The sequence below is a fragment of the Mesorhizobium sp. WSM4820 genome, assembly GCF_055811075.1.
In genome coordinates, this window is sequence record NZ_JBVVQN010000001.1 from 457,441 (window position 1) to 513,261 (window position 55,821).

The 55,821-nt window shown below is 61.5% G+C and carries 60 protein-coding genes and 1 tRNA gene (1 of these 61 only partly in view); 55 read left to right on the forward strand and 6 right to left on the reverse strand.

The window, feature by feature from the left end:
• Positions 1-193, reverse strand: a 193-nt coding sequence (locus tag AC0L2R_RS02340) for a hypothetical protein (protein ID WP_473507614.1), incomplete at its 3' end; no start/stop codon positions are given.
• Between the two features lie 128 nt (positions 194-321).
• Here AC0L2R_RS02340 and AC0L2R_RS02345 point away from each other — a divergent pair.
• From AC0L2R_RS02345 to rpoC, 12 genes are all read left to right on the forward strand, one after another.
• Positions 322-1,944: a COG3904 family protein gene (locus AC0L2R_RS02345; protein WP_473507615.1), complete on the forward strand. Its 1,623-nt coding sequence runs from the start codon at positions 322-324 to the stop codon at positions 1,942-1,944.
• A gap of 178 nt (positions 1,945-2,122) precedes the next feature.
• Entirely contained in the window at positions 2,123-3,790 is a 1,668-nt protein-coding gene (locus AC0L2R_RS02350) for a COG3904 family protein (protein ID WP_473507616.1), read from the forward strand.
• 113 nt (positions 3,791-3,903) lie between these two features.
• Positions 3,904-4,413, forward strand: coding sequence for a metal-dependent hydrolase (locus AC0L2R_RS02355; protein ID WP_473507738.1), 510 nt, complete (start codon positions 3,904-3,906; stop codon positions 4,411-4,413).
• A gap of 35 nt (positions 4,414-4,448) precedes the next feature.
• Positions 4,449-4,524, forward strand: a tRNA-Trp gene (locus tag AC0L2R_RS02360).
• A gap of 407 nt (positions 4,525-4,931) precedes the next feature.
• On the forward strand, positions 4,932-5,135 hold the full coding sequence (gene secE / locus AC0L2R_RS02365) for a preprotein translocase subunit SecE (RefSeq protein WP_013531408.1): 204 nt from the start codon (positions 4,932-4,934) through the stop codon (positions 5,133-5,135).
• 27 nt (positions 5,136-5,162) lie between these two features.
• Positions 5,163-5,690, forward strand: a complete 528-nt coding sequence (gene nusG, locus AC0L2R_RS02370) for a transcription termination/antitermination protein NusG (protein ID WP_006333333.1) — start codon at positions 5,163-5,165, stop codon at positions 5,688-5,690.
• A gap of 169 nt (positions 5,691-5,859) precedes the next feature.
• Positions 5,860-6,288 carry a 50S ribosomal protein L11 gene (gene rplK, locus AC0L2R_RS02375; protein WP_023798121.1) on the forward strand — a complete coding sequence of 143 codons (429 nt, stop codon included), beginning with the start codon at positions 5,860-5,862 and terminating at the stop codon, positions 6,286-6,288.
• Between the two features lie 4 nt (positions 6,289-6,292).
• A complete protein-coding gene (gene rplA / locus AC0L2R_RS02380; RefSeq protein WP_027155818.1) occupies positions 6,293-6,991 on the forward strand; it encodes a 50S ribosomal protein L1 in 699 nt (232 codons plus the stop codon).
• 413 nt (positions 6,992-7,404) lie between these two features.
• On the forward strand, positions 7,405-7,923 hold the full coding sequence (gene rplJ, locus AC0L2R_RS02385; protein WP_023798119.1) for a 50S ribosomal protein L10: 519 nt from the start codon (positions 7,405-7,407) through the stop codon (positions 7,921-7,923).
• A gap of 54 nt (positions 7,924-7,977) precedes the next feature.
• Positions 7,978-8,355, forward strand: coding sequence for a 50S ribosomal protein L7/L12 (gene rplL, locus AC0L2R_RS02390; protein WP_023680442.1), 378 nt, complete (start codon positions 7,978-7,980; stop codon positions 8,353-8,355).
• 253 nt (positions 8,356-8,608) lie between these two features.
• Positions 8,609-12,745, forward strand: a complete 4,137-nt coding sequence (gene rpoB, locus AC0L2R_RS02395; protein WP_473507617.1) for a DNA-directed RNA polymerase subunit beta — start codon at positions 8,609-8,611, stop codon at positions 12,743-12,745.
• Between the two features lie 185 nt (positions 12,746-12,930).
• Positions 12,931-17,127 carry a DNA-directed RNA polymerase subunit beta' gene (rpoC, locus tag AC0L2R_RS02400; protein ID WP_128177802.1) on the forward strand — a complete coding sequence of 1,399 codons (4,197 nt, stop codon included), beginning with the start codon at positions 12,931-12,933 and terminating at the stop codon, positions 17,125-17,127.
• A 373-nt stretch (positions 17,128-17,500) separates the two neighbouring features.
• Here the strand turns inward: rpoC and AC0L2R_RS02405 are convergent, their stop codons facing one another.
• Positions 17,501-18,436 (reverse strand): Gfo/Idh/MocA family protein, encoded by a 936-nt coding sequence (locus AC0L2R_RS02405; RefSeq protein ID WP_473507618.1) that lies wholly within the window; start codon positions 18,434-18,436, stop codon positions 17,501-17,503.
• 110 nt (positions 18,437-18,546) lie between these two features.
• Entirely contained in the window at positions 18,547-18,828 is a 282-nt protein-coding gene (locus AC0L2R_RS02410) for a hypothetical protein (protein WP_023798115.1), read from the reverse strand.
• Positions 18,829-19,290: 462 nt separating this feature from the next.
• Here AC0L2R_RS02410 and rpsL point away from each other — a divergent pair, with 462 nt between their 5' ends.
• The 38 genes from rpsL (at position 19,291) to AC0L2R_RS02600 (ending at position 47,195) form a co-directional block, all read left to right on the forward strand.
• A complete protein-coding gene (gene rpsL / locus AC0L2R_RS02415; RefSeq protein WP_006333356.1) occupies positions 19,291-19,662 on the forward strand; it encodes a 30S ribosomal protein S12 in 372 nt (123 codons plus the stop codon).
• 85 nt (positions 19,663-19,747) lie between these two features.
• Positions 19,748-20,218: a 30S ribosomal protein S7 gene (gene rpsG, locus AC0L2R_RS02420; RefSeq protein WP_008875664.1), complete on the forward strand. Its 471-nt coding sequence runs from the start codon at positions 19,748-19,750 to the stop codon at positions 20,216-20,218.
• 30 nt (positions 20,219-20,248) lie between these two features.
• Entirely contained in the window at positions 20,249-22,339 is a 2,091-nt protein-coding gene (gene fusA / locus AC0L2R_RS02425; protein WP_128186830.1) for an elongation factor G, read from the forward strand.
• A 66-nt stretch (positions 22,340-22,405) separates the two neighbouring features.
• Complete coding sequence (tuf, locus tag AC0L2R_RS02430; protein ID WP_091591201.1) at positions 22,406-23,581, forward strand: elongation factor Tu; 1,176 nt, start codon at positions 22,406-22,408, stop codon at positions 23,579-23,581.
• Positions 23,582-23,644: 63 nt separating this feature from the next.
• Positions 23,645-23,953: a 30S ribosomal protein S10 gene (gene rpsJ / locus AC0L2R_RS02435; protein ID WP_006205468.1), complete on the forward strand. Its 309-nt coding sequence runs from the start codon at positions 23,645-23,647 to the stop codon at positions 23,951-23,953.
• A 141-nt stretch (positions 23,954-24,094) separates the two neighbouring features.
• Positions 24,095-24,841 (forward strand): 50S ribosomal protein L3, encoded by a 747-nt coding sequence (gene rplC, locus AC0L2R_RS02440; protein ID WP_077377556.1) that lies wholly within the window; start codon positions 24,095-24,097, stop codon positions 24,839-24,841.
• Positions 24,841-25,461 (forward strand): 50S ribosomal protein L4, encoded by a 621-nt coding sequence (gene rplD / locus AC0L2R_RS02445; protein ID WP_287178498.1) that lies wholly within the window; start codon positions 24,841-24,843, stop codon positions 25,459-25,461. The genes rplC and rplD overlap by 1 nt, the downstream gene beginning before the upstream one ends.
• Positions 25,458-25,751, forward strand: coding sequence for a 50S ribosomal protein L23 (locus AC0L2R_RS02450; RefSeq protein WP_010909275.1), 294 nt, complete (start codon positions 25,458-25,460; stop codon positions 25,749-25,751). The genes rplD and AC0L2R_RS02450 overlap by 4 nt, the downstream gene beginning before the upstream one ends.
• 23 nt (positions 25,752-25,774) lie before the next feature.
• Entirely contained in the window at positions 25,775-26,608 is an 834-nt protein-coding gene (gene rplB, locus AC0L2R_RS02455) for a 50S ribosomal protein L2 (RefSeq protein ID WP_027154041.1), read from the forward strand.
• Between the two features lie 16 nt (positions 26,609-26,624).
• On the forward strand, positions 26,625-26,903 hold the full coding sequence (gene rpsS / locus AC0L2R_RS02460; protein ID WP_006205463.1) for a 30S ribosomal protein S19: 279 nt from the start codon (positions 26,625-26,627) through the stop codon (positions 26,901-26,903).
• Positions 26,904-26,905: 2 nt separating this feature from the next.
• A complete protein-coding gene (rplV, locus tag AC0L2R_RS02465) occupies positions 26,906-27,295 on the forward strand; it encodes a 50S ribosomal protein L22 (RefSeq protein ID WP_023799292.1) in 390 nt (129 codons plus the stop codon).
• The gene (rpsC, locus tag AC0L2R_RS02470; RefSeq protein ID WP_023799291.1) at positions 27,295-28,020 is read left to right on the forward strand and encodes a 30S ribosomal protein S3; all 726 of its coding nucleotides are present in this window, start codon (positions 27,295-27,297) and stop codon (positions 28,018-28,020) included. Before rplV ends, rpsC begins: the two co-directional genes overlap by 1 nt.
• 27 nt (positions 28,021-28,047) lie before the next feature.
• Positions 28,048-28,461 carry a 50S ribosomal protein L16 gene (gene rplP, locus AC0L2R_RS02475; protein ID WP_023799290.1) on the forward strand — a complete coding sequence of 138 codons (414 nt, stop codon included), beginning with the start codon at positions 28,048-28,050 and terminating at the stop codon, positions 28,459-28,461.
• A gap of 13 nt (positions 28,462-28,474) precedes the next feature.
• Positions 28,475-28,675 (forward strand): 50S ribosomal protein L29, encoded by a 201-nt coding sequence (gene rpmC, locus AC0L2R_RS02480; protein ID WP_023799289.1) that lies wholly within the window; start codon positions 28,475-28,477, stop codon positions 28,673-28,675.
• An 11-nt stretch (positions 28,676-28,686) separates the two neighbouring features.
• The gene (gene rpsQ, locus AC0L2R_RS02485; protein ID WP_023799288.1) at positions 28,687-28,926 is read left to right on the forward strand and encodes a 30S ribosomal protein S17; all 240 of its coding nucleotides are present in this window, start codon (positions 28,687-28,689) and stop codon (positions 28,924-28,926) included.
• A 71-nt stretch (positions 28,927-28,997) separates the two neighbouring features.
• Positions 28,998-29,366 (forward strand): 50S ribosomal protein L14, encoded by a 369-nt coding sequence (gene rplN / locus AC0L2R_RS02490; RefSeq protein ID WP_006205457.1) that lies wholly within the window; start codon positions 28,998-29,000, stop codon positions 29,364-29,366.
• Between the two features lie 12 nt (positions 29,367-29,378).
• Positions 29,379-29,693 carry a 50S ribosomal protein L24 gene (gene rplX, locus AC0L2R_RS02495; RefSeq protein ID WP_013531428.1) on the forward strand — a complete coding sequence of 105 codons (315 nt, stop codon included), beginning with the start codon at positions 29,379-29,381 and terminating at the stop codon, positions 29,691-29,693.
• On the forward strand, positions 29,686-30,264 hold the full coding sequence (gene rplE / locus AC0L2R_RS02500) for a 50S ribosomal protein L5 (RefSeq protein ID WP_023799287.1): 579 nt from the start codon (positions 29,686-29,688) through the stop codon (positions 30,262-30,264). Before rplX ends, rplE begins: the two co-directional genes overlap by 8 nt.
• Before the next feature lie 27 nt (positions 30,265-30,291).
• Entirely contained in the window at positions 30,292-30,597 is a 306-nt protein-coding gene (rpsN, locus tag AC0L2R_RS02505; RefSeq protein ID WP_023799286.1) for a 30S ribosomal protein S14, read from the forward strand.
• A gap of 12 nt (positions 30,598-30,609) precedes the next feature.
• Positions 30,610-31,008, forward strand: coding sequence for a 30S ribosomal protein S8 (gene rpsH / locus AC0L2R_RS02510; RefSeq protein WP_006205453.1), 399 nt, complete (start codon positions 30,610-30,612; stop codon positions 31,006-31,008).
• Between the two features lie 113 nt (positions 31,009-31,121).
• Positions 31,122-31,655: a 50S ribosomal protein L6 gene (gene rplF, locus AC0L2R_RS02515; protein ID WP_023799285.1), complete on the forward strand. Its 534-nt coding sequence runs from the start codon at positions 31,122-31,124 to the stop codon at positions 31,653-31,655.
• Between the two features lie 192 nt (positions 31,656-31,847).
• Positions 31,848-32,207: a 50S ribosomal protein L18 gene (gene rplR, locus AC0L2R_RS02520; protein ID WP_023799284.1), complete on the forward strand. Its 360-nt coding sequence runs from the start codon at positions 31,848-31,850 to the stop codon at positions 32,205-32,207.
• Between the two features lie 155 nt (positions 32,208-32,362).
• Positions 32,363-32,926 carry a 30S ribosomal protein S5 gene (rpsE, locus tag AC0L2R_RS02525; RefSeq protein WP_006333394.1) on the forward strand — a complete coding sequence of 188 codons (564 nt, stop codon included), beginning with the start codon at positions 32,363-32,365 and terminating at the stop codon, positions 32,924-32,926.
• A gap of 25 nt (positions 32,927-32,951) precedes the next feature.
• Complete coding sequence (gene rpmD, locus AC0L2R_RS02530) at positions 32,952-33,149, forward strand: 50S ribosomal protein L30 (RefSeq protein ID WP_006205449.1); 198 nt, start codon at positions 32,952-32,954, stop codon at positions 33,147-33,149.
• A 22-nt stretch (positions 33,150-33,171) separates the two neighbouring features.
• Complete coding sequence (rplO, locus tag AC0L2R_RS02535; protein WP_027154037.1) at positions 33,172-33,645, forward strand: 50S ribosomal protein L15; 474 nt, start codon at positions 33,172-33,174, stop codon at positions 33,643-33,645.
• A gap of 190 nt (positions 33,646-33,835) precedes the next feature.
• Positions 33,836-35,176, forward strand: a complete 1,341-nt coding sequence (secY, locus tag AC0L2R_RS02540; RefSeq protein WP_091591192.1) for a preprotein translocase subunit SecY — start codon at positions 33,836-33,838, stop codon at positions 35,174-35,176.
• Complete coding sequence (locus AC0L2R_RS02545) at positions 35,173-35,793, forward strand: adenylate kinase (protein ID WP_287176086.1); 621 nt, start codon at positions 35,173-35,175, stop codon at positions 35,791-35,793. Before secY ends, AC0L2R_RS02545 begins: the two co-directional genes overlap by 4 nt.
• A gap of 191 nt (positions 35,794-35,984) precedes the next feature.
• Entirely contained in the window at positions 35,985-36,353 is a 369-nt protein-coding gene (gene rpsM / locus AC0L2R_RS02550) for a 30S ribosomal protein S13 (RefSeq protein WP_023799280.1), read from the forward strand.
• A 158-nt stretch (positions 36,354-36,511) separates the two neighbouring features.
• The gene (rpsK, locus tag AC0L2R_RS02555; RefSeq protein ID WP_023799279.1) at positions 36,512-36,901 is read left to right on the forward strand and encodes a 30S ribosomal protein S11; all 390 of its coding nucleotides are present in this window, start codon (positions 36,512-36,514) and stop codon (positions 36,899-36,901) included.
• A 206-nt stretch (positions 36,902-37,107) separates the two neighbouring features.
• Positions 37,108-38,118 (forward strand): DNA-directed RNA polymerase subunit alpha, encoded by a 1,011-nt coding sequence (locus tag AC0L2R_RS02560; protein ID WP_023799278.1) that lies wholly within the window; start codon positions 37,108-37,110, stop codon positions 38,116-38,118.
• A 136-nt stretch (positions 38,119-38,254) separates the two neighbouring features.
• Entirely contained in the window at positions 38,255-38,686 is a 432-nt protein-coding gene (gene rplQ, locus AC0L2R_RS02565) for a 50S ribosomal protein L17 (RefSeq protein ID WP_023799277.1), read from the forward strand.
• Positions 38,687-38,881: 195 nt separating this feature from the next.
• The gene (locus AC0L2R_RS02570; RefSeq protein WP_473507619.1) at positions 38,882-40,369 is read left to right on the forward strand and encodes a DegQ family serine endoprotease; all 1,488 of its coding nucleotides are present in this window, start codon (positions 38,882-38,884) and stop codon (positions 40,367-40,369) included.
• A 51-nt stretch (positions 40,370-40,420) separates the two neighbouring features.
• The gene (locus tag AC0L2R_RS02575) at positions 40,421-41,731 is read left to right on the forward strand and encodes a replication-associated recombination protein A (protein WP_473507620.1); all 1,311 of its coding nucleotides are present in this window, start codon (positions 40,421-40,423) and stop codon (positions 41,729-41,731) included.
• A gap of 67 nt (positions 41,732-41,798) precedes the next feature.
• Positions 41,799-42,176, forward strand: a complete 378-nt coding sequence (gene crcB, locus AC0L2R_RS02580) for a fluoride efflux transporter CrcB (protein ID WP_128186816.1) — start codon at positions 41,799-41,801, stop codon at positions 42,174-42,176.
• A 136-nt stretch (positions 42,177-42,312) separates the two neighbouring features.
• On the forward strand, positions 42,313-43,293 hold the full coding sequence (locus tag AC0L2R_RS02585) for an RluA family pseudouridine synthase (protein WP_473507621.1): 981 nt from the start codon (positions 42,313-42,315) through the stop codon (positions 43,291-43,293).
• An 11-nt stretch (positions 43,294-43,304) separates the two neighbouring features.
• Entirely contained in the window at positions 43,305-44,219 is a 915-nt protein-coding gene (locus AC0L2R_RS02590; protein ID WP_167366359.1) for a DMT family transporter, read from the forward strand.
• Between the two features lie 11 nt (positions 44,220-44,230).
• Positions 44,231-45,022 carry an ATP12 family chaperone protein gene (locus AC0L2R_RS02595; protein WP_473507622.1) on the forward strand — a complete coding sequence of 264 codons (792 nt, stop codon included), beginning with the start codon at positions 44,231-44,233 and terminating at the stop codon, positions 45,020-45,022.
• Between the two features lie 286 nt (positions 45,023-45,308).
• On the forward strand, positions 45,309-47,195 hold the full coding sequence (locus tag AC0L2R_RS02600; protein ID WP_473507623.1) for an MFS transporter: 1,887 nt from the start codon (positions 45,309-45,311) through the stop codon (positions 47,193-47,195).
• Between the two features lie 85 nt (positions 47,196-47,280).
• Here AC0L2R_RS02600 and AC0L2R_RS02605 read toward each other — a convergent pair whose 3' ends face one another.
• Positions 47,281-47,475 (reverse strand): DUF2735 domain-containing protein, encoded by a 195-nt coding sequence (locus AC0L2R_RS02605; protein WP_473494209.1) that lies wholly within the window; start codon positions 47,473-47,475, stop codon positions 47,281-47,283.
• Between AC0L2R_RS02605 and AC0L2R_RS02610 the strand changes: the two genes are divergently transcribed.
• The 3 genes from AC0L2R_RS02610 to AC0L2R_RS02620 all read left to right on the forward strand — a co-directional run bounded on the left by AC0L2R_RS02610 (position 47,475) and on the right by AC0L2R_RS02620 (position 51,294).
• The gene (locus AC0L2R_RS02610) at positions 47,475-47,687 is read left to right on the forward strand and encodes a hypothetical protein (protein WP_473507624.1); all 213 of its coding nucleotides are present in this window, start codon (positions 47,475-47,477) and stop codon (positions 47,685-47,687) included. The genes AC0L2R_RS02605 and AC0L2R_RS02610 overlap by 1 nt on opposite strands.
• A 105-nt stretch (positions 47,688-47,792) precedes the next feature.
• Positions 47,793-48,830, forward strand: a complete 1,038-nt coding sequence (locus tag AC0L2R_RS02615) for a glutamine synthetase beta-grasp domain-containing protein (RefSeq protein ID WP_473507625.1) — start codon at positions 47,793-47,795, stop codon at positions 48,828-48,830.
• A gap of 334 nt (positions 48,831-49,164) precedes the next feature.
• Positions 49,165-51,294: a KAP family P-loop NTPase fold protein gene (locus AC0L2R_RS02620; RefSeq protein ID WP_473507626.1), complete on the forward strand. Its 2,130-nt coding sequence runs from the start codon at positions 49,165-49,167 to the stop codon at positions 51,292-51,294.
• A 131-nt stretch (positions 51,295-51,425) separates the two neighbouring features.
• Here AC0L2R_RS02620 and glnA read toward each other — a convergent pair whose 3' ends face one another.
• Both glnA and AC0L2R_RS02630 read right to left on the reverse strand, forming a co-directional pair.
• Positions 51,426-52,835: a type I glutamate--ammonia ligase gene (gene glnA, locus AC0L2R_RS02625; protein WP_023799265.1), complete on the reverse strand. Its 1,410-nt coding sequence runs from the start codon at positions 52,833-52,835 to the stop codon at positions 51,426-51,428.
• 54 nt (positions 52,836-52,889) lie between these two features.
• Positions 52,890-53,228 carry a P-II family nitrogen regulator gene (locus tag AC0L2R_RS02630; RefSeq protein ID WP_006205430.1) on the reverse strand — a complete coding sequence of 113 codons (339 nt, stop codon included), beginning with the start codon at positions 53,226-53,228 and terminating at the stop codon, positions 52,890-52,892.
• Positions 53,229-53,663: 435 nt separating this feature from the next.
• On the opposite strand from AC0L2R_RS02630, the gene AC0L2R_RS02635 reads away from it, so the two are divergent.
• Together AC0L2R_RS02635 and AC0L2R_RS02640 are read left to right on the forward strand one after the other, a co-directional pair.
• The gene (locus AC0L2R_RS02635; protein ID WP_473507627.1) at positions 53,664-55,196 is read left to right on the forward strand and encodes an NAD(P)H-hydrate dehydratase; all 1,533 of its coding nucleotides are present in this window, start codon (positions 53,664-53,666) and stop codon (positions 55,194-55,196) included.
• Positions 55,193-55,821, forward strand: partial view of a hypothetical protein gene (locus tag AC0L2R_RS02640; protein WP_473507628.1) — the beginning only. Its footprint extends 1,375 nt past the window's final position; the window shows 629 of its 2,004 coding nt (coding positions 1-629); the start codon lies at positions 55,193-55,195; its stop codon lies beyond the right edge, outside the window. Before AC0L2R_RS02635 ends, AC0L2R_RS02640 begins: the two co-directional genes overlap by 4 nt.

The following is a 55,821-nucleotide window of genomic DNA, read 5'->3' on the forward strand; positions in this document are numbered from 1 at the left end:
AGAGAAGCTGCGCTTCGCCATCCGTGAAGGCGGCCGCACCGTCGGTGCCGGCATCGTCGTCACCATCAAAGAGTAATCGACGCCGGCATTTGTCGGATCGACAGGGAAGGGCGGTCTTCTGGCCGCCCTTTCTACGTTTACTGGCTCCACGCAGAACAATCTTGCGCGGTCGTTTCAAAGCTATTGCAAGCACCACCGCCGCAACTATTATAGGTTGCATTGAGGGGGCTTTTGCCAAGCGTGGTTTGGGGACGCCGTTTAAGCAGTATGGCCGGGTGGTGGCGCGGGCTGGTTCGCCTGGCGCCGGTAGTCGCAATCGCGATGGCTGCCTTTGCCGCGAAAGCCGAGGATGTCTTCCCGAAATGGTCCGATCCGGAGGCTTGGACCGATGGTTTCTCCGAGATGCGGTTCATCGTCGTGCGCAGCAGCGCCACCGGCTGCGAGCCAAACTGTCCGGAATGGATTTCTGCCGAAGGCGCAATCGAGGCAGGTACGCCAGCTAAACTCAAGCGTATATTGAAGACACTCGGCCGCCGCCAACTGCCGATTATCGTCAATTCCCCGGGCGGCAATGTCGATGCTGCGCTCCAGCTTGGTCGAATAATCCGCAAGAACAAGCTCGATATCGCCGTCGGTTTAACCAGGTTTTCCGATTGTTGGCCCGGGATGAAGGATTGCCGGGCCAATGATGGCAAGGGCGCCGCATATTTCGGCATTGCGTCCGACGGCAGTGCCATGTGCAACTCCGCATGTCCGCTGATGTTTGCCGGAGGCGTCGGACGCGTGGTCGGCGGTTGGGCCCATCTGGGCGTCCATCAGATCACTACGACCCATTTCCGCACCACACGGCAATATCGAACCACCTATCGGGTTGTGCGGGGCAAAAAATATAAGGTCACCACAGAAACCGTCACTCAAGACAATATCGGCTACAAGACCTATGAGATGAGCAAGGCGCTTGAGAAGAGGCTGTCGGCATATCTCAGGGAGATGGGCGTCGGGCGGGGCGTTCTTGACGTAATGAAGGCTACGCCTGCCAGTGATATCCGGCAGATCGCCCTCGACGACATGCTGACGATGAAGCTGGTCACCAGCAGGGACACCCTCGACATACTTACGCAGGCGGGCATATGCCGGCGGAATCCGGCGCCGGCGAACTGCAGAGAGGTCCCAGCGAATGCCAAGCCGGCCAAGACGGCAGTGGTGGCCGTCCGGGGGGCCGTTCCAGCCACTCCGTCGGCCCGTCCAGCGCCGGTCGACAATTCGATGCGTTTCGTCCTGGTCCGGAGCAGCGACCCGAAATGCGGTCTCGATTGTCCCGAATGGATTGCTGCGCAAGGCACGATCACGCCCGATTCGCAGAAGATATTTCGCCAATTGCTCGATACCGTTGGCGGCCGGCGTCTACCGTTGATCGTGAGTTCGCCGGGGGGCGATTTGCTCAGCGCCTTGGCCATCGGAAGGTTGATCCGCGAACGCAAGCTTGACGTCGCGATTGCGCGCACCGATTTTCCTGGGTGCAAGCCGCAGGACAAAGGGTGCGCGCCAACGGATGGGTTTTATCCTGGCGTCGCGAGAAATTCAGGTGGGCAGTGCGAAGCCGTCTGTCCGATATTGCTCGGCGGTGGCGTCAGACGTTTCGTCGGTCCTGATGCGCTTGTGAGTGTGCAACCGCTGGCGTTCGCTGAGCGGGTACGCACTTATCTTGCGGAAATGTCGATCAAGCAGAATCTGTTTCCGCCGGTGCAGTTCAATTTCGCCGATTTTAGATTGCTCCGGCTCCGGCTCGAACCCGGCACAATGTTGACGATGGGACTGACGACGGGACCTGAATCGGCGAACCATTTGGTGGGGCCAACTGTCTGTAAAACCGAACCGAGGCCGCAAAATTGCCCAGCGGTATCGGCGCTCAAGGTTGACGCACAATTCACACCAAAGCCGTAGCCGTTGAAATACCCAAAGCCCTACCTCGAAGGGCGGTCTTCGGGCCGCCCGTCTCGCTTTTGGATACGGCGGGCATACTTTTTTGGGTACGGCCGGCGCTTGCGCCATCGTCGCAAAACGCTGTTGCAAGCCGGCAAAGCTGAACTACTATAGGTCGCATTGCGGGGGGCTTGCCCGAATGGTTCCATGGCACCGTCTGAATGGCCAGGCATGGTGGATGCTTGGGATGATGTTGCTGGCGTCGTTCCTGGTCATGGGACACGCTGCCTTTGCGGCGAATACAAAAAAATCCGCGCCGGATCTTGGTCCGACGATGCGGTTTGTCGTCGTCCGCAGCAGCGCGCCTGGTTGCGAACCGACCTGCCCGGAATGGATATCGGCTGAAGGCTCGATAGAGGCCGGCACGCCGGCCCTGTTCAAGCGCACGCTCAAGGGGCTTGGTGGCCGAAAACTGCCCGTTGTCGTGGATTCTCCCGGCGGCAACGTCGAAGCGGCGCTGGCGCTTGGCCGGCTGCTCCGCAAGAACAAGCTCGATATCGCGGTCGGTAAAACCCGGTTCACCGGCTGCCAGCCCGATGCCAGGGACTGCAAGCAAAACGACGGCAAGGGCGCTCGCTACTTCGGCAATGCCTATGCCGACGGCGCCATCTGCAATTCAGCCTGTCCGCTGATGTTTGCCGGCGGCATCAAGCGCGTCGTCGGGCAATGGGCCTTTCTCGGCGTGCATCAGATCACCACGACCTACATCCGCACGAAATTGCAGTACCGGACCACCTATCGCGTGGTCAGAGGCAAGAAGAAGATCCTCAGCAAGAAGATCGTCGGCCGCAAGAACGCCGGCAGCTACAAGACCTACGAGATGAGCAAGTCGGTGGAGAAAAGACTGGCTGCCTATCTGAACGAAATGGGCGTCGGCCAGGCCGTGCTCGAGACGATGAAGAACACGCCGGCCAGCAGCATCCAGCAGCTGGCGCCCTACGACATGCTGCAGGCGAAGCTGGTGACCAGCCTGGATGCCGTGGACCTGCTGACCGCGCCAACCCTGTGCAACACCGATCCGGTGGCCGCGAACTGCAGGGAAATACCGGCGCCGGCCGGCGACGTGGTGGCGTACGCCAAGCCCGCTCCCGCCGCGCCGGTCGAACCTGAAACCGGGCAGCCGGCCGATGTTGGCGATATGCGCTTCGTCCTGGTTCGCGGCAGAAGTTTTCTCTGCGATCCCAATTGTCCCGAATGGATCTCGGCGGAAGGCACGATCAGCGCTCAAACGCCGGAACGGCTGCGCCAACTGCTTGACACGATCGGTGACCGGCGACTTCCCGTGGTGATCAACTCGCCGGGAGGCGACGTGCTCGGCGCTCTGGCCGCCGGAAGGTTGATCCGAGAACGCAAGCTCGACGTGGCGGTTGCGCGGACGGACTTCATTGGATGCGAACCGGACAAGGCGGATTGCACCGCCAAGGATGGCGTCCATGTCGGGCTGACGATCGATGCGAGCGGCGCGTGTGGCGCGGCCTGTCCGATCATGCTTGCCGGCGGTGTCAGACGCCTTGTCGGTCCTCGCGCGCAGTTGACCGTGCACCCGATGGGGCTGGAGCAGCGGGTCAAGACCTATCTCAGGGACATGGCGGTCGGACCCGGTCTGCTGGTGGCGATGCGGTCGGTGCCCGCCTCGCGCCATCGGCAGCTCGAACCCGAGACGATGCTGAAAGTCGGGCTGACGACCGGGCTTGGTTCGGCAGACGAATTTACCGGTCCGACCATCTGCAAGTCGCAGCCAATGCCGGAGAATTGCCGCGTCGTGTCGACGTCCGAGGTTCAGGCCGAGGCGGCCGTCAAGTTGTAAGGGTGCAGGCACGCCCCAGCCGAGCGCGATAGGGCGAGGCGGGATAGTCCTTCCTGAATGCGCCACAATCCGCCGCGACGTTCGACCGATTCGGCAATGAACAAGGTTTGACGATGCTGATCGCTCATCTTCCGGCTGGCTACATACTCGGTACTTTCGTAGGAAATCGTTGGCCCGGCAGATCGGGGATCATGGCGGCGGCAATGCTCGGCAGCGTCGTCCCGGACCTTGACATGGTCTATTTCCATTTTGTCGATGGCGGACGAACCCATCACCACGCCTACTTCACGCACTGGCCGCTCTTCTGGGCAGCGGTTGGCGTTGTGGCAGTGTCGGTCGCGAAATGGCGGGATCCGCGATATCTGGCCCCCGTCGGCGCCTTCTTTGCCGCCGCAATTATACACATGATCCTGGACAGCGTGGCGTCGCCTATCATGTGGCTAATGCCGTTCGACCGGCGCGCGCTCGAACTCGTCACGGTCCCGGCGATGTATCGCAACTGGGTCATGAGCTTTATGTTGCATTGGACTTTTGCCCTCGAACTTCTGATATGCGCCTGGGCGCTGGCCCTCGGATTTCGACGATTGCAGCCCGGCGCGGCCACGCCTGAAAACTCGACTTGAGTTCTTGTCCGCTTTATGAAATAGCAGCGCGCGATACGGGCATAGCTCAGTTGGTAGAGCGGCGGTCTCCAAAACCGCAGGTCGTAGGTTCGAGCCCTGCTGCCCGTGCCATTCTTCGAAATGGCCAATTCATGAAACCCGTGCCATTTTTCGAAATGGTCAATTCAAGAAAAAAGTCTGGTCTTCCGCGCATCGACCTTTTGAAAATCGCGCGGTGGCTTGCCATATAGGCTGTCTTGAGGCATAAGAGCGCCATAGCCGGAACGGGACGACTGGATGGTTCCGAGGCGGCGTTTGGCATAAAGCGGACACTTGCCACTTGCGTGGATCAAGAATCGGTTTTATGTAGACGAAACAGACACGCGACGCGTGGAGCTGGGAAGCCGGCTTTACGCGTCCGATTTGCATGGGCGAAATGATTGCGCTGATTCGGCGCGGACACAGGCTCAGGCGGCACATCCCGGCCAGCGGGATCATCCAGGAGATCCGGTCAACGGGTCTTGCAGACAGAGCGGCACATGGCTTCGAAAACCACAAATCCATTCGTCTTTCTCCAGCAGGTTCGCGCGGAGACCGCCAAGGTGACTTGGCCGTCGCGTCGCGAAACGATGATCTCGACGGTGATGGTTCTGGCGTTCGCTGTGATCGCGATGATCTTTTTCTTTACTGCCGATCAGCTCATGGGCCTCGCGGTCGAGCAGATTCTGGGCATTGGACGCTGAGTCCGGCGATTACGGAGAAGCCTTGAAATGACTGCGCGGTGGTACATCGTCCACGCCTATTCGAACTTTGAAAAAAAGGTCGCTGAGGACATCGAGAACAAGGCCAAGCAGAAAGGCCTGTCCGCTGACATCGAGCAGATCGTGGTGCCTACCGAGAAGGTCGTCGAGATACGCCGCGGCCGCAAGGTCGATGCCGAGCGCAAGTTCTTCCCGGGCTACGTGCTGCTGAAGGCCAACCTGACCGACGCAGTGTTCTCGCTCGTGAAGAACACGCCGAAGGTCACCGGCTTCCTGGGTGATTCGAAGCCGGTGCCGATCACCGAGGCCGAGGCCCAGCGCATCCTGAACCAGGTGCAGGAAGGCGTCGAGCGGCCGAAGCCGTCGGTCACTTTCGAGATCGGCGAGGCGATCCGCGTCTCGGACGGTCCGTTCGCCTCGTTCAACGGTTTCGTCCAGGAAGTGGACGAGGAGCGGGCGCGGCTCAAGGTGGAAGTTTCGATCTTCGGGCGCGCCGTGCCGGTCGATCTCGAATTCGGACAGGTCGAAAAGGGCTGATCCGAAATCCTTGTCGCCAATTCGGCGGTGAGGGAGGCGGCGTGGAAATCGCCGCCAAAACGGGTGGGAGGCGAATGCGGCTTTAGCCCGCTGCAGGAACCGCACCACCAGACTGCAACCGCCGGTGTTGCCCAGATTTGGGGCCGGCATGAGATAAAGGCAGGAAGAGATGGCTAAGAAAATTGCAGGCCAGCTCAAGCTCCAGGTTTCCGCGGGCTCGGCGACGCCGTCGCCCCCGATCGGACCGGCGCTTGGTCAGCGCGGCATCAACATCATGGAGTTCTGCAAGGCGTTCAACGCGCAGACCCAGGAAATGGAAAAGGGATCGCCGGTTCCGGTCGTGATCACCTACTACCAGGACAAGTCGTTCACCTTCGTCATGAAGACGCCGCCGGTGAGCTACTTCCTGAAGAAGGCCGCAAACCTGAAGTCGGGCTCGAAGGAGCCGGGCAAGGTCAAGGCCGGCACGATCGGCCGCGACAAGGTGCGCGCCATCGCCGAGCAGAAGATGAAGGATCTGAACGCGACCGATATCGAGGGGGCCATGCGCATGGTCGAGGGCTCCGCCCGCTCGATGGGTCTGGAAGTGGTGGGCTGAGATCATGGCAAAGATTGCAAAGCGTGTATCGAAGACCCGCGAAGGCATCGATCCCAACAAGGCCTATGCCTTGGGTGATGCGCTGAAGCTGCTCAAGGACCGGTCCTCGGTGAAGTTCGACGAGACCGTTGAAATCGCGATGAACCTGGGTGTCGACCCGCGCCATGCCGACCAGATGGTCCGTGGCGTGGTCAACCTGCCGAACGGCACCGGCCGTACCGTCCGCGTCGCGGTTTTCGCGCGTGGCGACAAGGCCGAGGAAGCCAAGGCGGCCGGCGCCGATATCGTTGGCGCCGAGGATCTGGTCGACATCGTCCAGAAGGGCACGATCGACTTCGATCGCTGCATCGCCACGCCGGACATGATGCCGCTGGTCGGCCGTCTGGGCAAGGTGCTCGGCCCGCGTGGCATGATGCCGAACCCGAAGGTCGGCACTGTCACCACCGACGTTACCGCCGCCGTCAAGGCGTCGAAGGGTGGCGCGGTCGAGTTCCGCGTCGAGAAGGCCGGCATCGTTCATGGCGGCGTCGGCAAGATCTCGTTCGACGTCAAGGCGCTGGAAGAGAATGTTCGCGCCTTCGCTGACGCCGTGACCAAGGCGAAGCCGGCTGGCGCCAAGGGCAACTACGTCAAGAAGGTGTCGGTCACCTCGACGATGGGCCCTGGTCTCAAGCTCGACGTCTCGACGCTGGCAGCGTCCTGATACGAACCATTCGGATCTGCCGCTAAAGGGCTGATCCGCAAACAGAATTCCGGGCCTCCGATTTATCTTGGCGGCCCGGTACCGGAAGTCGGAAGGCTTCCGGACATCCTGTCCGAGATTGCGGGCGGCCCCAGGCCTTGGTTCAAGGGGGGCCTTAATTCATGTGGGCCTGCATGAGACGGGTGAAGACCGGACAACGGAGCGACTGCTCCAATGAAAGGTTCGAACCGTGTTTGCCTTTTGTCTGCGCACCATTCGGCTTGCCGGCTGGTGTGGCGAAAGGGGGCAGGATCCTCGAGCGTCGTTCGGGAGATCCGTTACTGGATGGCCCGGCCGGCAAAAGGCAACCCGACGCCTGTCCTCGTAATGGGAATGTTCCCGTTAACAGGATTGGGGTCAACTGGAGATAGGCAGTGGACAGAGCGGAAAAACGCGAACTCGTCACGGGCCTGAATGAAGCGTTTTCGGGCGCTGGTTCAGTCGTCGTGGCCCACTACGCCGGTATTACCGTCGCGCAAATGAACGACCTTCGGTCGAAAATGCGTGTCGCCGGTGGCACCGTCAAAGTCGCGAAGAACCGTCTCGCCAAAATCGCTCTTCAGGGCACGGACTCCGCATCGATCATCGACCTGTTCAAGGGACAGACGCTGATCGCCTATTCGGAGGATCCGATTGCGGCGCCGAAGGTCGCGTCCGATTTCGCCAAGGGAAATGACAAGCTCGTCATTCTCGGCGGCGCAATGGGCACCACCTCGCTCAACGCCGACGGTGTGAAGGCACTCGCCACACTTCCGTCGCTCGATGAGCTGCGCGCCAGGCTGGTTGGCATGATCGCCACGCCGGCAACCCGGATCGCCCAGATCGTCAATGCGCCTGCGGCTTCGGTCGCGCGCGTCATCGGCGCTTACGCCCGGAAGGACGAGGCGGCATGAGGCCGTTCCTCGCTATCACAAACACACGTTCGAACCTTATGAAGGAATATTGCAATGGCTGATCTGGCAAAGATCGTAGACGACCTTTCGAAGCTGACCGTCCTCGAGGCGGCCGAGCTGTCGAAGCTTCTGGAAGAAAAGTGGGGCGTTTCCGCTGCTGCTCCGGTGGCGGTTGCTGCCGCCGGCGGTGCTGCGGCTGCTGCTGCTCCGGTCGAGGAAAAGACGGAATTCGACGTCGTCCTCACCGAGGCGGGCGCTCAGAAGATCAACGTCATCAAGGAAGTTCGCGCCATCACCGGTCTTGGCCTCAAGGAAGCCAAGGACCTGGTCGAGGCGGCTCCGAAGCCGGTCAAGGAAGCTGTTTCCAAGGCCGACGCGGACAAGTTCAAGGCCCAGCTGGAAGCAGCCGGCGCCAAGGTCGAACTGAAGTAAGCGTTTGATATCGGCGGGCGGCTTCGCGCCGTCCGCCGCTCCCTTGGCGCGAAGGGAGGCTGCGTAACGCGAAGAGTACGAAAACCTCTTTCCTGAGGGCCGTAAGCCGGCCTTCAGGAAACGGGTTTTCTCCCGTTTTGGCCGGCCACCGACAGGTGGCGGGTGAACAAATAAAGGCCGCCGCCGAAGGTGGCCGAGAATGCAAGGCGAGCCGCGGCGAGGCTCGCCCCGAGAATCGAGCTAAGGAGCGACGATGGCCCAGACACAAACTTTCAATGGCCGCAGACGCGTACGCAAATTCTTCGGAAAGATTCCGGAAGTTGCGGAGATGCCGAACCTGATCGAGGTTCAGAAGGCATCCTATGACCAGTTCCTGATGGTCGAGGAGCCCAGGGGCGGGCGTCCTGACGAGGGGCTGCAGGCGGTTTTCAAATCGGTGTTCCCGATTTCCGACTTTTCCGGCTCCTCGATGCTGGAATTCGTGAAGTACGAGTTCGAAGCACCGAAATTCGACGTTGACGAATGCCGTCAGCGCGACCTGACCTATGCCGCGCCACTCAAGGTGACGCTGCGCCTCATCGTGTTCGATATCGACGAGGATACCGGCGCCAAGTCGATCAAGGACATCAAGGAGCAGGACGTCTATATGGGCGACATGCCGCTCATGACCTTGAACGGCACCTTCATCGTCAATGGCACCGAGCGCGTCATCGTCTCGCAGATGCACCGTTCGCCGGGCGTCTTCTTTGACCATGACAAGGGCAAGTCGCATTCGTCGGGCAAGCTGCTGTTTGCCGCGCGCGTCATCCCCTATCGCGGATCGTGGCTCGACATCGAGTTCGACTCGAAGGACGTCGTGCACGCCCGCATCGACCGCCGCCGCAAGATTCCGGTGACGTCGCTGCTGATGGCGCTCGGCATGGACGCCGAGGAGATCCTGTCGACCTTCTACAACAAGATCACCTACAAGCGCGCCGGCGACCACTGGCGCATCCCGTTCAACGTCGAGCGTTTCCGCGGCCTCAAGGCTGTCGGCGACCTGGTCGATGCAGACACCAACGAGGTCGTCGTCGAGGCCGGCAAGAAGATCACCGCACGCCAGGCCCGTCAGCTCGGCGAAAAGGGTCTCAAGGCGATCAAGGCGACCGACGAGGATCTGCTCGGCAATTACCTTGCCGAGGACATCGTCAACTATGCGACCGGCGAGATCTTCCTCGAGGCCGGCGACGAGATCGACGAAAAGACGCTAAAAGTGCTTCTCGCCGCCGGCGACGACGAGATCAAGGTTCTCGACATCGACCACGTCAATGTCGGCGCCTATATCCGCAACACGCTCAACGTCGACAAGAACGAGAGCCGCCAGGACGCGCTGTTCGACATCTACCGTGTCATGCGCCCCGGCGAGCCGCCGACGCTGGAAACCGCCGAAGCCATGTTCAACTCGCTGTTCTTCGACAGCGAGCGCTATGACCTGTCGGCCGTCGGCCGCGTCAAGATGAACATGCGCCTCGAGCTCAAGGCCGAGGACACCGTGCGCGTGCTGCGCAAGGACGACATCCTGGCCGTGGTCAAGACGCTGGTCGAACTGCGTGATGGCAAGGGCGAGATCGACGACATCGACAATCTCGGCAATCGCCGCGTGCGCTCGGTCGGCGAGCTGATGGAGAACCAGTACCGCGTCGGCCTCTTGCGCATGGAGCGCGCGATCAAGGAACGCATGTCCTCGATCGAGATCGATACGGTGATGCCGCAGGACCTGATCAACGCCAAGCCGGCGGCTGCCGCCGTGCGCGAGTTCTTCGGTTCCTCGCAGCTGTCGCAGTTCATGGACCAGACCAACCCGCTGTCGGAGATCACCCACAAGCGCCGTCTCTCGGCGCTTGGACCCGGTGGTCTGACCCGCGAGCGCGCCGGCTTCGAGGTGCGCGACGTGCATCCGACGCATTACGGCCGCATCTGCCCGATCGAGACGCCGGAAGGCCCGAACATCGGTCTGATCAACTCGCTGGCCACATTTGCGCGCGTCAACAAGTATGGCTTCATCGAGAGCCCGTACCGCAAGATCGTCAACGGCAAGCTGACCAATGAGGTCGTCTATCTCTCCGCGATGGAAGAGGCCAAGCACCACGTCGCGCAGGCCAATGCCGAGCTCGACAAGAATGGTGGTTTCGTCGACGAATTCGTCATTTGCCGCAATGCCGGCGAAGTGATGATGGCGCCGCGCGAAAACGTCGATCTGATGGACGTGTCGCCCAAGCAGATGGTGTCGGTGGCCGCGGCCCTGATTCCGTTCCTCGAGAACGACGACGCCAACCGCGCGCTGATGGGCTCGAACATGCAGCGTCAGGCCGTGCCGCTGGTGCGCGCCGAAGCGCCGTTCGTCGGCACCGGCATGGAGCCGATCGTTGCCCGTGACTCCGGCGCGGCCATCGGCGCCCGCCGCGGCGGCATCGTCGACCAGGTCGACGCGACGCGTATCGTCATCCGCGCCACGGAAGATCTCGATCCCGGCAAGTCGGGCGTCGACATCTACCGGCTGATGAAGTTCCAGCGTTCGAACCAGAACACCTGCATCAACCAGCGTCCGCTGGTGCGCATGGGCGACCTGGTCAACAAGGGTGACATCATCGCCGACGGTCCGTCGACCGAGCTCGGCGATCTGGCGCTCGGCCGCAACGTGCTGGTCGCGTTCATGCCGTGGAACGGCTACAACTACGAGGACTCGATCCTCTTGTCCGAGCGCATCGTCGCCGATGACGTCTTCACCTCGATCCACATCGAGGAGTTCGAGGTCATGGCGCGCGATACCAAGCTCGGGCCGGAGGAAATCACCCGCGACATCCCCAACGTCTCGGAAGAAGCGCTGAAGAACCTCGACGAGGCTGGCATCGTCTATATCGGTGCGGAAGTGCAGCCGGGCGACATCCTGGTTGGCAAGATCACGCCGAAGGGCGAAAGCCCGATGACGCCGGAAGAAAAGCTTCTGCGCGCCATTTTTGGCGAAAAGGCATCGGACGTGCGTGACACCTCCATGCGCATGCCGCCCGGAACCTTCGGCACCGTCGTCGAAGTGCGCGTCTTCAACCGCCACGGCGTGGAGAAGGACGAGCGCGCCATGGCGATCGAACGCGAGGAGATCGAACGCCTCGCCAAGGACCGCGACGACGAGCAGGCGATTCTCGACCGCAACGTCTATTCGCGCCTGTCCGACGTTCTCGTCGGCAAGGATGCGATTGCCGGGCCGAAGGGTTTCAAGAAGGGCTCGAAGCTGTCGAAGGACACGCTCGACGAGTATCCGCGTTCGCAGTGGTGGCAGTTTGCGGTGGAGAACGAAAAGCTCCAGAGCGAACTGGAAGCCCTGCGTGGCCAGTACGACGATTCCAAGAAGGCGCTCGAACAGCGCTTCATGGACAAGGTCGAGAAGGTGCAGCGCGGCGACGAGATGCCTCCCGGCGTCATGAAGATGGTCAAGGTCTTCGTGGCCGTGAAGCGCAAGATGCAGCCCGGCGACAAGATGGCCGGCCGGCACGGCAACAAGGGTGTCGTGTCGCGGATCGTTCCGGTCGAGGACATGCCGTTCCTCGAGGACGGCACGCATGCCGATATCGTGCTCAACCCGCTGGGTGTGCCGAGCCGCATGAATGTCGGCCAGATCCTGGAGACGCATCTGGGCTGGGCTTGCGCCGGAATGGGCAGGAAGATCGGCGAGCTGATCGACGCCTACAAGACAGGCGGCGACATCAAGCCGCTGCGCAAGACGCTCGAGAGCTTCATGCCGGCCAACGACCGCAACGAGCCGGTCCGCGACTATGACGACGACAGCGTCGTTCGCCTCAGCGAGCAGATGCGCCGCGGCGTCTCCATCGCGACACCGGTGTTCGACGGCGCGCACGAGGCCGACATCAACATCATGCTGGAGCAGGCGGGCCTGCACACCAGCGGTCAGTCGCAGCTCTATGACGGACGCACCGGCGAGCCGTTCGATCGCAAAGTGACGATGGGCTACATATATATGCTCAAGCTTCACCACCTTGTGGACGACAAGATCCACGCGCGTTCGATCGGGCCGTACTCGCTCGTTACCCAGCAGCCGCTGGGCGGCAAGGCGCAGTTCGGTGGCCAGCGCTTCGGCGAGATGGAGGTCTGGGCGCTCGAAGCGTACGGCGCCGCCTACACGCTGCAGGAGATGCTGACGGTGAAGTCGGACGACGTCGCTGGCCGCACCAAGGTCTACGAGGCGATCGTCAGAGGCGACGATACCTTCGAGGCCGGCATCCCCGAGAGCTTCAACGTTCTCGTCAAGGAAATGCGGTCTCTGGGCCTCAATGTCGAGCTGGAGAACACCAAGCTCGACGACAACCCGATCCGGCTGCCCGACGCGGCCGAATAAGCAAGACGTCCGGTCGCGGTTCCCCGCGGCCGGACGCCGAGCATGATCCCGAAAAGTGGTTACCGGTTTTCGGCCAAGATCATGCTCAAACAAGAGTTTTTTCGACCGATGGTCGACCAAGTCGGCGGGCGTTTGGCCCGCGCTAGATGCAAGGGGTTTTCGATGACCCCGAAAAGGAGAACGGCATGAACCAAGAGGTCATGAATCTCTTCAATCCCCAGGCGCCTGCACAGGTGTTCGATTCCATCCGGATTTCGCTCGCCAGCCCTGAGAAGATTCTGTCCTGGTCGTTCGGCGAGATCAAGAAGCCGGAGACCATCAACTACCGCACTTTCAAGCCGGAGCGCGACGGCCTGTTCTGCGCGCGCATTTTCGGTCCGATCAAGGACTACGAATGCCTGTGCGGCAAGTACAAGCGCATGAAGTACAAGGGCGTCATCTGCGAGAAGTGCGGCGTCGAAGTCACGCTGTCGCGCGTCCGTCGCGAGCGCATGGGCCATATCGAGCTGGCCGCGCCGGTCGCCCATATCTGGTTCCTGAAGTCGCTGCCGTCGCGTATCGGCACGCTGCTCGACATGACGCTGAAGGACATCGAGCGCGTTCTCTACTTCGAGAACTACATCGTCACCGAGCCCGGCCTGACCGCGCTGAAGGAGCACCAGCTTCTCAGCGAGGAAGAGTACATGATGGCCGTCGACGAATATGGCGAGGATTCGTTCACCGCCATGATCGGCGCCGAGGCCATCCACGACCTTCTGGCCGGCATGGACCTGGAGAAGATCGCCGGCGACCTGCGTTCGGAGCTGGCTTCGACCACGTCCGAGCTCAAGCAGAAGAAGTATCTGAAGCGGCTCAAGGTCGTCGAGAACTTCATGGAGTCCGGCAACCGTCCGGAATGGATGATCATGAAGGTGGTGCCGGTGATCCCGCCGGACCTGCGTCCGCTGGTTCCCCTGGACGGCGGCCGCTTCGCGACGTCCGATCTCAACGATCTCTATCGCCGCGTCATTAACCGCAACAACCGTCTGAAGCGGCTGATCGAGCTGCGCGCGCCCGGCATCATCGTGCGCAATGAAAAGCGCATGCTGCAGGAAGCCGTCGACGCGCTGTTCGACAACGGCCGTCGCGGCCGCGTCATCACCGGCGCCAACAAGCGTCCGTTGAAGTCGCTGTCCGACATGCTGAAGGGCAAGCAGGGCCGGTTCCGCCAGAACCTGCTCGGCAAGCGCGTCGACTATTCCGGCCGCTCGGTCATCGTGACCGGTCCGGAGCTCAAGCTGCACCAGTGCGGCCTGCCGAAGAAGATGGCGCTCGAACTGTTCAAGCCCTTCATCTATGCCCGTCTCGACGCCAAGGGTTATTCCTCGACCGTCAAGCAGGCGAAGAAGCTGGTCGAGAAGGAGCGTCCGGAGGTCTGGGATATCCTCGACGAGGTTATTCGCGAGCATCCGGTGCTTCTGAACCGTGCGCCGACGCTGCACCGCCTCGGCATCCAGGCGTTCGAGCCGATCCTGATCGAAGGCAAGGCGATCCAGCTTCACCCGCTGGTCTGCACGGCCTTCAACGCCGATTTCGACGGCGACCAGATGGCGGTTCACGTGCCGCTGTCGCTGGAAGCACAGCTTGAAGCCCGCGTGCTGATGATGTCGACCAACAACATCCTGCACCCGGCTTCCGGCGCGCCGATCATAGTGCCGTCGCAGGACATGGTTCTGGGTCTCTACTATCTCTCGATCGTCAACCAGAACGAGCCGGGCGAGGGCATGGTGTTTGCCGACATGGGCGAACTCCAGCACGCGCTCGAGACCAAGGCGGTGACGCTGCACTCCAAGATCAAGGGCCGCTTCCGCTCGGTCGATGCGGACGGCAAGGTCGTGTCGAAGATCTACGACACCACGCCCGGCCGCATGATCATCGGCGAGCTTCTGCCGAAGAACGTCAATGTGCCGTACGAGACCGCCAACCAGGAGATGACCAAGAAGAACATCTCCAAGATGATCGACACCGTCTACCGCCATTGCGGTCAGAAGGAGACGGTCATTTTCTGCGATCGCATCATGGCCCTCGGCTTCAGCCACGCCTGCCGCGCCGGCATTTCGTTCGGCAAGGACGACATGCTGATCCCGGATGCCAAGATCAAGCTGGTTTCCGACACCGAGGCCTTGGCCAAGGAATACGAGCAGCAGTATAATGACGGCCTGATCACCCAGGGCGAGAAGTACAACAAGGTCGTCGACGCCTGGGCCAAGTGCTCGGAAAAGGTCGCCGACGAGATGATGGCCCGCATCAAGGCGGTCGAGTTCGAGGACAATGGCCGTCAAAAGCCGATGAACTCGATCTACATGATGTCGCACTCCGGTGCGCGCGGCTCGCCCACCCAGATGCGCCAGCTTGCCGGTATGCGCGGCCTGATGGCCAAGCCGAGCGGCGAGATCATCGAGACGCCGATCATCTCCAACTTCAAGGAAGGCCTGACCGTGCTCGAGTATTTCAACTCGACCCACGGCGCCCGCAAGGGTCTGGCCGACACCGCCTTGAAGACGGCGAACTCGGGTTACCTCACCCGTCGTCTGGTCGACGTGGCGCAGGACTGCATCGTCAACTCCGTCGACTGCGGCACCGACAAGGGCCTTACCATGCAGCCGATCGTCGATGCCGGCCAGGTCGTCGCTTCCGTCGGCCAGCGCGTTCTCGGCCGCACGGCGCTCGACGACATCACACATCCGGTGTCGGGTGAGGTTCTGGTCAAGGCCGGAACCCTGATGGACGAACGCGACGTCGAGCAGATCGAAAAGGCCGGCGTCCAGTCGGTCCGCATCCGCTCGGCGCTGACCTGCGACGTCAGGGTCGGTGTCTGCGCGGTCTGCTACGGACGCGATCTGGCCCGCGGCACCCCGGTCAACCAGGGCGAGGCTGTCGGCGTCATCGCGGCGCAGTCGATCGGCGAGCCGGGCACCCAGCTCACCATGCGTACCTTCCACATGGGCGGCACGGCGCAGGTGGTGGACTCGTCGTTCCTTGAAGCCTCGTATGAGGGCAAGGTCGAGATCCGCAACCGCAACGTGGTGCGCAACTCCGACGGCCAGCAGATGGTCATGGGCCGCAACATGGCCGTGCTGATCCTCGACGAGGCCGGCAAGGAGCGCGCCACGCACCGTCTCACCTATGGTTCGCGCATCTTCGTGGACGATGGCGACAAGGTGAAGCGCGGCCAGCGCATCGCCGAGTGGGATCCCTATACCCGCCCGGTGCTCACCGAAATCGAGGGCAAGGTGGCGTTCGAGGATCTGGTCGACGGCATTTCCGTCCAGGAAACGGCCGACGAATCGACCGGCATCACCAAGCGCGAGGTCATCGACTGGCGTTCGACGCCGCGCGGCAACGACCTCAAGCCGGCGATCGTCGTCCAGGACGCCAAGGGCAAGGTCGGCAAACTGTCGAAGGGCGGCGACGCTCGCTTCCTGCTCTCGGTCGAGGCCATTCTTTCGGTCGAGCCGGGTGCACAGGTTCGCCCCGGCGACGTGCTGGCGCGTATCCCGATGGAAAGCGCCAAGACCAAGGACATCACCGGTGGTCTGCCGCGTGTTGCCGAACTGTTCGAGGCACGCCGTCCGAAGGATCACGCCATCATCGCCGAGATCGATGGCACGATCCGCTTCGGCCGCGACTACAAGAACAAGCGACGCATCATCATCGAGCCGCATGACTCGACGCTTGAGCCGGTCGAATACCTGATCCCGAAGGGCAAGCCGTTCCATCTCCAGGACGGCGACGTCATCGAGAAGGGCGACTACATCCTCGACGGCAATCCGGCGCCGCACGACATCCTGGCGATCAAGGGCGTGGAGGCGCTTGCCTCCTACCTCGTCAACGAGATCCAGGAGGTCTACCGTCTGCAGGGCGTTTCGATCAACGACAAGCACATCGAGGTGATCGTTCGCCAGATGCTGCAGAAGGTCGAGATCACTGCGCAGGGCGACTCGACCTACATTCCGGGCGACCACGTCGACGTGATCGAGCTGGAAGAGGTCAACGAGCGCCTGGTCGAGGACGGCAAGAAGCCGGCCGAAGGCCAGCCGGTGCTGTTGGGCATCACCAAGGCCTCGCTGCAGACGCCGTCCTTCATCTCGGCCGCCTCCTTCCAGGAGACGACCAGGGTGCTGACCGAAGCGGCGGTTGCCGGCAAGACGGACATGCTGCAGGGGCTGAAGGAAAACGTCATCGTCGGCCGTCTGATCCCGGCCGGCACCGGCGGCACGATGAGCCAGATCCGGCGCATCGCCACCTCGCGCGACGAGCTGATCATCGACGAGCGCCGCAAGGCGTCGGGCGTCGAGGTCGCCGATCCGATGCTGACCGACATGGCTTCCGCCGCGCAGTAAGCGCGGCGGGTACAGATCTCAGGCAACAAAGCCGTCGGGGCAACCCGGCGGCTTTTTTATATGCTGAAGTTGGGGGATTCTTGCGAAGAGGACCCCCACCCTAACCCTCCCCACAAGAGGGAGGGAACGCTGCCGCGCGCCTTTATTTCTCCCCTTTGGCGCCGAAGGCAGGCAAGTTGCCAAGGTCAGCGCCAGCGGAAGTCTCCCTCCCCCTTGTGGGGAGGGGTTAGGGGTGGGGGTACATCGTAGAGCGAAAGCCTCGGCTTGCGACAGCCTGCCTTGAGGGATCCCAAGGGGGAGATTGTATGGCGCTTCCGCTTTCGCCAACTACCAACGCTGGGCAGGCGGGTCGTTCATTGCCGCATTGTACGCGTCAATCGAAAAACGCTTCCACCACATTGCGCTTGCCGAGCATGAAGGCGTCGGCGGCATGTTGGAGCGGAGCGAGATCGACGTCGGAAACGCCGGCGCGCACGATCTCTGCGAAGCGCTTGTAGAGCATCGGATATTCGGCTTCCGGCTCGTCGTGAACGACGCGGCCGTCGACCGCGAGTTTTGCGCCGCCGCCAGAAAGCACCATCGCGCCCTTGTCCGTCTCGGCCAGGATGTCCCAGCTTTGCGGGCCGGTCTGGCGCCAGTCGAGCTCCATCGCCACCGGCAAGCCGTTCGAGGTGCGGAAAGCGATGTGCGCGGCGATCGGGGCGGCGCGGTTCTCGGGAAAGTCGAGGATCGCCGAGCTGATGAACATCGCCGGCAATATGTGGGTCGCGATCGACAGCGCGTTGATGCCGGGATCAAACACGCCGAAGCCGCCTGGAGCCCAGATCCAGTCCTGGTTCGGATGCCAGCGGCGCACGTCCTCCTTCCAGTTGATGGCAGCCGACCTGATCGTGGTCGAGCCTAAAAATGCGCGCGCCGCTTCCACCGCCGGCGCATAGCGCGAATGCCAGCTGGCGAACAGCGAGACGCCGTTTGCCGCCGCCAGTGCTTTCAAATCCTCGACCTCGCTGACCGTGGCGCCGGGTGGCTTTTCCAGAAAAACATGCTTTTTTGCTTCCAGCGCCGTCCGCGCGGCGTCGTAGCGGAACTGCGGCGGCATGCAGAGCGATACGGCCTCGAGTTCCGGCACGGCGTCGAGCATCGCCTCGATATCAGGAAAATTCGCGATCCCGTCCACCTTGCCGTGCCGGCTGGCGGCGGCGGTGAGCAGGTAGTCGCGGTCCTTGGCCAGGGCCGGCAGGTGCTGGTCGCGAACAATCTTTCCCACGCCGACGATGCCGAGCTTGATGGGACCGCTATTCAGGGACATGGGAACTCCGCAGGTTGATATTGCGCTTGGTTCTTAGCAGAGAACCGATGCCGGGCAAGCAGTGCCAGACCGCGACGGCCCCAAACCGCGACGGCCAGGGACATGGCTGGTCACAGCGGCACGTCGAAGGTGACGATCGACACTTCGCCTTCGAGCGCGCCCTGATAGGCCGACAAATGCGGCTCTTCGTCGGGCACGCCGTCGAGGTCGCCGATCTGGTCGAGCTCAGCCTCGGCGTAGCCTTCGGCCGCGAGTGATTCGAGCGCCCGGCGCACCGCCGAATCGTCGTCGGGCGCGACCAGCATGAGGTGGACGCCTTCCGGCTTGCCGCCCTTTCTTTTCCACGCCCGGCCGGTGATGATGGTGACCGGGCGCTCATCATTGTCGTTCACGGGCCGATTCCTCCGGGCGAGGGGATTTGCGCTGTTCATGTCGCTTTTTCGCATGAAGCGTGGCTATGCAACAGCCGACGGCCGGTCACTTTCTTCCTTGCTCTTGCAAAATGGCGAAAGAAAATTACATGCGCTTTTCGCATGGCTGCCAAGCCTCGGTTTCAGCGTAATATTTGGTGCTCCGGGGTTGACGGGCAACAGGCTTGCGAGTAGAAGCCGCCCAGTCAGAACCGATGTGAGGCTCTCCCTTCCGAAGCGACACGCTTTGGAGTTTGCCTCAAACAGGGTTCGTTTTACGAGCGAAAAGACATTTCCGGCGTGCATGAAGCGGTTTCCGCTTCCTCTGCCATTTGTTCGGGCAAGACCGCGAGGCGCGGTTTGTGGCCCGACTTTGCGTATGGAAATGACGCTTTGAGCGGCCCTGACCGGGCGAGACACGGAATTGAGAGACAAGAGGGTTTAATGCCTACCGTCAACCAGCTGATCCGCAAGCCGCGCATTGCGCCGGTGAAGCGCAACAAGGTCCCGGCCATGCAGCAGAACCCGCAGAAGCGGGGCGTTTGCACGCGCGTCTATACAACGACGCCGAAGAAGCCGAACTCGGCGCTGCGCAAGGTGGCCAAGATCCGCCTGACCAATGGTTTTGAAGTGATCGGCTACATCCCCGGCGAAGGCCACAACCTTCAGGAGCACTCGGTGGTGATGATCCGCGGCGGTCGCGTCAAGGATCTTCCGGGCGTCCGCTACCATATCATCCGCGGCGTGCTCGACACGCAGGGTGTGAAGAACCGCAAGCAGCGCCGTTCGAAATACGGCGCCAAGCGTCCGAAGTGACCGAAGCGTAGCCAAGGTCATCCCGGACGGCGCCAGGCGACGATCCGGGATCCAGGCCACCACGCAGAATTGAGGCAGAGAAAAAATGTCCCGTCGTCACAGTGCAGAAAAGCGTGAGATCAATCCGGACCCGAAGTTCGGCGATCTGATCGTCACCAAGTTCATGAACGCCGTCATGTATGACGGCAAGAAGTCGGTTGCCGAGACCATCGTCTACGGCGCGCTCGACCAGGTCCAGTCCAAGACCAAGCAGGAGCCGGTCACCGTCTTCCATCAGGCGCTCGACAATGTCGCGCCGCATGTGGAAGTGCGTTCGCGCCGCGTCGGCGGCGCCACCTATCAGGTTCCGGTCGACGTGCGCCCCGAGCGCCGTCAGGCGCTGGCCATCCGCTGGCTGATCGCCGCCGCCCGCAACCGCAACGAGACCACGATGGTCGACCGCCTCTCCGGCGAGCTGATGGACGCGGCCAACAACCGCGGCACCGCCGTCAAGAAGCGTGAAGACACCCACAAGATGGCAGAAGCCAACCGCGCCTTCGCGCACTACCGCTGGTAAAGCGCGAACGAGACTGAAGAGGCACCTCCCATGGCCCGCGAATATAAAATCGAAGACTACCGCAATTTCGGTATCATGGCGCATATCGACGCCGGCAAGACGACGACCACCGAGCGCGTCCTCTACTACACGGGCAAGTCGCACAAGATCGGCGAAGTCCATGACGGCGCTGCCACCATGGACTGGATGGAGCAGGAGCAGGAACGCGGCATCACCATCACGTCCGCCGCGACCACGACCTTCTGGAAGGCTCGTGACGGCAAGATGCACCGCTTCAACATCATCGACACTCCCGGCCACGTCGACTTCACCATCGAGGTCGAGCGTTCGCTGCGCGTGCTCGACGGCGCCATTGCGCTGCTCGACGCCAACGCTGGTGTCGAGCCGCAGACGGAGACCGTCTGGCGCCAGGCCGACAAGTACCGCGTGCCGCGCATGATCTTCTGCAACAAGATGGACAAGATCGGCGCGGATTTTTATCGCTCGGTCGAAATGATCGGCTCGCGCCTCGGTGCGCAGGCTGTCGTCATGCAGCTGCCGATCGGCGCCGAGACCGAGTTCAAGGGTGTCGTCGATCTCGTCGAGATGAACGCGCTGGTCTGGCGCGACGAGACGCTGGGCGCCGCCTGGGACGTCGTCGAGATCCCGGACGACCTTAGGGCACGTGCCGAAGAATATCGCGAGAAGATGATCGAGGCCGCCGTCGAAATGGACGAGACGGCGCTCGAGAATTACCTCGAAGGCAAGATGCCCAGCAATGACGAGATCCGCGCCCTGATCCGCAAGGGCACCATCGCGGTGAAGTTTTATCCGATGTTCTGCGGCTCGGCCTTCAAGAACAAGGGCGTGCAGCCGCTGCTCGACGCAGTCGTCGAATATCTGCCGTCGCCGGCCGACGTTCCGGCCATCAAGGGCGTCGACGCCAAGACCGACGCCGAGATCGAGCGTCACGCCGACGACAGCGAGCCGCTGTCGATGCTCGCCTTCAAGATCATGAACGACCCGTTCGTCGGCTCGCTCACCTTTGCCCGCATCTATTCGGGCAAGCTCACCAAGGGCATCTCGGTCGACAATACGGTGAAGGGCAAGAAGGAGCGCATCGGCCGCATGCTGCAGATGCATGCGAATTCGCGCGCTGACGTCGAAGAGGCTTTCGCCGGCGACATCGTTGCTTTGGCCGGCCTCAAGGACACGACGACTGGCGACACGCTCTGCGATCCGCTGCATCCGGTCATCCTCGAGCGCATGGAATTCCCCGATCCGGTCATCCAGATCGCGATCGAGCCGAAGACCAAGAACGACCAGGAGAAGATGGGCCTTGCGCTGCATCGCCTGGCCGCCGAGGACCCGTCCTTCCGCGTCAAGACCGACGAGGAAAGCGGCCAGACGATCATCTCCGGCATGGGCGAACTCCACCTCGACATCATCGTCGACCGCATGCGTCGCGAGTTCAAGGTCGAGGCCAATGTCGGCGCGCCGCAGGTGGCCTATCGCGAGACGATCACCCGCAGGCACGAGCAGGACTACACCCACAAGAAGCAGACCGGCGGCACCGGCCAGTTCGCCCGTGTCAAGATCCTGTTCGAGCCAAACCCGGAAAGCAGCGAATTCCTGTTCGAATCCAAGATCGTCGGCGGCGCTGTGCCGAAGGAGTACATCCCCGGTGTCGAAAAGGGCATCAACAGCGTCATGACCTCTGGCCCGTTCGCCGGCTTCCCGATGATCGGCGTCAAGGCGACGCTGATCGACGGCGCCTACCATGATGTCGACTCCTCGGTGCTCGCCTTCGAAATTGCCGGCCGTGCCTGCTTCCGTGAAGCGGCGCCCAAACTTGGCGTGCAGCTGCTCGAGCCGATCATGAAGGTCGAAGTGGTGACGCCGGAAGATTATGTCGGCAGCGTCATCGGTGATCTGAACGGCCGTCGCGGCCAGATTCAGGGCCAGGAATCGCGCGGCGTTGCGGTGGTTGTCAACGCCATGGTGCCGCTCGCCAACATGTTCAAATACGTCGACAATTTGCGCTCGATGAGCCAGGGCCGCGCGGCTTACACGATGCAGTTCGATCACTACGAGCCGGTCCCCACCGCGGTCGCTCAGGAAGTCCAAAAGAAATACGCGTAACCCCAACGGGTTGGATCGCTAACTTAATTCAAAGCCCGCACGGGCGAGCAGGAATGGAGAGATCACATGGCAAAAGGTAAATTCGAGCGTACAAAGCCTCATGTGAACATCGGCACGATTGGCCATGTCGATCATGGCAAGACGTCGCTGACGGCGGCGATCACCAAGTATTTTGGCGAATACAAGCGCTACGACCAGATCGATGCGGCGCCCGAGGAGAAGGCGCGCGGCATCACCATCTCGACGGCGCATGTCGAATACGAGACGGCCAACCGCCACTACGCCCATGTCGACTGCCCCGGCCACGCCGACTACGTCAAGAACATGATCACCGGTGCTGCGCAGATGGACGGCGCGATCCTGGTCGTGTCGGCCGCCGACGGCCCGATGCCGCAGACCCGCGAGCACATCCTGCTGGCCCGTCAGGTCGGCGTGCCGTCGATCGTGGTGTTCTTGAACAAGGTCGACCAGGTCGACGACGCCGAGCTGCTCGAACTGGTCGAGCTTGAGGTGCGCGAGCTGTTGACCAAGAACGAGTTCCCCGGCGACGACATTCCGATCGTCAAGGGGTCGGCGCTTGCGGCTTTGGAAGATTCCGACAAGAAGATCGGCGAGGATTCGATCCGCGAATTGATGGCTGCGGTCGACGACTACATCCCGACGCCGGTTCGCCCGCTCGACAAGCCGTTCCTGATGCCGATCGAGGACGTGTTCTCGATCTCTGGTCGTGGCACGGTTGTGACCGGCCGCGTCGAGCGCGGCGTGGTCAAGGTCGGCGAGGAGTTGGAGATCGTCGGCATCCGTCCGACCACCAAGACGACCTGCACCGGCGTCGAGATGTTCCGCAAGCTGCTCGACCAGGGCCAGGCCGGCGACAACATCGGCGCGCTGCTGCGCGGTGTCGACCGTGAAGGTGTCGAGCGCGGCCAGGTTCTGGCCAAGCCGGGCACGGTCAAGCCGCACAAGAAGTTCGTCGCCGAGGCCTACATCCTGACCAAGGACGAGGGCGGCCGTCACACGCCGTTCTTCACCAACTACCGGCCGCAGTTCTACTTCCGCACGACCGACGTGACCGGCATCGTGTCGCTGCCGGAAGGCACCGAGATGGTGATGCCGGGCGACAACATCACCGTCGATGTCGAGCTGATCGTGCCGATCGCCATGGAAGAGAAGCTGCGCTTCGCCATCCGTGAAGGCGGCCGCACCGTCGGTGCCGGCATCGTCGTCACCATCAAAGAGTAATTTGGACTTAAACCGATCTGTCGCGGGCGCTGCCCGCGCCGCGCCAGAACAAGGAAGTGACGCATGAACGGACAGAATATCCGCATCCGCCTGAAGGCGTTTGATCACCGGGTGCTTGACGCATCGACGCGGGAAATCGTGTCGACGGCCAAGCGCACCGGCGCCAACGTCCGCGGCCCCATTCCGCTGCCGACGCGGATCGAAAAGTTCACGGTCAACCGGTCGCCTCACGTCGACAAGAAGAGCCGCGAGCAGTTCGAGATGCGCACGCACAAGCGTCTGCTCGACATTGTCGATCCGACCCCGCAGACGGTCGACGCTTTGATGAAGCTCGATCTTGCCGCCGGTGTCGACGTCGAGATCAAGCTCTAAGGAACCAGAGCGGCGGGGCGACTCGGAACTCTGAAGGAACAAGAGGCGTGGAGGGGCGACAAGCCCCGACAGGGAACTCTGAAGGAACAAGAGGCGTGGAGGGGCGAAAGCCCCGACAGGGAACTCTAAAGGAATGAACCGATGCGTTCAGGTGTGATTGCAAAGAAGGTGGGAATGACCCGCATCTACAACGATGCCGGGGAACATGTTCCCGTCACCGTTCTCCAGATGGAGAACTGCCAGGTCGTGGCGCAGCGCACGCAGGAGAAGAACGGCTATACCGCCGTCCAGCTCGGCGTTGGCCTTGCCAAGGTGAAGAACACGTCGAAGGCGATGCGCGGCCATTTCGCGACCGCTTCCGTCGAGCCGAAGGCCAAGGTTGCCGAGTTCCGCGTCTCCGCCGACAACATGATCGATGTCGGCGCCGAGATTACCGTCGATCATTTCGTCGTCGGCCAGAAGGTCGATGTGACGGGAACCACGATCGGCAAGGGTTTCCAGGGCGTCATCAAGCGGCACCACATGGGCGGCGGCCGCGCGACCCACGGCAACTCGGTCTCGCACCGTACGCACGGCTCGACCGGCCAGCGCCAGGACCCGGGCAAGGTGTTCAAGGGCAAGCATATGGCCGGCCACATGGGTGACACCCGCGTCACCACGCAGAATGTCGAGGTCGTCTCGACCGATGCCGATCGCGGTCTGATCCTGATCCGCGGCGCGGTTCCCGGTTCGAAGGGCGCCTGGATCCTGGTCCGTGACGCAGCCAAGGTTGCGCTGCCGGCCAATGCGCCGAAGCCTGCCGCAATCCGCGCCATTGCAACCAGTGATGGCGCCAAGAACGATGCCCCGGCCACAGCAGATGCCCCGGCCACAGAGGGAGCGGAATAATGGACATCAAGATCACAACGCTTGGCGGCAAGGACGCCGGCAAGGTGAAACTCTCCGAGGAGATTTTCGGCCTTGATCCGCGCGAGGACATCCTGCAGCGCGTCGTGCGCTGGCAGCTTGCCAAGAAGCAGCAGGGCACGCACAAGACCAAGGGTCGCGCCGAGATCTCCCGCACCGGCGCCAAGATGTACAAGCAGAAGGGTACGGGCCGCGCCCGTCACCATTCGGCACGCGCTCCGCAGTTCCGCGGCGGCGGCAAGGCCCACGGCCCGGTCGTCCGCAGCCACGAGCACGATTTGCCGAAGAAGGTGCGTGCGCTGGGCCTCAAGCATGCTCTCTCGGCCAAGGCCAAGAGCGCCTCGCTCATCATCATTGATGAGTTGATGCTGACTGAGGCCAAGACCAAGGCGCTGATCGCGAATTTCGCGACGCTGGGCCTGTCCAACGCCCTGCTGATCGGCGGCGCCGAGCTCGACAAGAATTTTAAGCTGGCGGCGACGAACATCCCGAACATTGACGTGCTGCCCATCCAGGGCATCAACGTCTACGACATTCTGCGCCGCGGCACGCTGGTCCTTTCGAAGGCCGCCGTCGAGGCTCTCGAGGAGCGCTTCAAATGACCGACCTTCGTCACTACGACGTGATCGTCTCGCCGGCGATCACCGAAAAGTCGACCATGGCTTCCGAGCAGAACCAGGTCGTCTTCAACGTCGCCAAGAAGGCGTCGAAGCCGGAAATCAAGGCTGCCGTCGAAGCGCTGTTCGGCGTCAAGGTGATGGCCGTGAACACGCTTGTCCGCAAGGGCAAGATCAAGCGCTTCCGCGGCACGATCGGCCGCCAGAGCGACGTCAAGAAGGCGATTGTGACGCTGGCCGACGGCCAGTCGATCGACGTCGCGACGGGTCTCTGAGCAAGACCGCGAGGACAACAGACATGGCACTGAAAAAATTCAACCCGATAACGCCGAGCACCCGCCAGCTGGTCATCGTCGACCGCTCGGGCCTCTACAAGGGCAAGCCCGTCAAGGGCCTGACCCAGGGCCTGACCAAATCGGGCGGCCGCAACAATTACGGCCGCATCACCGCCCGCTTCATCGGCGGCGGTCACAAGCGTACGTACCGCATCATCGACTTCAAGCGCCGCAAGTTCGACATTGTCGGCACGGTCGAGCGTATCGAATACGATCCGAACCGCAGCGCCTTCATCGCGCTGATCAAGTATGACGATGGCGAGCTGTCCTACATCATCGCTCCGCAGCGCCTTGCTGCCGGCGACAAGATCGTGGCCGGCGAAGCGGTCGACGTGAAGCCGGGCAATGCGATGCCGCTGGCCTCGATGCCGGTCGGCACGATCGTCCACAACATCGAGCTGAAGCCGGGCAAAGGCGCCCAGGTTGCCCGTTCGGCTGGCGGTTATGCCCAGCTCGTCGGCCGTGACCAGGGCATGGCGATCCTGCGCCTCAACTCCGGCGAGCAGCGTGTCGTCCACGGCTCGTGCATGGCCACTGTCGGCGCCGTGTCCAACCCGGACCACGGCAACATCAATGACGGCAAGGCAGGCCGCACGGTGTGGCGGGGAAAACGTCCGCACAATCGCGGCGTGACCATGAACCCGGTCGACCATCCGCACGGCGGCGGCGAAGGCCGCACCTCGGGTGGCCGCCATCCGGTTTCGCCTTGGGGCAAGCCGACCAAGGGCAAGAAGACGCGGTCCAATAAGGCGACCGACAAGTTCATCCTGCGCTCGCGCCATCAGCGCAAGAGCTAAGAAGAGGTAACGCCAAGTGACTCGTTCGATTTGGAAAGGCCCCTTCATCGACGGCTACCTTCTCAAGAAGGTGGACAAGGTTCGTGAAGGTGGTCGCAATGAGGTGATCAAGATGTGGAGCCGTCGCTCCACCATCCTGCCGCAGTTCGTCGGCTTCACCTTCGGTGTCTACAACGGCCAGAAGCACGTTCCCGTTTCGGTGAACGAGGACATGGTCGGTCACAAGTTCGGTGAATTCGCTCCGACCCGGACCTATTACGGTCACGGCGCGGATAAGAAGGCGAAGAGGAAATAATCATGGGCAAGGCCAAAGCTCCGCGCAGGCTTGCTGACAACGAAGCGCGCGCCGTGTTGCGCACGATCCGTATCAGCCCGCAGAAGCTGAACCTGGTTGCCGCGCTGATCCGCGGCAAGAAGGTCGCGACAGCGCTTTCCGATCTCGAATTCTCGGCCAAGCGGATTTCCGGCACGGTCAAGAAGACGCTGGAATCGGCGATCGCCAACGCGGAAAACAACCACGACCTCGACGTCGATGCGCTGATCGTGGCGGAAGCCTATGTCGGCAAGTCGATCGTCATGAAGCGGTTCCATGCCCGTGGCCGTGGCCGCGCCAGCCGTATCGAGAAGCCGTTCTCGCACCTCACGATCGTCGTTCGTGAAGTCGAAGAAAAAGTGGAGGCCGCATAATGGGCCAGAAAATCAATCCGATCGGTCTGCGTCTCGGCATCAACCGCACCTGGGATTCGCGCTGGTTCGCCAACACCGGCGAGTACGGCAAGCTGCTGCACGAGGACATCAAGATCCGCAAGTATCTTGAGAAGGAACTCAAGCAGGCTGCGATTTCGAAGGTCGTGATCGAGCGTCCGCACAAGAAGTGCCGCGTCACCATCCATGCGGCGCGTCCGGGCCTGATCATCGGCAAGAAGGGCGCCGACATCGAGAAGCTTCGCAGGAAGCTGATGGAGATGACGAAGTCCGAGACGCATTTGAACATCGTCGAAGTGCGTAAGCCGGAGATCGACGCGACGCTGGTCGCCCAGTCGATCGCCCAGCAGCTCGAGCGCCGTATCGCGTTCCGCCGCGCCATGAAGCGCGCCGTGCAGTCGGCGATGCGCCTCGGTGCCGAAGGCATCCGCATCAACTGCGCCGGCCGTCTCGGCGGCGCCGAGATCGCGCGCATGGAATGGTATCGCGAAGGTCGCGTGCCGCTGCATACGCTGCGCGCTGACGTCGACTACGGCACGGCCGAAGCACACACCGCCTACGGCATCTGCGGTGTCAAGGTCTGGGTGTTCAAGGGCGAAATCCTCGAGCACGACCCGATGGCTTCGGAGCGCCGCGCCACCGAGGGCGATCATGCGCATGGCGGTGGTGGTGAGCGCGAACGCGGTCGCCGTCGCGAAAACGCCTGAGACAGTTGAGAATTTGGAGTTAGAACGATGCTGCAGCCAAAGCGCACAAAGTTCCGCAAGCAGTTCAAGGGTCGTATCCATGGTGCCGCCAAGGGTGGCACCAATCTGGATTTCGGCGGTTTCGGGCTGAAGGCGCTTGAGCCGAACCGCGTCACTGCGCGTGAGATCGAGGCGGCCCGCCGCGCGATCACCCGCGAGATGAAGCGCGCCGGCCGCGTCTGGATCCGTATCTTCCCGGACGTGCCGGTGACGTCGAAGCCGACGGAAGTCCGCATGGGCAAGGGCAAGGGCGCGGTCGATTACTGGGCGGCGCGCGTCAAGCCTGGCCGGATCATGTTCGAGATCGACGGCGTCAATGAGGAAACCGCCCGTGAGGCGCTGCGTCTCGGCGCGGCCAAGCTCTCGGTCAGGACGCGCTTCGTACAGCGCATCGCAGAATAAGGACGGGCTGATCATGAAAGCCGAAGACATCCGGACCAAGACCCAGGACCAGCTGACCGACGAGTTGGCCAGCCTGAAGAAGGAGCAGTTCAACCTGCGCTTCCAGAAGGCCACCGGCCAGCTCGAGAAGACCGCGCGCGTGAGGCAGGTCCGCAAGGACATTGCGCGTATCAAGACCATCGCTGCGGAAAAATCCGCGGCTAAGAAGGCTTAAGGACGAAAACCATGCCAAAGCGCATTCTGCAGGGCACCGTCGTCAGCGACAAAAACGAGAAGACGGTTGTCGTCAAGGTCGAACGGCGCTTCACGCATCCCGTGATGAAGAAGACCGTGCGCATGACCAAGAAGTACAAGGCGCACGACGAGAACAACGCCCACAAGGTCGGCGATCAGGTGTTCATCCAGGAATCGAAGCCGATTTCCAAGGACAAGCGCTGGACCGTCGTGTCTTCGGACCAGGCGTAAACAACGAATTTTGGACAGACCGGGGAGGGGCTTTGCGCCCGTCCCGTTAGAAGAGAAGAAGGCGGCCAGTCATGATTCAGATGCAAACAAACCTCGACGTCGCGGATAATTCCGGCGCCCGTCGTGTCATGTGCATCAAGGTGCTGGGCGGCTCGAAGCGGAAATACGCTTCCGTGGGCGACATCATCGTGGTGTCGATCAAGGAAGCCATCCCGCGCGGCCGCGTCAAGAAGGGCGATGTGATGAAGGCGGTCGTGGTTCGCACGGCCAAGGACATCCGCCGCCCGGACGGCAGCGTGATCCGTTTCGACAAGAACGCGGCCGTTCTCGTCGACAACAAGAAAGAGCCGATCGGCACGCGTATCTTTGGACCGGTTCCGCGCGAACTCCGCGCCAAGAACCACATGAAGATCATCTCGCTCGCGCCTGAAGTGCTGTAAGGAGCCGGACCAATGCAGAAGATTAGAAAAGGCGACAAGGTCGTCGTGCTGGCCGGCAAGGACAAGGGCCGTTCGGGCGAAGTCCTCTCGGTACAGCCGAAGGAAGACACCGCGCTGGTGCGCGGCGTCAACATGATCCGTCGTCACCAGAAGCAGTCCCAGTCCCAAGAGGGCGGGATCATCACCAAGGAAGCGCCGATCCAGCTGTCGAACATCGCGCTGGCCGACCCCAAGGATGGCAAGCCGACCCGTGTCGGCTTCATCTTCCAGAAGGACGGCAAGAAGGTGCGCGTCGCCAAGCGCTCGGGAGAAGTCATCAATGGCTAAGGCTCAAACCAAGCAGGCGACTGCCCAGAACACGCCGCGCCTCAAGCAGGTCTACAACGAGACCATCCGCAAGGCGCTGCAGGAGCAGTTCGGCTACGAGAACGAGATGCAGGTTCCGCGCATCGACAAGATCGTGCTGAACATGGGCGTCGGCGAAGCGACCGGCGATTCGAAGAAGCCTTCGATCGCGGCGGAAGATCTTGCGCTGATCGCCGGCCAGAAGGCCGTCGTCACCCACGCGCGCAACTCGATCGCCGGCTTCAAGGTCCGCGAAAAGATGCCGATCGGCGCCAAGGTCACGCTGCGCAAGGAACGCATGTACGAGTTCCTCGACCGCCTCGTGAACATCGCGCTGCCGCGCGTCCGCGACTTCCGCGGACTCAATCCGAAGAGCTTCGATGGCCGTGGCAACTATGCCATGGGCATCAAGGAACACATCGTGTTCCCGGAGATCAACTACGACAAGGTTGATCAGATCTGGGGCATGGACGTCATCGTTTGTACGACTGCGAAGACGGACGACGAAGCCAGGGCATTGCTCAAGGCCTTCAACTTCCCCTTCCGCCAGTAACGGCAGCGAGAAAAGGAAAAATCTGAAATGGCAAAGACCAGCTCAGTCGAGAAGAACAACAGGCGCCGCAAGCTTGTGGACCAGTACGCTGCCAAGCGTAAGGTCCTCAAGGCGATCATCATGGATCAGTCCAAGCCGATGGAAGAGCGCTTCCGCGCTCAACTGAAGCTTGCGGCACTGCCGCGCAACTCGGCCAAGATCCGCATCCGCAACCGCTGCGAAGTCACCGGACGTCCGCGTGCCTATTATCGCAAGCTCAAAGTATCGCGCATCGCGCTTCGTGATCTCGGCAATAACGGCCAGATCCCGGGCCTGGTCAAGTCGAGCTGGTAAGGAGGACATAACATGTCATTGAGCGATCCTCTCGGCGATATGCTGACCCGCATCCGCAACGCCTATGGCCGCAAGAAGTCGAGCGTTTCGACGCCGGCCTCGCGCCTGCGCACCCGCGTCCTCGACGTGCTGAAGGCGGAAGGCTATATCCGCGACTACAGCCAGACCGACTTCGACAACGGCAAGTCCGAAATCGAGATCGAGCTGAAGTATTTCGACGGTGCGCCGGTGGTGCGCGAAATCGCCCGCGTCTCGAAGCCGGGCCGTCGCGTTTACGTTTCGGCGAAGTCGATCCCGCACGTCGCCAACGGCCTCGGCATCGCCATCCTTTCGACGCCGAAGGGCGTGATGGCCGACCACGAAGCGCGTGAACAGAATGTCGGCGGGGAAATCCTCTGCCAGATATTCTAAAGGTGAATGGTCAATGGTGAATAGTGAATGGTGAGACTGCACGAGACTTTGATCGCGCTATTCACCATTTTACCATTCACCATTCACAGCAGTTAAGGAAAGAGGAGACAACAATGTCTCGTATTGGAAAGAAACCCGTTTCGCTGCCGCAGGGCGTGACCGCGACCGTCGACGGCCAGACCGTCACGGCGAAGGGCCCCAAGGGTGAGCTGAAGTTCGTGGTCAACGACGAAGTGCTGGTCAAGATGGAAGGCAGCGAGATCGCTGTCCAGCCACGCGACCAGACCAAGACCGCCCGTTCCAAATGGGGCATGTCGCGCACGCAGATCGTCAACATCCTGCAGGGCGTCAAGGACGGTTTCGAAAAGAAGCTCGAGATCACCGGCGTTGGCTATCGCGCCGCCATGCAGGGCAAGAACCTGCAACTGGCGCTCGGCTTCAGCCATGACGTCGTCTACGAAACGCCGCAGGACATCACCATCACCGTGCCGAAGCCGACGGAAATCACCGTGACCGGCATCGACAAGCAGAAGGTCGGTCAGGTCGCTGCCGAGATCCGCGAATATCGCGGTCCTGAGCCGTACAAGGGCAAGGGCGTTCGTTACGCTGGCGAGAAGATCGTCCGCAAGGAAGGCAAGAAGAAGTAATTTCGTCAATGGTGAATGGTGAATGGTAAAATGGCAGTAGGATGGGCAGGAGCCGGGCGGCACCTGGTTTCTACCTTTCACCATTTTTCCATTTACCATTCACTGCAAATCAACGCCGCGGGGAGCGGTCGCGGGAGGCTTGTCCTACCGCACAGGGTTGCCCCCGTTTTTTGAAGGCAAGGAACTGATATCATGGGCTCGAAAGACTCCACCCAACGCCGCGCTCAGCGCGTCCGCCGCCAGATCAAGAAGGTCGCTGGCGAGCGTCCGCGTCTGTCGGTCCACCGCACGTCGAAGAACATCTACGTCCAGGTCATCGACGACGCCAAGGGCCACACCATCGCTGCCGCCTCGACGCTGGAGAAGGACCTCAAGGGTTCGCTCAAGACCGGTGCCGACACTGCCGCCGCTGTGGCAATCGGCAAGCTGATTGCCGAGCGCGCTTCGAAGGCCGGCGTCAAGGAAGTTGTCTTCGACCGCGGACCGTACATCTATCACGGCCGCGTCAAGGCGCTGGCCGAGGCCGCCCGTGAAGGTGGCTTGAGCTTCTAAAGCATGATCCCGAACCGGAGGTCAGCGCAGCAATAAGTTGCAGACTTTTCGGATAAGATCATGCGAAGGGAAAATGAGTTTCGCTCCCGGCAACCCACAGAGGGAACCGGATATCATCATCAACCGTGCTTCCGGAAAAAAACAAGGAACAGGATATGGCACAGGAACGTAGGGATGGCGGCCGCGGCCGTGATCGCGAAGAGCGCGACGACGGCATGGTGGACAAACTCGTCCACATCAACCGCGTCGCCAAGGTCGTCAAGGGCGGCCGGCGCTTCGGCTTTGCAGCACTCGTCGTCGTCGGCGACCAGAAGGGCCGCGTCGGCTTCGGTCATGGCAAGGCGCGCGAAGTGCCGGAGGCGATCCGCAAGGCGACCGAATCGGCCAAGCGCGACATGATCTTCGTGCCGCTGCGCTCGGGCCGTACGCTGCATCACGACGTCGAAGGACGCTGGGGCGCCGGACGCGTTCTGCTGCGCGCTGCCAAGCAGGGTACCGGCATCATCGCCGGCGGCCCGATGCGCGCCGTCTTCGAGACGCTCGGCATGCATGACGTGGTCGCCAAGTCGATGGGTTCGTCGAACCCCTACAACATGGTTCGCGCCACCTTCGACGCGCTGAAGAGCCAGATGCATCCCAAGGATGTGGCTGCCGCGCGCGGCATCAAGTATTCGACCCTTCAGGCCCGCCGCGGCACCGCCGTTGCGGCCGAAGAATAGTCGACGCTGACCAGGGATATTGACCATGGCCAAGAAAGCAACCAAGACCATCACCGTCGAGCAGATCGGTTCGCCGATCCGCCGGCCGAAGGAGCAGCGCGCGACGCTGGTCGGCCTCGGCCTCAACAAGATGCACAAGCAGCGCACGCTGGAGGACACTCCCTCCGTGCGCGGCATGATCGCTGCCGTCCAGCATCTCGTCCGCGTCGTGGACGAGGGCTGAACCAGAGCGCAGGAGAACTCAGATGAAACTCAACGATCTGCGTGACAAGGACGGCGCGACGCATTCCAGGAAGCGTCTCGGCCGCGGCATCGGCTCCGGCTCGGGCAAGACCGCCGGTCGCGGCGTCAAGGGCCAGAAGGCGCGCTCCGGCGTCGCCGTCAACGGCTTCGAGGGTGGCCAGATGCCGCTCTACCGGCGCTTGCCGAAGCGTGGCTTCAACAACATCTTCGCCAAGAGCTTTGCCGTCGTGTCGCTGGCCCGCATCCAGGCTGCGCTCGATGCCAAGAAGCTCGACGCCAAGACGACCGTGACCGCCGAAGCGCTGGTCGCGGCCGGCGTCATCCGCCGCGTCAAGGACGGCGTGCGCATCCTCTCCGACGGCGAGATCAAGTCGAAGCTTGCCTTCGACGTGGCCGGCGCCTCCAAGGCTGCCATCGAGAAGATCGAAAAGGCCGGCGGTTCGGTGAAGCTGCCGGAAAAGGCAGCAGCCGAGTAACGGCGATTTGAAGCGCGATCGGCAGAGCGGGACACGTTTCGCTTTTGATTGCGCTTTGATCTGCTCAATATGGCGGCCGCGTCAACGCGGCCGCTTGCATGTTTGCAGTCCGGAGCTTATCTCGTGAGCTTCGGTGACACGCGCCGCCTGAGTTGCGGGCCATCGAGCGTGACCAAGCGGAGAATCAGGCATGGCTTCGGCTGCTGAACAACTAGCCTCGAATCTGAATTTCTCGGCCTTCGCCAAGGCGGAGGATCTGAAGAAGCGCATCTGGTTCACCGTTGGCGCGCTGCTGGTCTACCGCCTCGGCACCTATATCCCGCTGCCCGGCATCAATCCCGACGCTTTCGCCCAGGCCTTCTCGTCGCAGAGCAAGGGCGTACTTGGCATGTTCAACATGTTCGCCGGTGGCGCCGTCGAGCGCATGGCGATCTTTGCCCTCGGCATCATGCCCTATATTTCCGCTTCCATCATCATGCAGCTGATGACCTCCGTCATCCCGTCACTGGAGGCGCTGAAGAAGGAAGGCGAGCAGGGCCGCAAGGTCATCAACCAGTATACCCGCTACGGCACCGTGCTCTTGGCGCTGGTCCAGGCCTACGGCATTGCGGTCGGACTGGAAGGCGGCAGCGGCATCGTCAGCGATCCCGGCATGTTCTTCCGCATCTCGACCGTCATCACGCTGGTCGGCGGCACCATGTTCCTGATGTGGCTCGGCGAGCAGATCACCGCCCGCGGCATCGGCAACGGCATTTCGCTGATCATCTTTGCCGGCATCGTCGCCGGCCTGCCGCAAGCCATCTCCGGTACGCTGGAACTTGGCCGCACCGGCGCGCTGTCGACCGGCCTGATCCTGGCGATCATCGTTCTGGCCGTCGTCGTCATCGCGCTGATCGTGTTCTTCGAGCGCGCCCAGCGGCGCTTGCTGATCCAGTATCCCAAGCGCCAGGTCGGCAACCGCATGTTCCAGGGCGACACCTCGCACCTGCCGCTCAAGCTCAACACGGCCGGCGTCATTCCGCCGATCTTCGCCTCTTCGCTGCTGTTGCTGCCGGCGACGGTCGCCGGCTTCTCGCAGACGACCAACATGCCAGCCTGGGCCAGCACCGTCCTGGCGGCACTCGGTCATGGCCAGCCGCTCTACATGGCGTTCTATGCGGCGATGATCGTGTTTTTCGCCTTCTTCTATACGGCGATCGTCTTCAACCCGAAGGACACCGCCGACCAGCTCAAGAAGCATTCGGGTTTCATTCCGGGCTACCGTCCGGGCGAGCGCACCGCGGATTACATCGACTATGTCCTTACCCGCATAACTGTCGTCGGCGCCATTTATCTGGTGCTGGTGTGTCTGCTGCCCGAGTTCCTGATTTCAGCGACTGGCGTACCATTCTACCTCGGTGGCACATCGCTTCTGATCGTGGTCAGTGTAACGCTCGACACGGTGGCGCAAATTCAGGGTCACCTGATCGCGCACCAGTATGAGGGCCTGATCAAGAAGTCGAAGCTGCGCGGGGGGAAGAAAGCCAGATGAGGTTGATATTGCTTGGGCCGCCAGGGGCGGGCAAGGGGACGCAAGCACAAAGACTGGTAGAAAAATACGGCATTCCCCAACTCTCGACGGGCGATATGCTGCGCGCTGCTGTCCAGGCCGGCACCGAAGTCGGCAAACGGGCCAAGGCGGTGATGGACGCTGGCGAACTGGTTTCCGACGCCATCGTCAACGCTATCGTCGCCGAGCGTATCGATCAGGCCGATTGCGCAAGGGGATTCATCCTTGACGGATATCCGCGAACCCTGGTGCAGGCGGACGCGGTTGAATCGATGCTCTCGGCTCGCCGCCTCACTCTCGACGCCGTCATCGAACTTGTCGTCGACGACAAGGCGCTGGTTGGCCGAATCGGCAAGCGCGCCGAAGAGGCCAAGGCCGCGGGTCTGCCGGTGCGCAAGGACGACAATCCGGCGGTGTTCGAAGAGCGCCTGAAGGAGTACTACAAGAAGACATCGCCGCTGATCGGCTACTACTATGCCAAGGGCAAGCTGAGAGGTGTCGACGGCATGGCCGACATCGATGCGGTGACGCGGCAGATCGAAGCGGTGCTCACGGCTGCGACCCCAGCGGCGGCGCAACGGTCTGCGAACGGAAAATAAACGATTGCGCTTGACTGGAGCGGTTCGCTGGGGTATGGCGGCCCGTCTTCCTATCAGGCATGAGGCTTGCTTGCCCGCAAGGGCAAGGCAGCCGCTTTGAACTGGAAACTCCCGCATGGGCCGGCCTCCACCGGACGCGGGGCAACTTTGACAGCGCCGGCTTGTCCGGCCCACATGGAGAAGAGAAGAACATGGCTCGTATAGCCGGCGTCAACATTCCTACCAACAAGCGCGTCGTCATTGCGCTTCAGTACATTCACGGCATTGGCAAGAGCTTCGCTCAGGAGATCGTCGACAAGGTCGGCATCCCGGCCGAGCGTCGCGTCAACCAGCTGACCGACGCGGAAGTGCTGCAGATCCGCGAGACGATCGACCGTGACTACCAGGTCGAGGGCGATCTGCGCCGCGAAGTGTCGATGAACATCAAGCGGCTCATGGACCTCGGCTGCTATCGCGGCCTGCGTCATCGCCGCTCGCTGCCGGTTCGCGGCCAGCGCACGCATACCAATGCGCGCACCCGCAAGGGCCCGGCCAAGTCGATCGCCGGCAAGAAGAAGTAATTTAGGGGAATAAGGGAGTAGGGGAGTAAGGCAGTAGGGAACAGCCGCCAATTGGATTGCGCGTTTCCCTACTCCCTTACTGCCCTATTCCCCTACTCCCTTACGAAGGTGGAGCCGCTGGCATTACGGCGGTGTAGAGATCAACTGAAAGGACCATCATGGCCAAGGAAGCCACACGTGTTCGCCGTCGCGAACGCAAGAATATCTCGTCGGGCGTTGCCCACGTCAACTCGACCTTCAACAACACGATGATCACCATCACCGACGCGCAGGGCAATTCGATTGCCTGGTCGTCGGCGGGAGCCCAGGGCTTCAAGGGATCTCGCAAGTCGACCCCGTTTGCTGCCCAGATGGCTGCCGAGGATGTTGCCAAGAAGGCCCAGGAACACGGCATGCGCATGCTTGAGGTCGAGGTCTGCGGACCGGGCTCGGGTCGTGAATCGGCGCTGCGCGCATTGCAGGCAGCCGGCTTCACCATCACCTCGATCCGTGATGTGACGCCGATCCCGCACAATGGCTGCCGCCCGCGCAAGAAGCGCCGCGTCTAAAGATTGTCGCCCAAGCATTGCCTCGGGCCTGAACCGAGAGCGCAGCGGTTTGGGGCAACGACAGGCATAAGAACAGAGACCTGAAGCGCTACGCGCTTTAGGCAAAAAATTACCGAACGCCGCGCGAACGCCAGGAGCGTTCCTCCACGGCATTCCAGGTCGCCCGCCACGATTGGATGGTGGCGGGTCAACGGAAGGAAAGCATCATGATCCAGAAAAATTGGCAGGAACTGATCAAGCCGAACAAGATCGAGTTCTCTTCGAAGAAGAAGACGCTGACCACGCTGGTCGCCGAGCCGCTCGAGCGCGGCTTTGGTCTGACCCTCGGCAACGCGCTGCGTCGCGTGCTTCTGTCTTCGCTGCGTGGCGCGGCGGTGACCGCCGTGCAGATCGACGGCGTTCTGCATGAATTCTCGTCCATCGCCGGCGTGCGTGAGGACGTGACCGATATCGTCTTGAATATCAAGGAAATCGCCATCCGCATGGAAGGCGACGGCCCCAAGCGCATGGTCGTGCGCAAGCAGGGACCGGGCGCTGTTCTGGCCGGCGACATCCAGACGGTCGGCGACGTCGAGATCCTCAATCCCGATCACGTCATCTGCACGCTGGACGAGGGCGCTGAAATCCGCATGGAGTTCACCGTCGATACCGGCAAGGGCTACGTGCCGGCCGACCGCAATCGCGCCGAAGACGCGCCGATCGGCCTCATCCCGGTCGACAGCCTCTACTCGCCGGTCAAGAAGGTCTCCTACAAGGTCGAGAACACCCGCGAGGGCCAGGTTCTCGACTACGACAAGCTGACCATGACGATTGACACCGACGGTTCGATCTCGGGCGAGGACGCGGTGGCTTTCGCCGCCCGCATCCTGCAGGACCAGCTTGGCCTGTTCGTCAATTTCGACGAGCCGCAGAAGGAAGTCGCCGCCGAGCAGGTGACCGAGCTTGCCTTCAACCCGGCGCTGCTCAAGAAGGTCGACGAACTCGAGCTTTCGGTGCGTTCGGCCAACTGCCTGAAGAACGACAACATCGTCTATATCGGCGACCTGATCCAGAAGACCGAAGCCGAGATGCTGCGCACCCCGAACTTCGGCCGCAAGTCGCTGAACGAGATCAAGGAAGTGCTGGCGGCGATGGGCCTGCACCTCGGCATGGAAGTGCCGGATTGGCCGCCGGAAAACATCGAAGACCTCGCCAAGCGTTACGAAGATCAATACTGACCGGTGAATTGAGAATGGTGAAATGGTGAATGGTCGTCGGTCGGCGACTTCGGAGAGCTTCCATTCACCATTCACTATTGACCATTCACAAAACGAAACAGCCGGGCCAACCGCCCACAACACCAGGAGAAGAGCCATGCGCCACGGATTTAAAGGCCGCCGGTTCGCCCGCAGCATAAGCCACCGCAAGTCGATGTTTGCCAATCTTGCCGTGTCGCTCATCGAGCATGAGCAGATCCTCACCACCTTGCCGAAGGCGAAGGATCTGCGTCCGATCGTCGAGAAGCTGGTGACGCTCGGCAAGCGCGGCGACCTGCACGCCCGCCGCCAGGTGATTGCCCAGATCGGCAATGAAGGCGTCGTCAAGCGCCTGTTCGACACGATCGCGCCGCGCTACGCCACCCGCAACGGCGGCTATCTGCGCATCATGAAGGCGGGCTTCCGCCACGGCGACAATGCCGCCATGGCGGTCATCGAGTTCGTCGATCGCGACACCTCGGCCAAGGGCGCCGGCGACCGTGCCCGCATCGAGGCAGAAGGCACCGACGAGGAAGCCGCGGCCGCATAACTTTCGGTTTTCCCTCAAGGAGTTCAAAAGGGCCTGCGGGCCCTTTTGTGCGTTCTGGAAGCGGTAGGGAGCATTGCGGGGACTGTCTTGACTTAAGCCCATGTCTTTTCCTCGAGAATAATTCGATTACATCGACTTAGCCTTTCATTTTGCACAATCGTCGGGACAATGGCGCCCGACCCCGGAGGATTCGGAATGCGCGTAAAACGGATGTCCCTTGTTCTACTCTGCGCCTTGATGGCGGCGGCAGTCGTGCCGGCCGGCAGGCAGGCGCTGGCTCAGGACACCAAGGCCGATCCGGGTCTGTCCGACGTGCTGACCGACATGTTGCGCGGCGCCGAAGGCGAAAACGCCACCTCCGGTCCAGACAAGCGCGTGCCGTTCGGCCGCGAGGAGATGCAACTGTCGTTTGCGCCGCTGGTCAAGCAGACGGCGCCGGCCGTGGTCAATGTCTATGCCTCGCAAACGGCCAGGCTGAGGTCGCCCTTTGACGGCGATCCGTTCTTCGAAGAGTTCTTCGGCCGTTCGCAGCCGCGTGCGCAGTCTTCGCTCGGCTCCGGCGTGCTGGTCGACCCGACAGGCATAGTGGTTACCAATTTCCACGTCATCAAGGACGCCGATCAGGTCAAGGTCGCCACCGCGGACGGGCGTGAATTCGACAGCAAGGTGCTGCTCAAGGACGAGACGCTTGACCTCGCCGTGCTCAAGATCTCCGCCGACAAGCCATTTCCGGTCGTCGCCATCGGCGATTCCGACGCGCTCGAGGTCGGCGACCTGTTGTTGGCCATCGGCAACCCCTTCGGTGTCGGCCAGACCACCACCAGCGGCATCGTTTCGGCACTTGCCCGCAGCCACATCGGCGTTTCCGATTCCAGTTTCTTCATCCAGACCGACGCCGCGATCAATCCCGGCAATTCCGGCGGTGCGCTGATCAACATGGGTGGCCAACTGGTCGGCATCAACACGGCGATCTACAGCCGCAGCGGTGGCTCGATCGGCATCGGCTTTGCTATTCCCTCCAATATGGTTCGCGCGTTTGCCGATGCGGCCAAGGCCGGGCGCGACTTCTTCGAGCGGCCGTATATCGGCGCCGAATTCGAGCGCGTGACGCCGCAAATCGCCGAATCGCTCGGTCTGGAGACGCCGACCGGGGCACTGGTTTCGTCCATCGACGAAGCCGGGCCGGCGGCCAAGGCGGGGCTCAAGGCCGGTGACGTCGTGCTGTCGCTCAATGGCACGCCGGTCGAGAGCATCGAGGCGCTGGATTACCGGATGGCGACGCTGTCGATCGGCACCAATGCAAGCTTCGCCGTTCTGAGCAAAGGCCAGCAAGCGGCGATGGACATCGCGCTGGAGCGTGCGCCGGAAGGTGCGAAACTCGCGGAAGTGACGCTGCGCGGTCGCAGCCCGTTCTCCGGTGCCAAGGTTGCGGAACTGTCGCCGCGGCTCGCCCAGCGACTCGGCATCCGCACGGACGTCAAGGGTGTTACGGTGATCGACATCAATCGCGGTTCGCCCGCAGCCGGTTTCGGCTTCCAGCCGGGCGACATCGTTCGCGAGGTCAACGGCTTGAGCATCGATACCGCGGCGACCCTGGAGCAGGCAGCCATGCAGGAGACGCGCTGGTGGCGCTTTACCGTCGAGCGCGGCGGGCAGATACTGCGCCAGGTGTTGCGTTACTGAGCCCGAGCGTCGATCCTTCGGACGAGATCGCGCTCCAAGGAAAAGACGTGCATGGCCGATCTGTTCAGTGTCGATGAACCGGAAAAGGCGCCGCCCGGCAGGCCGCTGGCCGACCGGCTGCGCCCGCAGAACCTCAGCGAGGTCGTCGGCCAGGAGCATCTGACCGGACCCGACGGCGCGCTGACGCGGCTGATCGGCTCCGGCTCGCTCGGCTCGATGATCTTCTGGGGGCCGCCCGGGACGGGCAAGACCACGGTCGCGCGGCTGCTTGCCGGCGAAACCAGCCTTGCGTTCCAACAGATATCGGCGGTGTTTTCCGGAGTCGCCGACCTGAAGAGAGTGTTCGAGGCGGCGAAGCTGCGCCGCACCAACGGCCGTCAGACGCTGCTCTTCGTCGACGAGATCCATCGCTTCAACCGCGCCCAGCAGGACAGTTTTCTGCCTGTCATGGAAGACGGCACCGTGGTGCTGGTTGGCGCCACCACCGAAAACCCGTCCTTCGAACTGAATGCCGCGCTTCTATCCCGCGCCCGCGTGCTGGTCTTCCATTCGCTCGGTGAGGACAGCATCGCAAAACTGCTGGCCCGTGCCGAGGAGACCGAGGGCAGGGCGCTGCCGCTCGACGACGAGGCGAGGGCGATGCTCGTCCGCATGAGCGATGGCGATGGTCGTGCGGCGCTGACGCTGGCCGAAGAGGTCTGGCGCGCCGCGAAGTCAGGCGAGGTGTTCGGCGCCGAGGGCCTGCAGCGCATCGTCCAGCGCCGCGCGCCGATCTACGACAAGGGCCAGGACGGCCACTACAATCTGATCTCGGCCCTGCACAAATCGGTGCGCGGCTCCGATCCTGATGCCGCCCTCTATTATCTCGCCCGCATGTTCGACGCCGGCGAAGATCCGCTCTATCTCGGCCGTCGCCTGGTGCGCATGGCGATGGAGGATATCGGGCTGGCAGACCCGCAGGCGCTGGTCGTCGCCAATGCCGCCAAGGATGCCTACGACTATCTGGGCTCGCCAGAGGGCGAGCTCGCCTTCGCCGAGGCCACGGTCTATCTCGCCAGCGCGCCCAAATCCAACGCCGTCTACACCGCCTTCAAGGCTGCCACACAAGCGGCTAAGGAGTTCGGCTCATTGCTGCCGCCCAAACACATCCTCAACGCGCCGACCAAGCTGATGAAGGAAGAAGATTACGGCGCCGGCTACCGTTACGACCACGACGAGCCGGACGCTTTTTCCGGACAGGATTATTTTCCGGAAAAGATGGGCCGCCGTACATTCTATGATCCGCCCGAGCGCGGTTTCGAGCGTGATATCAGGAAGCGGCTCGACTATTGGGCGAAGCTGCGCGGCGAGCGGAAAAAGTAGGCTCGCGCTACTTTCCCGCTCAGGGGCAGGGATTGACCGAGCCACCCTGCAAGGGCAGTAAACGGCGATGATCAATCTCCTCCTCGTTGCCGCGGGCGGCGCTATTGGTGCCGGGCTCCGGCACGTCGTCAATTTCATTGCGCTGCGTCTTGTCGGCCCGAGTTTTCCCTGGGGCACGATGGCGATCAACATTGTCGGCTCCTTTGCCATGGGCCTGTTCATAACGACCCTGGCGCGGCGCTACGGCGGATCGAACGAGCTTCGGCTGTTCGTCGCCACCGGCATACTTGGCGGCTTCACCACGTTCTCCGCCTTTTCGCTCGATTTTGCGACGCTGTGGGAGCGTGGCGCGACGCTGCCGGCGTTCGGATACGCCCTTGCCAGCCTCATTGGCGCGATCATTGCCTTGTTTCTGGGTCTTTGGCTCGCAAGAAGCCTGCCTTAATGCTATTTCCCCCGCTTACAGCACCGCGTGTCCCTTAGGACGCGCAAGGTCGCTGTAGCTTTTTGATTTGCGCATCACCCTTTTCGAAATCGACTTCGATTTCAGGTCATGCGCTAGAGACGGGTAAAAACGAACAATGGTAGGCGTAGAACAGATCACGGTGGAGGCCGGCGAGGCGGGCATGCGGCTCGATCGCTGGTTCAAGACCCATTTTCCGGGCCTTGGCTTCGGCCATCTGCAAAAACTGCTGCGCTCCGGCCAGATCCGTGTCGATGGCGGCAGGGTTAAGGCCGATACCCGCGTCGAGCCGGGCCAGACGGTTCGCATCCCACCGCTCGAAGTGGACAAGAAGGGCGAGAGCCCGCTCACCGGTCACTCGATCCGCAACCAGGGCGACGCCGACGTTCTGGCCAAGATGCTGATCCATGAAGATCCGAAAGTGTTTGTCTTCAACAAGCCGGCCGGCCTCGCCGTCCAGGGTGGCTCAGGTGTCACCCGCAATGTCGACGACATGCTGGAAGCCTGGCGCAGCCAGAAGGGCGAGAAACCGCGTCTGGTGCACCGGCTCGACCGCGACACGTCAGGCGTGCTGGTCGTCGCCCGCACCAGGCTCGCCGCCATGAAACTTGCCGAGGCGTTCCGGGCGCGTGAGACCAAGAAGACCTATTGGGCGCTGGTCAAGGGCGTGCCGCCGAAGCGCGAGGACAAGATCTCGACTTGGCTGATCAAGGAACCGACGCCCGACGGCGACCGCGTGCGCGTCGCCAAGCATGGCGAAAAGGGCGCCGACCACGCGGTGTCTTATTACCGGATCGTCGAGCAGGCGGCGCAGACCCTGTCCTGGCTGGAGATGGAGCCTTATACCGGCCGCACCCACCAGCTTCGCGTCCATGCCGCTCACATCGGCTGCCCGATCATCGGCGATCCCAAATATTTCGAGGCCGACACCAATTGGGATTTTCCCGGCGGCATGCAGAACCGCTTGCATCTGCACGCGCGCCGCATCGTCATCCCACATCCCGACAAGGGTTTTATCGACGTCACCGCACCGATGCCGCCGCATATGCGCCAGAGCTGGAACCTGATCGGCTTCGACGACGCCAGCGCGGAGGACTAGGTCCAGTGGGCATGGCCACCGATACGCTCGACCGCCGCGACAGGGTCGACATGGCCGCCGCCGCCATCATGGTCGGACTGACCTTTTCCTGGGGGCTGAACTACGTCGCCGCCAAGATCTCCTATGCCGGCTACGATCCCGTTTTCCTGTCGATCGCGCGGTCGGTCATCGGCGGGCTGTGCGTTCTCGTCTGGTGCCGCTGGCGCGGCATTGCGCTTTTCAGCCGCGACGGAACCCTTGTCGCTGGCATTCTGGCAGGCGCGCTCTTTGGTCTCGAGTTCCTGTTTCTCTATGTCGGGCTCGAACAGACGACCGTCGCGCGCAACACCTTGCTGGTCAACACCATGCCGTTCTGGGTGCTGGTCGGCGGGCATTTCCTGCTCAACGAACGCATCACCGCGCGCCGGCTCGTCGGCCTTCTGCTCGCTTTCGCCGGCCTGGTCGCGGTGTTCTCCGACCAGTTGAGCGCCGATAACGGTGCGACCCTGATTGGTGATCTGCTCAGTCTCGGCGCCGGCATTCTGTGGGCCTTGACCTACATCGTCATCAAGCGCACGAAACTGGCGGAAACGAGCGCCGAGAAGTTGCTGCTCTACCAACTCGCCGGCGCTGCGATGGTCGGCGCCTTGGTGCTGCCTTTCGCCGGGCCGCCAGTCCGCGACTTCGCCGCTTTGCCGACCTTGGCCTTGCTTTTCCAGGCGGTCTACATCGTCGCCTTCACCTATGTGCTCTGGTTCTGGTTGCTGCGGCGCTATCCGGCATCGGGCCTGTCGAGCTTCACCTTTCTTTCGCCGGTGTTCGGCGTTCTGTGCGGCGCCATCTTCTTGAACGAGCCGCTGACCATCCGTATTTTCCTGGCACTCGGCCTCATCGCAGCCGGTCTGATCATTGTGAATCGGCCGGCCCGAAAACAGATCCCCGGATGAAAGGCTCCGGCATGCGCGATATTCTCAACGACCTCGAAGCGGGAAAGCAGCTTTCCGATCCGGATCCGGTACGCCGTGCCCAGATCCAGATGAAGACGCATCTGCCGAAACGCTTCTACAAAACCGTCTCGGTCGCACCGGCCGAAGCTGGTTTTGCGGTTCATCTCGATGGCAAGCCGGTCCGTACGCCGGGCAAGGCGTTTCTGATCCTGCCGACCGAAAAAGCCGCCGCTCTGGTCGCCGGCGAGTTCGCCGCGCAAGGCGAGACGATCGACCCGATGACGATGCCGGTCATGCGTCTGGTCAACACGGCCATCGACGGCGTCGCCAGCGACCCGCAGGCGGTTTTGGAAGACATCCTGCGCTTTGCCTCGTCAGACCTGCTCTGCTATCGCGCCGACGCCCCCCAAGGGCTCGTCGATCGGCAGAACGAATATTGGGATCCCGTCATCGATTGGGCGCGGAGCGCGCTCGGCGCCCGGTTTCACCTCGCCGAAGGGGTGATCCATGTCGAGCAGCCGCGCGAGAGCATCGCGGTGCTCGGCGTTCATCTTGCCCAGCGTGCCGACCCGCTCCGGCTTGCCGCCATCCACGTCATGACCTCGTTGACGGGATCGGCACTGCTGGCGCTGGCCGTCGATTTCGGCGAGATCGACGGCGAGGCAGCCTGGGCCGCCGGCCATGTCGACGAGGACTGGCAGGCCGAGCACTGGGGCCATGACGCGGAAGCCGTCGCCCGCCGTGCCCACCGCAAGCGCGACATGATGGCCGCCGTCGGTCTCCACGAGGCGCTCAAGGGCTGACGGCAATCGCCGCCCTCATTCGTTTCGCCTTGCCTTATTAGAGCGACGTGCGTTCCAGTTGGACGTGCAAAATACGCTCTAACACTTTGAATCTATGCATCGTGCTTTCCGAACATCAATTCCGATGTTCGGGCCGATGCATTGGACCAAAGTCATAATCCCAAAGACGGGCTGCATCTGGGCGGCGCTTTCTGTCACTTCTCGCGGCGATAGCTGCCCGAGTTCGAGCCCAGAGGCGACACCGCGCAGCATCAAGCACAGCGAGATGTCACGGGAGGACGAATTCATGGCAATGGCAGTGACCGCCGGCAGAGCAAGCCGCGGAATGACGCGGGAAGAGAAGAAAGTCATCTTCGCTTCCTCGCTCGGCACCGTTTTCGAATGGTACGATTTCTATCTCTACGGCGCATTGGCTGCCGCGATCGGCTCGACATTCTTCAACTCGTATCCGGAAGCGACGCGCAACATCTTTACGCTGCTGGTTTTCGCCGCTGGCTTCCTCGTGCGCCCGTTCGGCGCGCTGGTGTTCGGCCGCATCGGCGATCTCGTTGGTCGCAAATACACCTTTCTCGTCACCATCATGATCATGGGCCTGTCGACCTTCCTGGTCGGCCTGCTGCCTGGTTCGGCAAGCTGGGGCATTGCAGCGCCGATTATCCTGATTGCGCTGCGCATGCTGCAGGGCCTGGCGCTCGGTGGTGAATATGGCGGTGCGGCGACCTATGTGGCCGAGCATGCGCCCGACGACCGCCGCGGCTTCTATACGTCGTGGATCCAGACGACGGCGACGCTCGGCCTGTTCCTGTCGCTGGTCGTCATCCTTATCGTGCAGAATTCGCTGAGCAAGGAGGATTTCGACGCCTGGGGCTGGCGCGTTCCATTCCTGCTCTCAGCCATTCTGCTCGGCATATCGGTCTGGATTCGCCTGTCGCTTGCCGAATCGCCGACCTTCCAGCGCATGAAGGACGAGGGCAAGGGCTCCAAGGCGCCGCTGACGGAAGCCTTCGGACAGTGGAAGAATGCCAAGATCGCCATTTTGGCGCTTTTCGGCCTTACTGCCGGCCAGGCCGTGGTTTGGTACAACGGCCAATTCTACGCGCTGTTTTTCCTGCAGAACGTGCTCAAGGTCGACGGCCAGTCGGTCAACATCATGATCGCCATCGCGCTGGCGCTCGGCACGATCTTCTTCGTCGTGTTCGGCTGGCTCTCCGACAAGATCGGCCGCAAGCCGATCATCATGGCGGGCCTGGCGCTGGCGATCGTCACCACCTTCCCGCTGTTCAAGGCGCTGACCTGGGCAGCCAACCCGGCGCTCGCCACCGCACAGCAAAACACCCGCGCCACGATTACCGCTGCGCCTGGCGACTGCAAGTTCCAGTTCAATCCGACCGGAACGCGCAAGCCTCTGACGTCGTGCGATATTGCGACGGACTTCCTCGCCAAGAGCTCGGTGCCCTATGACATCGTCACCACAGCGGCGCCGGGGACCGCGGCCAGTGTCAAGATCGGCACCGCAACGGTGGCGTCCTATGATGCCGTGGCAGCCGCAGACAAGGCAACTTCAAGCGACGCCGCGTTCAAGAAGGCAATCAACATTGCATTGCGGGACGGCGGCTATCCGCTGAAGCGTGCTGCGGCCAAGGTCGCCGACCAGAAGCTTGACGCCTTCGTCGCGGCCAATCCGGAACTGAAGCTCGACGCCGCCACAATCCGCGCCGGCGACAAGACGACGGTTGCGGCCGACCGGGCGGTCAAGGACAAGCTGCTGACGGCCGATGAGGCCGCGGCGGTGCCCGAGATCACCGTCTACAGCGTCCCGGCGGCAGGCGCCTTTGCGATGTTTGCCGACCCTGAACAGGTCAACTGGGCAAAGGTCATCGGCGTCCTGTTCATCCTGGTCATTTACGTGACCATGGTCTACGGACCGATCGCCGCGATCCTGGTAGAAATGTTCCCGACCCGCATCCGCTATACCGGCATGTCGTTGCCCTATCACATCGGCAATGGCTGGTTCGGCGGCCTGCTGCCGGCGACGGTGTTCGCGCTCAGCGCCTACAGCGGCGATATCTATTACGGCCTCTGGTATCCGGTGGTGATCGCGGCGATGTCGCTGGTCATCGGTACGATCTTTGTCAGGGATACGCTGGGAACGGACTTGCACGCCAAGACCTGATCCTTGCCTGACGGCAAAATGAAAAGCCCGGCGCGAGCGATCGCGCCGGGCTTTGCAATTCGTCAAAAGCGATGCGGAGGAAAGGTTAGCTCTTCCGGTCCTGTTTTTCTTCCTCGATGGCCGCTTCGTGATACCAGCCGCTTCCGAAATCCGTACGGTTACGCAATGAAGCAAGTTCTGCCGCGAACTTAGCCTTTCCGCTTAAATTTAAGGCAGAAGCGCGCGTTGCCACCGGGAACATCAGGATTTTGGCCGACTGACGGGTAGGAGTGATTTCCATTGTCGGTCTCCCTTCTTGAGCAGAGCCTTGCCGATTCAATCTTTCCCCAAGATAAGTTCTGCAATCCAGTTAGGCAATATGATTATAAAAAGATCAGTATCTGCCTGTTATTTATGCAGAGCATGCTTGTGATTGATCCGGACGCATTGCGATTACGCGGCAGCGGATTTGTCGGGATGCGGCGTCAGTTTTGTCGCATCCTTGGCCGGTGAAAATGGCACACGAATTGCTTTTTGATAATCCGGCAGGTCGGCTGCAGGGTGGCTGGCATGCCCGCGCCGTCCAAGGTTCGGTGATCAAAGCAACGAGAGGCTAGAATGACGAAATACAAGCTCGAGTACATTTGGCTCGATGGATACACCCCGGTTCCCAACCTTCGTGGAAAGACGCAGATCAAGGACTATGCCGAATTCCCGACGCTCGACCAGCTTCCGCTGTGGGGCTTCGACGGTTCCTCGACCATGCAGGCCGAAGGCCACTCGTCCGACTGCGTGCTGAAGCCGGTCGCCATCTATCCGGATCCCGCGCGCAGCAATGGCGTGCTCGTCATGTGCGAAGTCATGATGCCGGACGGCGTGACGCCGCATGCATCCAACAAGCGCGCCACCATCCTCGACGACGAGGGCGCCTGGTTCGGCTTCGAGCAGGAGTATTTCTTTTACAAGGACGGCCGCCCACTCGGCTTCCCCGAGAGCGGCTACCCCGCGCCGCAAGGCCCGTACTACACCGGCGTCGGCTACAGCAACGTCGGCAGCGTCGCCAGGCAGATCGTCGAGGAGCATCTCGACCTTTGTCTTGCCGCCGGCATCAACCATGAAGGCATCAACGCCGAGGTGGCCAAGGGCCAGTGGGAATTCCAGATTTTTGGCAAGGGCTCCAAGAAGGCCGCCGATCAGATGTGGATGGCCCGCTACCTGATGCAGCGCCTCACCGAGAAATACGGCATCGATATCGAATACCACTGCAAGCCGCTCGGCGACACCGACTGGAATGGTTCCGGCATGCACGCCAACTTCTCGACCGCTTATATGCGCGAAGTCGGCGGAAAAGACTATTTCGAGGCGCTGATGGCCGCCTTCGACAAGAACCTGATGGATCACATCGCCGTCTACGGGCCGGACAACGACAAGCGTCTGACCGGCAAGCATGAGACCGCGCCATGGAACAGGTTCAGCTATGGCATCGCCGACCGCGGCGCCTCGATCCGCGTGCCGCATTCCTTCATCAACAATGGCTACAAGGGCTATCTCGAGGATCGCCGCCCGAACTCGCAGGGCGACCCCTACCAGATCGCTTCCCAGATCCTGAAGACGATCGCCAGCGTGGACACGGCAGAGAAGAAGGCCGCTGCCTGAGCATTCCGCACGGCGCGGACGCCAGCGTCTGCGCCGTGATGCGGCCCTATCATATCGGCGGTGCTGGTGGCCTGGCTCTTGCGACAAATGACATGAAAAAAACCCTGGCGTCGCGATGCCGGGGTTTTTCTTTGTCGATCCGATCAGACTGAATAGGACATACCAGATTGCGTTCGTGCCAATAACATTCGTAAAATCAATATGTTAGGTATTGCTACGAACCGCCTGTCTCCCAACTCTCCGAGCCAGCCCGCGGGAGCATTTGCGTGGCTTGGTAAGCGTCGTTGGAACACGGTAGATTCAGTTGCGACTCGATTGGGGAGGGGCAACGAAGATGGCTCAGGAACTCGACAGACCTATTCAAGATAAGCGCGGCGATCGACTCGGCAGGGGTCCTTTTGTCGAGCAACTGACTAACGCACTCGTAGACAAGAACACCGAAAAGTCGTCCGGTTTGATTGTATCGTTGATCGGCGCATGGGGGAGTGGCAAGTCGAGCACCTTAAATCTGTTGGAAAACGACGTAAAGGTTCGCTATCCCAATTCAATTGTTCTTCGTTTTGATCCTTGGCTCATTGCGAATAGAGACGATTTGGTTCGGCAATTTTTGTCTGACCTTGGTAAGATTTTAGAGCGAGACAACGGTCCATCTGCGAAGGCAGCACAGGCAGCCGGAAAGCTTTTGTCCGACTACGACAGTGTGATCAGCGCCGGCATCGAGGCAACCAGTTTGCTCCCAATTCCGGGTCTACCGTACCTGCTCAAAGTCGGCAAAAGCGCGCTCACAAAGACAGATAAAACGCTTCACCAATTGAAGGCTGACATCACCAAAGAGATGGAGGGAATCTCTTATCCGATCGTCGTCTTGATTGATGAGGTCGATCGGCTGGACGACGGGGAGGTTCTGGAGATTATGCGGCTTGTCAAAGCCGTCGCCGACTTTCCAAACGTATCCTACCTGATTGCCTATGACATCGACCGGGTAGTCGAAGCGCTGGGTGCAAGCGCGCGAAATGCTGACGACGCGAGCCAGCGCGGACGCTCCTACCTCGAAAAAATCGTCCAGCACCAAGTGTTTCTTCCGGCACTGTTCGAAGCCGAACTAGTTGAAATGTTTCGTGCAGAGGTCAAAGCCGTTGTCGGTGACTACCAGTTTCCTGCTTCACGGTCCTCCGACGAGCCGTATGCCACGGTCGAAAACGCGATCTTCCCGAACCTAATTAGAACGCCACGCGATTTGAAGCGGTGTATCGGCATATTCCGCGCGCAGTACTTGATGGTTGGCGATGAGGTGAGTTGGATCGACCTTCTTGGCTACGCGACTCTTCTGGCAAAATCGCCGAGTCTCACAGAGCGTATCAAGAACGACCCCATATTCTTTTCGTCGGACTTCACGCGCGGAGGGACATCATTTCTCCGATACGGGTTCAATGGACCTAGCCCGGCAGAACAGTTAGGTGAGTTGTTGGGCGAACGCCATGAAAAGCGTCCCGACATAAAGCTATTGCAAACATTGTTCCCGCGCTTCTTGGAAAGTCAGCGACCTAGCGACGATCACAGTCGCATTGAGCATTACCGCGCCCTTAGCTTCCTGATCCGCCAAGGAACGCCGCCAGGAGCGTTGCCGGTAAACACGGTTCGGGAGTTGTTTTCTAAGACCAATGTTGAGATTGCCGCTTACTGCGATACTGCTGTGCAGGCCGGGCAATTCGACGACCTGAACTACATCCTGTCATATCACTACCGAAACTTCGATGACTGCGCACATACCGCCTTCTGGGTGTCATTAGCAGGATGGTGCCGCAAACCAGATGCGACCATTCCGACGTCGCATGATCCCCGAGTCGGCTATTTAGAAATTATCGAGAGTTCCTTTTCCTCTGCCGTGTCGAGGTCTCAGCCGCTTGCTGAAAGCGCAGTGGAGATCGCTTTTGGAGCAAGCTCGATCGGGAATTTCGAGTTCGCCTCGCAGCTTTTGCGCAATCAAGTGTGGGCACATGGCCTATTTGGCAAAAACCCAAGGTCAGATTTCTCAAAGATCGGTGATGCCAAGCGATGGGAGGAGATCTGCCTAAGACTCGGAAAAGACTGGAAGCAGAGGCACCTTGAGGCCGATTGGTTTTTTCAAAATTGGAAGGAGTCACCAGTCTGGTTGCTCTTGAACGTTGACCTCTGGGATGACGCTTGCCGCCAGCGGCTCGATAAACTGACCGAGGATGAGGTCGCCTTCGAAGCGTTGGTTATGATGGTCTTCGGTAGACAGTATCTAATAGAAAAATCCGGAATTGAATCGTTGATCGGCTGGGACAGTTTTAAGCGGAAGTTCGACCGCCTGGAAGCAGGCCTGGCAAAAGGACATCTTTTGCCGCCAGACGTAATCGATGCCGTGGAAAAGGTGAAAGATCGACTCGACAGCGGGAAACCTACAGAGTCCCTCTTCAAAAACCAGACAGATGAGGCGTAGGAGCAGTGTCGTTTGGATCGCTGCTGAGCTTAAGTTCTGGCAGTCAACAAATTCAGGGTGGATGGGGCACTTATTGAGAAGTCTGGACCCCTTGTGGCTCAAGGAGTCCAGCATTTCCAACGGGTGTAGGCTCAGACCGAGTAATACATGTCGTACTCGACCGGATGCGGGGTCATCTCGAAGCGCATCACTTCGGCCATCTTGAGCTCGATGTAGCTGTCGATCTGGTCGTCGTCGAAGACGCCGCCGGCCTTCAGGAAGCCGCGGTCCTTGTCGAGGCTCTGCAGCGCTTCGCGCAGCGAACCACAGACGGTCGGGATCTTCTTCAGTTCCTTAGGCGGCAGGTCGTAGAGATCCTTGTCCATCGGCTGTCCCGGGTGGATCTTGTTCTTGATGCCGTCGAGCCCGGCCATCAGCATGGCGGCAAAGGCGAGGTAGGGGTTCGCGCCCGGATCGGGGAAGCGGACCTCGACGCGCTTGGACTTCGGCGACGAGCCGAATGGAATGCGGCAGGAGGCGGAGCGGTTGCGGGCCGAATAGGCGAGCAGCACCGGCGCTTCATAGCCGGGCACCAGGCGCTTATAGGAGTTTGTCAGCGGATTGGTGAAGGCGTTGATGGCCTTGGCGTGCTTGATGATGCCGCCGATGTAGAACAGGCAGCTTTCCGAGAGGCCGGCATATTCATTGCCGGCGAAGGTCGGCTTGCCGCCCTTCCAGATCGACTGGTGGACGTGCATGCCCGAGCCGTTGTCGCCGAACACCGGCTTCGGCATGAAGGTGGCCGTCTTGCCGTAGGCGTTGGCGACTTGGTGCACGACATACTTGTAGATCAGCATCTTGTCGGCGTTGCGGACCAGCGTGTCGAACTTGATGCCGAGTTCGTGCTGGGCGGCGGCGACTTCGTGGTGGTGCTTTTCGACTCGCACGCCCATTTCGGCGAGCACGGTCAGCATTTCAGAGCGCATGTCCTGCGCCGAGTCGATCGGCGGCACCGGGAAATAACCGCCCTTGATGCGCGGGCGGTGGCCGAGATTGCCGGTCTCGTAGTCGGTGTCGTCGTTGGACGGCAATTCGGTGGAGTCGAGTTTGAAGCCGGTGTTGTACGGATCGGCCTTGTACTTGACGTCGTCGAACACGAAGAACTCGGCTTCCGGGCCGACGAAGATCTGATCGCCGATGCCTTCCGCCTTCATATAGGCTTCAGCCTTCTTGGCGGTGCCGCGCGGGTCGCGATTGTAGGATTCTCCGGAGATCGGATCGAGGATATCGCACAGGATGACCATGGTCGACTGCGCGAAGAACGGGTCCATATGCACCGTCTCGGTGTCGGGCATCAGCACCATGTCGGACTCGTTGATCGCCTTCCAGCCGGCGATGGAGGACCCGTCGAACATGACGCCGTCGGCAAACATGTCTTCCTCGACCTCAACGACATCCATCGTCACGTGCTGCAGCTTGCCCTTCGGATCTGTGAAGCGCAGGTCAACGAATTTCACGTCGTTGTCCTTGATCTGCTTCATGATGTCTTTGGCTGTCGTCATGTCATGTTTCCCTGTCTGATGACGTTTCGAGGAGATGATCTGAAATCAGAATCCTCAGACCGCGTCCATCCCTGTTTCGCCGGTGCGGATGCGCACGACTTCCTCGATGTTGGAGACGAAGATCTTGCCGTCGCCGATGCGGCCGGTCTGGGCCGCCTTGCGAATGGCTTCGATTGCGCCTTCGACCGCGTCGTCGCCGAGCACGACCTCGATCTTCACCTTGGGCAGAAAATCCACGACATATTCGGCGCCGCGATAGAGTTCGGTATGGCCCTTCTGGCGGCCAAAACCCTTGGCCTCCGTAACGGTGATGCCTTGCAGCCCGGCCTCCTGAAGCGCTTCCTTCACTTCGTCTAGCTTGAACGGCTTGATGATCGCTTCGATCTTTTTCATGTAAAAGTGGCCTCCACTGTCAAAAAAGACGGGTTGTGAGCCCCGCTTGCGCCTCTTTCAAGCACGAACTGTGCCAATTTGAGGGGATTCGAAGCGGTATCACGCGATTTCGATGCCATGCCGCGTTGAGGGCTAAATTCGCGTCATTCGCTGCATTGGCTGCGCCATGGATACTGGGAACCTACACATTGTCGGCGCTACCGTCCGCACAATAATTGGGCAGATAGAGCATTTCGCGGGCAATTGTGCTTCGAGGACGCCATTGTCCCTAACGATGTGCTTACAGATCGTGCCATTTCATCGCCGTTGCTTCGAACCGAAAACTGGACAATGTTTTGACCACAGGGATCGGGGTTTGACCACAGGGATCGGGGTTTGACCACAAGGATCGGGTTTGACCACAGGATCGGCTTGAGCCAATGCGGATCGGCATCCATGAGCAATGAAATTCTGTCTCCGGCCGAAATGGCTGAGGCCGACCGGCTGACGATTTCGGCCGGACCATTCGACGGCATCGGCCTGATGCGCAATGCAGGTGGCGCAGTCGCTGCGGTGGTGCTCGCCCATTTTCCGGCTGCCAGGCGCGTCCACGTGCTGTGCGGGCCCGGCAACAATGGCGGCGATGGGTATGTCGTCGCCCGCCTTTTAAGGGACAGCGCCGTCGACGTCTTGCTGTGGGCATCGGGCTCGCCCAAAGCCGGCAGCGACGCGGCGCTCGCCGCGTCGGAATGCCCGGTAAGGCCCCGGCCGCTGTCGGAATTTGCTGCCGATAAAGGTTCGATCCTGGTCGATGCGCTTTATGGGGCGGGGCTGTCCAAGCCGCTGTCCGGCGATGCCGCCAGGGCGGTCGAGGTTGCGACAGAACTGAACCTGCCTGTCGTCGCGGTCGATCTGCCCTCAGGCGTGTCAGGCGAGAGCGGCCAGATTCTCGGCCAGGCATTCCGCGCCCAATTCACGGTAACATTCGCGCGAAAAAAGCCCGGCCATCTGCTGTTGCCTGGGCGCGAGATGTGCGGCGAGCTAATGCTTGCCGATATCGGCATTAGCGACGATATCGTTGCGCAGCTTGAACCGCTCACCTTCGAGAACATCCCGCCGCTTTGGCTCGAAAATTTCCCGGTCCCAGCCGTCGACGCGCACAAATACAGGCGCGGCCATGTCGGCGTCTTTTCCGGCGGGCCATCGGCGACGGGTGCCGCACGGCTGTCGGCGCTTGCCACAGCCAGAAGCGGGGCAGGGGCGGTGACCGTGCTGTCGCCGGCGAATGCCATGCAGGTGAACGCCGCGCATCTGACTTCGATCATGCTGCAAAAGGCAGACAGCATCGCGGACGTGCAGGTATTCATCGACGGCCGCCGGCCATCGGCGTTCGTCCTCGGACCCGGATTTGGCGTCGGCGAAAAAACACGCGATTTTGCCCTCGGCGTGCTGGCCAACGGAGAGCGGCAAGACGGCAGGGTCGACGGGCTGGTGCTCGATGCCGATGGCATCAGCTCGTTTCGCGATACGCCGAACGTTCTGTTCGAAGCCGCCCGTCGTCTGAATGCGCCAGCGCTGGTGCTGACGCCGCATGAGGGCGAATTCGCCAGGATTTTTGCTGACATCGCCGGAGACAAGACCCTGTCCAAGCTGGCCAAGGCGCGCACTGCCGCCGCGCGCGCCGGCGCCATCGTCGTCTACAAGGGCGCGGACACGGTGATCGCGGCGCCCGATGGCAGGGCGGCGATCAACGGCAACGGCGCGCCATGGCTGGCCACCGCCGGTTCGGGCGACGTGCTGTCGGGCATCATCGCCGGCTTTCTGGCGCAAGGCATGCCGGCTTTCGAAGCCGCCTGCGCGGCGGTCTGGATCCATGCTGAGGCCGGCAGCCGTTTCGGACCTGGGCTGATCGCTGAAGATCTGCCGCTGGCGCTGGTGCCGGTGCTGCGCGAGCTGGCCGAAAATCGCAACGGGATGACCGCTGAATGAACCGTCGGCTCGCCTTGATCGCTGTGATTTTCGCCAATTTTTTCTTGGCCAGCCTGGCGCGCGCCGAAGGTCCGGTGATGATCGTTGACGATCCGGCTGTGCTGGCCGCTCTCGACGCCAGGGGTTTTGATTTCGCCGGCATTTTCGATGTCGACGGCAAGGGCGACCTGAAGACGCTCTATGACAAGGCGCCACCCTATCATCAGATCGTCGAAACGATTGCCGGCGATGTCGCCGCGCTGCGCGCCGAGATGAAGGCTGGCGGGCGGCCGCTCTATGAAGTCACCGACGGCAATGTCGGCCGCATCATCGACATGCGCTGGCTGAAGACCGACGCCGCGCGCTTTCGGCTGGTCGGTGTCGTCAACCGGCTCGATCGGCGTGATTTCGCCGAAATACGAGGCGAAGGGGGCTGCGGCGAGGTCCGTTTCATCTACCGTCTTGCCTACAGCTTCAAGAAAAACGGCAAGGTTCTGGCCTCGCGCTTGCCGTTCAATTTCAATGCCATCTATAGCGTCGCGCCGGACGCCGATGGCGGCTGCGTCGGCGTTGCCGGACGCTGGACGCCGCAGCTCGATGAGACCGTCGATATCGGCTGGCTCATCGGCGGGCCGCTTGAAAGGGC

Bases quoted from the DNA above. Each gene is read 5' to 3' on its own strand.
- AC0L2R_RS02345 (WP_473507615.1), top strand. From the start codon at position 322: ATGGCTGCCTTTGCCGCGAAAGCCGAGGATGTCTTCCCGAAATGGTCC.
- AC0L2R_RS02350 (WP_473507616.1), top strand. From the start codon at position 2,123: ATGGTTCCATGGCACCGTCTGAATGGCCAGGCATGGTGGATGCTTGGG.
- AC0L2R_RS02355 (WP_473507738.1), top strand. From the start codon at position 3,904: ATGCTGATCGCTCATCTTCCGGCTGGCTACATACTCGGTACTTTCGTA.
- secE (WP_013531408.1), top strand. From the start codon at position 4,932: ATGGCTTCGAAAACCACAAATCCATTCGTCTTTCTCCAGCAGGTTCGC.
- nusG (WP_006333333.1), top strand. From the start codon at position 5,163: ATGACTGCGCGGTGGTACATCGTCCACGCCTATTCGAACTTTGAAAAA.
- rplK (WP_023798121.1), top strand. From the start codon at position 5,860: ATGGCTAAGAAAATTGCAGGCCAGCTCAAGCTCCAGGTTTCCGCGGGC.
- rplA (WP_027155818.1), top strand. From the start codon at position 6,293: ATGGCAAAGATTGCAAAGCGTGTATCGAAGACCCGCGAAGGCATCGAT.
- rplL (WP_023680442.1), top strand. From the start codon at position 7,978: ATGGCTGATCTGGCAAAGATCGTAGACGACCTTTCGAAGCTGACCGTC.
- rpoB (WP_473507617.1), top strand. From the start codon at position 8,609: ATGGCCCAGACACAAACTTTCAATGGCCGCAGACGCGTACGCAAATTC.
- rpoC (WP_128177802.1), top strand. From the start codon at position 12,931: ATGAACCAAGAGGTCATGAATCTCTTCAATCCCCAGGCGCCTGCACAG.
- AC0L2R_RS02405 (WP_473507618.1), bottom strand. From the start codon at position 18,436: ATGTCCCTGAATAGCGGTCCCATCAAGCTCGGCATCGTCGGCGTGGGA.
- rpsL (WP_006333356.1), top strand. From the start codon at position 19,291: ATGCCTACCGTCAACCAGCTGATCCGCAAGCCGCGCATTGCGCCGGTG.
- rpsG (WP_008875664.1), top strand. From the start codon at position 19,748: ATGTCCCGTCGTCACAGTGCAGAAAAGCGTGAGATCAATCCGGACCCG.
- fusA (WP_128186830.1), top strand. From the start codon at position 20,249: ATGGCCCGCGAATATAAAATCGAAGACTACCGCAATTTCGGTATCATG.
- tuf (WP_091591201.1), top strand. From the start codon at position 22,406: ATGGCAAAAGGTAAATTCGAGCGTACAAAGCCTCATGTGAACATCGGC.
- rpsJ (WP_006205468.1), top strand. From the start codon at position 23,645: ATGAACGGACAGAATATCCGCATCCGCCTGAAGGCGTTTGATCACCGG.
- rplC (WP_077377556.1), top strand. From the start codon at position 24,095: ATGCGTTCAGGTGTGATTGCAAAGAAGGTGGGAATGACCCGCATCTAC.
- rplD (WP_287178498.1), top strand. From the start codon at position 24,841: ATGGACATCAAGATCACAACGCTTGGCGGCAAGGACGCCGGCAAGGTG.
- AC0L2R_RS02450 (WP_010909275.1), top strand. From the start codon at position 25,458: ATGACCGACCTTCGTCACTACGACGTGATCGTCTCGCCGGCGATCACC.
- rplB (WP_027154041.1), top strand. From the start codon at position 25,775: ATGGCACTGAAAAAATTCAACCCGATAACGCCGAGCACCCGCCAGCTG.
- rplV (WP_023799292.1), top strand. From the start codon at position 26,906: ATGGGCAAGGCCAAAGCTCCGCGCAGGCTTGCTGACAACGAAGCGCGC.
- rpsC (WP_023799291.1), top strand. From the start codon at position 27,295: ATGGGCCAGAAAATCAATCCGATCGGTCTGCGTCTCGGCATCAACCGC.
- rplP (WP_023799290.1), top strand. From the start codon at position 28,048: ATGCTGCAGCCAAAGCGCACAAAGTTCCGCAAGCAGTTCAAGGGTCGT.
- rpmC (WP_023799289.1), top strand. From the start codon at position 28,475: ATGAAAGCCGAAGACATCCGGACCAAGACCCAGGACCAGCTGACCGAC.
- rpsQ (WP_023799288.1), top strand. From the start codon at position 28,687: ATGCCAAAGCGCATTCTGCAGGGCACCGTCGTCAGCGACAAAAACGAG.
- rplN (WP_006205457.1), top strand. From the start codon at position 28,998: ATGATTCAGATGCAAACAAACCTCGACGTCGCGGATAATTCCGGCGCC.
- rplX (WP_013531428.1), top strand. From the start codon at position 29,379: ATGCAGAAGATTAGAAAAGGCGACAAGGTCGTCGTGCTGGCCGGCAAG.
- rplE (WP_023799287.1), top strand. From the start codon at position 29,686: ATGGCTAAGGCTCAAACCAAGCAGGCGACTGCCCAGAACACGCCGCGC.
- rpsN (WP_023799286.1), top strand. From the start codon at position 30,292: ATGGCAAAGACCAGCTCAGTCGAGAAGAACAACAGGCGCCGCAAGCTT.
- rpsH (WP_006205453.1), top strand. From the start codon at position 30,610: ATGTCATTGAGCGATCCTCTCGGCGATATGCTGACCCGCATCCGCAAC.
- rplF (WP_023799285.1), top strand. From the start codon at position 31,122: ATGTCTCGTATTGGAAAGAAACCCGTTTCGCTGCCGCAGGGCGTGACC.
- rplR (WP_023799284.1), top strand. From the start codon at position 31,848: ATGGGCTCGAAAGACTCCACCCAACGCCGCGCTCAGCGCGTCCGCCGC.
- rpsE (WP_006333394.1), top strand. From the start codon at position 32,363: ATGGCACAGGAACGTAGGGATGGCGGCCGCGGCCGTGATCGCGAAGAG.
- rpmD (WP_006205449.1), top strand. From the start codon at position 32,952: ATGGCCAAGAAAGCAACCAAGACCATCACCGTCGAGCAGATCGGTTCG.
- rplO (WP_027154037.1), top strand. From the start codon at position 33,172: ATGAAACTCAACGATCTGCGTGACAAGGACGGCGCGACGCATTCCAGG.
- secY (WP_091591192.1), top strand. From the start codon at position 33,836: ATGGCTTCGGCTGCTGAACAACTAGCCTCGAATCTGAATTTCTCGGCC.
- AC0L2R_RS02545 (WP_287176086.1), top strand. From the start codon at position 35,173: ATGAGGTTGATATTGCTTGGGCCGCCAGGGGCGGGCAAGGGGACGCAA.
- rpsM (WP_023799280.1), top strand. From the start codon at position 35,985: ATGGCTCGTATAGCCGGCGTCAACATTCCTACCAACAAGCGCGTCGTC.
- rpsK (WP_023799279.1), top strand. From the start codon at position 36,512: ATGGCCAAGGAAGCCACACGTGTTCGCCGTCGCGAACGCAAGAATATC.
- AC0L2R_RS02560 (WP_023799278.1), top strand. From the start codon at position 37,108: ATGATCCAGAAAAATTGGCAGGAACTGATCAAGCCGAACAAGATCGAG.
- rplQ (WP_023799277.1), top strand. From the start codon at position 38,255: ATGCGCCACGGATTTAAAGGCCGCCGGTTCGCCCGCAGCATAAGCCAC.
- AC0L2R_RS02570 (WP_473507619.1), top strand. From the start codon at position 38,882: ATGCGCGTAAAACGGATGTCCCTTGTTCTACTCTGCGCCTTGATGGCG.
- AC0L2R_RS02575 (WP_473507620.1), top strand. From the start codon at position 40,421: ATGGCCGATCTGTTCAGTGTCGATGAACCGGAAAAGGCGCCGCCCGGC.
- crcB (WP_128186816.1), top strand. From the start codon at position 41,799: ATGATCAATCTCCTCCTCGTTGCCGCGGGCGGCGCTATTGGTGCCGGG.
- AC0L2R_RS02585 (WP_473507621.1), top strand. From the start codon at position 42,313: ATGGTAGGCGTAGAACAGATCACGGTGGAGGCCGGCGAGGCGGGCATG.
- AC0L2R_RS02590 (WP_167366359.1), top strand. From the start codon at position 43,305: ATGGCCACCGATACGCTCGACCGCCGCGACAGGGTCGACATGGCCGCC.
- AC0L2R_RS02595 (WP_473507622.1), top strand. From the start codon at position 44,231: ATGCGCGATATTCTCAACGACCTCGAAGCGGGAAAGCAGCTTTCCGAT.
- AC0L2R_RS02600 (WP_473507623.1), top strand. From the start codon at position 45,309: ATGGCAATGGCAGTGACCGCCGGCAGAGCAAGCCGCGGAATGACGCGG.
- AC0L2R_RS02605 (WP_473494209.1), bottom strand. From the start codon at position 47,475: ATGGAAATCACTCCTACCCGTCAGTCGGCCAAAATCCTGATGTTCCCG.
- AC0L2R_RS02615 (WP_473507625.1), top strand. From the start codon at position 47,793: ATGACGAAATACAAGCTCGAGTACATTTGGCTCGATGGATACACCCCG.
- AC0L2R_RS02620 (WP_473507626.1), top strand. From the start codon at position 49,165: ATGGCTCAGGAACTCGACAGACCTATTCAAGATAAGCGCGGCGATCGA.
- glnA (WP_023799265.1), bottom strand. From the start codon at position 52,835: ATGACGACAGCCAAAGACATCATGAAGCAGATCAAGGACAACGACGTG.
- AC0L2R_RS02630 (WP_006205430.1), bottom strand. From the start codon at position 53,228: ATGAAAAAGATCGAAGCGATCATCAAGCCGTTCAAGCTAGACGAAGTG.
- AC0L2R_RS02635 (WP_473507627.1), top strand. From the start codon at position 53,664: ATGAGCAATGAAATTCTGTCTCCGGCCGAAATGGCTGAGGCCGACCGG.